The organism is Pseudomonas sp. TWR1-1-3 (assembly GCF_049896805.1).
Lineage (GTDB): Bacteria > Pseudomonadota > Gammaproteobacteria > Pseudomonadales > Pseudomonadaceae > Aquipseudomonas > Aquipseudomonas bubulae.
Window position 1 is genome coordinate 1,543,681 of the sequence record NZ_JAFCUZ010000001.1, and the last position, 56,528, is coordinate 1,600,208.

Here is a 56,528-nt window from a genome sequence, read left to right on the forward strand (position 1 = left end):
ATTCACTGGAGGACCGCGTCGTCTGCATCGCGAGCAAGCCCGCTGCCACATTCGGGGCATTTATTTATCCGGGCTGTCGATGGTCAGCTGTTGCAGCTCCCGAGTGCTGCTGGACAGCGGCTGGCTGCGCCCTACCCACTCGCCTGCTGTTGGCTGGCCAGCACGGGAGATGCGTGCCATTAATTGGACTTCAGGAAAGTTGGACAGTTTCAATTGCGGCATCATTGCGTCGACATCGCCCAGCTCAACCGTGATCGGCAGGTCCGCCACAGTCACGCGCTTGACCGCCAGCGGTGCCGGCGGGCCGGAGACCGCACGGGCAAAGATAAACACGCTGTCACCCGGCAAGGCACTGGCCTTGACCGCATCGGCCAGATCTACGTTGACCTTGATCGAGGCCATCGCCTTGGCCACAGGTGCAGTTTCAACCTTGCCGCCGCGGGCCTGCAGTTGCTCACGGGCCTTGGCAATACCGCCTTCCAGCGCCGCGCGGGAGGCGTCGCCTTCGGGCAGTTCGGTCATCAACCGTTGCCAGTAGCCAATGGCCTGTTCGAAGCGCTGGTCCTCGAAGGCGGCGATGCCCAGCAGGCCCAGGCTGGTGACTTCCTTCGGGTCGGCCTTCAAGGCTTCATCGGTCAGCGCCTGGATTTTGTCGCTCCACTTTTTATCGTCGGCAAAGTACTGCGCCTGTGCCCACTGGCCCAGCAACTCGGGCTGACGACCGGCCAGGTTGGCCGCGCGTTCGAACACCCTGGCCGCATCCGCAGGACGGTTTTGTGCCATATAGGCACGGCCCAGGAAGTACAGGCCTTCGGCCGAGTCAGGTTGCGCAGCCGCGGCACGCTCAAGGCGCGCGACCATTTCTTCAAGGGATTGCGGCGGCTGGGAGAACTCGCGGGTCAATTCGACCTTGTCGCTGGAACCAAAATGCAGGTACAGGCTCAAGCCCAGCACCGGCACCAGCACTGCGGCCAACAACGGAATGGCCTTGCCCAGACTGGACACCCGCCCCGGCGCCACACCTTCGGTGTCCGCGAGCAATTCGCGGGCCGCTTCGGCGCGGCCGGTTTCGAACTGTTCAGCGGTCAACACGCCCTCTTCGCGCTGGGCTTGCAACTCGGCCACCCGCTCTTGATACAAGGCAACGTTCAAAGCGGTACGGTCTTCTTCGCGCTGGGCACGGCGCCCGCGCAATACCGGGATCAATAAAAAGCTGAGGGCTATCAGTAGCAGCAAGCCTGCTGCGAGCCAGAAATCAATCATCTTTGGTTTTATCCAGCAAAGTGTCGAGGCGCTTGCGCTCCTCGGCAGAAAGTGTGTCCGAACCTTCGGTCTGCTCTGTACGTCGACGGCGCCCGACGATGACGCCAATCACCACCAGACCGCCCACCAGCAGGGCCAGCGGGCCAAACCAGAGCACTGCGGTCTTGCGGGTCAGGGCCGGTTTATAGAGCACGAAATCGCCGTAGCGGGCGACCATGAAATCGAGGATCTGCTGGTTGTCCTTGCCTTCGCCGAGCATGCGATAGATCTCGCGGCGCAGGTCGGTGGCAATAGGGGCGTTGGAGTCGGCGATGTCCTGGTTCTGACACTTGGGGCAGCGTAATTCCTTGGTCAGCTCACGAAAACGGTCGCGCTCGGCGTCGTTGGCAAACTCGTAGGTATCGATGGCGGCATGGGCAACCCCGGTCAGGGTCAAACCGAAAACCACGGCGGCTAGCCAGCGCTTCATGGTTTGGCCTCGTCAACCAGTGCCTGATATTTACCCGCAAGCTGCTCGCGCCACACGGTCTCGTCGATCACGCCGACAAACTTGTGGCGGATGATGCCCTTGCTGTCGATCAGGAATGTCTCAGGAGCGCCGTACACGCCCAGATTCAGGCCCAGGGAGCCGTCTGCGTCGTTGATGTCCAGCTGATAAGGGTTGTGGAAATCCTTAAGCCACTTCTTCGCATCTTCGTTGACGTCTTTGTAGTTCACGCCGTAGATCAGTACACCCTGATCGGCCAGTTTGGTCAGCACCGGGTGCTCGACCCGGCATGAAATGCACCAGGTAGCCCACACGTTGACCAGCGCAGGCTTGCCCTTGAGGTCAGCTTCGGTGAGGGTTTTGTCCCCCTCCACCGAAGGCAGGCTGAAGGCCGGGAACGGCTTGTCGATCATCGCCGACGGCAGCTCGGTCGGGTCCAGATACAAGCCCCGGTAGAGAAACCACGCCATACCGAGAAAAACGGCCAGCGGGACCAGCATCAACCAACGTCTCATGCCGTGGCTCCTGTCATGCCCAATGCTTCACGCACGCGGCTTTTCACCTTGACCCGGTAGCGACGATCCATCGCTGCCAGCAATCCACCAAAGCCTGTGAGCAGACCGCCAAACCAGATCCAGCGCACAAACGGTTTGACATGCACCCGCACAGCCCAGGCGCCGTTGTCCAGGGGCTCACCCAGAGCAACATAGAGGTCACGGGTGAAACCGGCGTCGATCCCGGCTTCGGTCATCATCGAGTTCTGCACCGTGTAGAGGCGTTTTTCCGGGTGCAGTACGCTGACTTCCTTGCCATTGCGGATGACACGCACGGTGCCTTTGTCAGACGTAAAGTTCGGACCCTGGAAGTGCTTGGCGCCTTCAAAAATAAAGTGATAACCGCCAAGCTCCATCGACTCGCCCGGTGCCAGGCGCAAGTCGCGCTCGGCACTGTGCTGGCTCGACAACACCACCCCCAGCGCACACACGGCGATACCCAGGTGGGCAATCTGCATGCCCCAGTAGCTGCGGGTCAGGCTGCGCACGCCTTTGATCAGGCCCTTGTGACGGGTTTTGTCACCGATGTCACGCACCCCGGCCAGCAGCACCCAGGCCGCCAGCATAAAGGTGGTCAGCACCGCCCAGTTGAAGTCGCCATAGGCCACTCCGGCAATTGCCGACAGCGCGGCGCTGCCCAGCAGTACGGGGGTGAGCATGCCCAACAACCATTTGACCGGAGTGTCTTTCCAGCGCACCAGCACACCGACTGCCATCACCACCATCAGCAAAGCCATGAGCGGGATAAACAGGGCGTTGAAGTACGGCGGGCCCACCGACATCTTGGCGCCACTGATGGCATCCAGAATCAGTGGGTACAGGGTGCCGAGCAGAATCATCGACGCGGCCACCACCAGGATCAGGTTGTTGCCCAACAGCAGGGTCTCACGGGACCACAGCTTGAAACTGACATGGCTTTTCACCACTGGCGCACGCAGGGCAAACAGGGTCAGCGAACCGCCGACCACAAACAGCAGGAAGATCAGGATGAATACGCCGCGCTCTGGGTCGGAAGCGAACGCATGCACCGAGGTCAACACGCCGGAACGCACCAGGAACGTACCCAGCAGGCTCAGGGAAAACGCAGCTATCGCCAGCAGTACTGTCCAGCTCTTGAACACACCACGCTTTTCGGTCACGGCCAGCGAGTGAATCAGCGCCGTACCCACCAACCATGGCATGAACGAAGCATTTTCTACCGGATCCCAGAACCACCAGCCGCCCCAGCCAAGCTCGTAATAAGCCCACCATGAACCCAGGGTGATGCCGATGCCGAGAAAGGCCCATGCCACGATGGTCCATGGTCGCGACCAGCGCGCCCAGGCAGCGTCCAGCCGACCGCCGAGCAAGGCAGCAATGGCAAAGGCAAAAGCCACGGAGAAACCGACATAGCCCATGTACAGCATTGGCGGGTGAACAATCAGGCCAATGTCCTGCAGCAGCGGGTTAAGGTCGTTGCCATCCGAAGGAATCTGCGGCAGCAAGCGCACGAAAGGATCTGAGGTCAGGATCAAAAACAGCAGGAAGCCGACACTGATCATGCCCATGATTGCCAGCACCCGCGCCAGCATCACTTGTGGCAGCTGCCGCGAAAAGATCGACACGGCAAAGGTCCAGCCACCGAGGATCATCGCCCACAACAGCAGCGAGCCTTCGTGGGCACCCCACACCGCGCTGAACTTGAAGTACCAGGGCAACGCACTGTTCGAGTTGCTGGCTACGTACGCCACCGAGAAGTCATCGGCCATAAAGGCATAGGTCAGGCAGGCAAAGGAGAACAACAAAAAGGCAAACTGCCCCCAGGCGGCGGGTTGCGCCAGGCTCATCCACAATTTGTCGCCGCGCCAGGCGCCCAGCAGCGGCACGATGGCCTGCACGATGGCAAAGCACAGGGCCAGAATCATGGCCAGATGGCCCAATTCGGGAATATAGAGTCCAGACATCAGTACTTACCCTCACTTGCAGGCACAGGCGCGGATTGGCCACTTTCGTTCAGCGCCTTGGTCACTTCGGGCGGCATGTATTTTTCGTCGTGTTTGGCCAGCACTTCATCAGCCACCACCACACCCTGGGCATTGAGCTTGCCCAGCGCGACGATGCCCTGCCCTTCACGGAACAGGTCCGGGAGGATACCGCGATACTGGATGGTCACCGACTTGTTGAAATCGGTGACCACAAACTGCACGTCCAGCGAGTCACCCGAACGCTTGAGCGAACCGTCCTCGACCATGCCACCGGCACGGATCCGGGTATCCAATGGCGCTTCGCCATTGGCGATCTGGGTCGGGGTGTAAAACAGGTTGATGTTCTGCTGCAAGGCGCTCAGGGCCAGGGCCACGGCAGCGCCGACCCCTACCAGAATCGCCAGGATGATGATCAAGCGTTTTTTGCGCAGCGGATTCACTTCGAATTCTCCCGACGCAAACGACGCGCCTCTTGTTGCAGATAACGCCGGCGCGCCATGATTGGCAGTGCCACGTTCAACCCCAGCACCGCCAGGCAAATGCCATAGGCCGACCAGACATATACCCCGTGATGGCCCATGGCGAGAAAGTCGCCAAAAGAAGCAAAACTCATCGCGCACCCTCCAGAGCTTTCAACACCTCAGCCTTGACCCAGCTGCTGCGGGCCTCGCGCTTGAGCACCTCAAGACGCATGCGCAACAGCAGCACCGCGCCAAAGAAGCAATAAAAGCCCAGCACCGTGAGCAACAGCGGCATCCACATTTCCATGGGCATGGCCGGTTTTTCGGTCAGGGTGAAGGTCGCGCCCTGGTGCAGGGTGTTCCACCACTCCACCGAGTACTTGATGATCGGAATATTGATCACGCCCACAATCGCCAGCACCGCGCAGGCCTTGGCCGCACTGTCGCGATTGGTGATGGCGTTGCCCAGGGCAATCAGGCCGAAATATAGAAACAGCAGAATCAGCATCGAGGTCAGACGCGCATCCCAGACCCACCACGAGCCCCAGGTCGGCTTGCCCCACACCGCACCGGTGACCAGCGCCACGGCTGTCATCCAGGCGCCAATGGGTGCGGCGGATTGCAGGGCCACGTCGGCGATTTTCATCTTCCACACCAGCCCTACCACACCGCACACCGCCAGCATCACGTAGCAGGATTGCGCCAGCATGGCCGCAGGAACATGGATATAGATGATGCGGAAGCTGTTGCCCTGCTGGTAGTCCGGCGGTGCAAAGGCCAGGCCCCAGACCACCCCGCAGGTGATCAGCAACACGGCGGCAATGCTTAACCACGGCAACAGCCGCCCACTGATGGCATAGAACCATTTGGGCGAGCCGAGTTTGTGAAACCAAGTCCAGTTCATCACGCTGCTTCCATCACGGTGCCGGTCACGACAGGTGTGCTGTCATGCCAGCCAGGGTCTTTACTGGCCCACGCAGGCCAGACCTCATTATTCGCCGACGCTGATTTTCAGGCCGGCAGCTATTGCAAAAGGTGTCAGGGTTACAGCCAGGGCGGTCAGGCTACCAAGCCACAGCAAATAACCGGTTGCAGGCATGCCTTGCAATGCCGCCTGCAGGGCGCCACTACCAAGGATCAATACCGGGATATATAAAGGCAAAATCAGCAGCGCCAGCAGCAAGCCGCCGCGCTTGAGGCCCACGGTCAGGGCAGCGCCCACGGCACCAAGCAGGCTCAACACTGGCGTCCCCAGCAGCAACGACATCAGCAACACCGGCAGGCACGCCACCGGCAGCCCGAGCATCAGGGCCAGCAGGGGTGACAGGATCACCAGCGCCAGACCGGAAAACGCCCAGTGTGCCAGCACCTTGGCCAGTACCAGTAGAGGCAGGGGGTGCGACGAAAGGACCCACTGCTCAAGCGATCCGTCCTCGAAATCACTGCGGAAAAGCCCGTCCAGCGAGAGCAAAACCGCTAAAAGGGCCGCGACCCACAGCAGTCCTGGAGACAAGGTTTGCAACAATTTCGTCTCCGGGCCAACGGCCAGCGGAAACATTGCGATGACAATCGCGAAGAACACCAACGGGTTGGCCAATTCGGCCGGGCGACGGAACAGCAAACGCGCTTCGCGCGCCACCAACACGGCAAACACACTCATACAGCCCACTGCCCCAGGTCGATATTGCGGTAACCGGCTGGCATCCGGGTCAAGGTATGGTGCGTGGTGAGCACCACCATGCCGCCGCTTTCACAGTGGCGGGCCAGGTGTTCTTCGAGTTGCGCCACGCCCTGTTTATCGAGCGCGGTAAACGGCTCATCGAGAATCCACAACGGCGGGCTGTCCAGATACAGGCGGGCCAGCGCCACACGGCGCTGCTGCCCTGCCGACAAGGTGTGGCACGGCACATCCTCAAAGCCCTGCAAGCCGACCTCGTGCAACGCAGCCCAGATGGCATCACGGGTTGCCGGGCGATGCAAGGCGCACAGCCAGCTGAGGTTTTCTTCCGCCGTGAGCAAATCCTTGATTCCCGCCGCATGGCCGATCCACAGCAAGTTGCTGGTCAATTCATGACGTTGGGCGCTCAGGGCCATACCGTTAAGCCGTACTTCGCCAGCCGTTGGCTGCATCAGGCCCGCCAACAAGCGCAGCAGGCTGGTTTTGCCGCTGCCGTTGGGGCCGCTGATTTGCAGCATGTCGCCGCTGGTCAGACGCAATTCGAGGTGTTCGAACAGCATCCGCCAGTCACGCTCACAAGCGAGCGCTACGGCTTCTAAAAGAGGGCTGGTCACGTAATTGAGGCCTTCACGGTTCAAGTCGGCGCAGGCATGGCCGTTAAAGTGATGCAGGATAAATGCATTTGCGGCCTGATTCAGAGAGCTGGATCAAACAATTGTTATGTTTTTTAGGCGCTCTGAACGACGGGGCAGCATTATACATGCCATGTCCTACGCTAAAGAGGGCAATTTCGACAGGTTGTTACGATGAAAGGCGACATGAATATTCCACCCATCCCACAATCCGCCCCCAGCAGTGTGCGTCAGGGGCTTGTGGGCGGTGAAGTGCTCAAGTTGCTGCAGCCCGCAGAGGGCCTGATAAAGCCCGGCCAAAGTGCCCAGGCCGAGGTGCTGTCACTCAAGCAAAACGATCTGAGCTTCCAGCTTTTGCTCAAGTTGACCCTGGCCAGTGGCCGCGAAACCAACGTGCAGGCCAGCAGCAATTTTCCCTTGCCGCTGGGCACCCAACTGGCCGTGACCCAGCCTTCTGCGGGAAACCTTGCGATCAGCCTGCAACAGGCCCTGAGCAGCAGCGTCGCCACTCTCACCCGCCTCGATACCCGACAGTTGCCAGTGGGCACGCTGCTGCAAGGCAAGGTACTGACCACTCAAGCCCTGGCGCAGCCCGCAGGGCAACCGACGGTTTATCGGTCACTGGTGACCTTGCTCAACAGCGCACTGAGCGGCGCGACCCTGACCCTGGACAGCCCGCTGCCCTTGCGTATCGGCAGCTTGCTTAGCGCCCGTGTGGACGGCCCGCAGAGCCTCGAGTTTGTGCCGCTGAGCGGGCGCCAGGAACAACTGGCTGTGGCGCAACAACTGGCAACACAACAGAGCCGGCAAGGCTCGTTGGAGGGCCTTTTCAACGCCCTGCAAAAACTCCCGGCCACTGCCGACATGCCTGCTGAGCTGCGTGCATCCATCGACAAACTATTAGCCGGTTTGCCTACGCCCTACCAACTGAGCAACGCCAAAGGCCTGGGTGATGCCCTGCTCAACAGCGGGGCATTTCTGGAGGCCCGACTGCTGACCGGGCAAACCCCGGCACAGGCCCCTGACATGAAAGCTACCTTGCTGCGCCTTATTGCGCAGATCCTGCCCGGTCTGCCGTCAAGCACCAGTTTCAACCCCGGCATGGCTGCCAGCACCCAGGCCCAGGCCTTGCCGACTTTTGTGCGTAATGCCCTGGGCATGCTCGGCCAGGTCAGCGCCAAACCACAGCCCGGCGGCTTCCCCTTGCCCCAGCGCTTGCTGCAGAACGGTGAAGGTGAAGACAGCCTGGAGAACTTGCTGAAACTGGCAGCAGCAGCTGTCTCGCGGCTGCAAAGCCATCAGCTGTCCAGCCTGGAACAGAGTGGGCGCACGGCCGAGGGTGGTGTACTGACCACCTGGCAACTGGAAATCCCCATGCGCAATGCTCACGACATCGTACCTTTGCAGGTCAAGTTCCAGCGTGAAGACCCGCCGGAAAAACAAGCGCAAGACAAAACCGAATCCCGGGAGATCAAGGATCAACTATGGCGCGTGGAGCTGGCCTTCGACCTCGCCCCCCTGGGCCCGCTGCATGTGCAGGCGCAACTGTTGCGGGGCAACCTGTCGGGCCAGCTCTGGGCCGAACAGGCATACACCGCCCGCCTGATCGAAAGTCAGCTGGGCAACTTGCGTCAGCGTCTGAGTGATGCCGGGTTGAGCGTGACCGATCTGGATTGCCATCAAGGCATCCCGCCGCAAAGTGGCCATACCCGTCTGGAACAACGCTGGGTCGATGAAACCGCATGAATACACCTGCAGAACCGCGCCAGGCGATTGCCCTCAAATACGACGGCAAACAGGCCCCTACCCTCACCGCCAAGGGCGATGACGAACTGGCCGAAGCCATCCTGGCGCTGGCCCGTGAACACGAAGTGCCGATTTATGAAAATGCCGAGCTGGTCAAATTACTGGCGCGCATGGAATTGGGTGACAGCATCCCGCAAGAGCTGTACCGCACACTGGCAGAGATCATTGCCTTTGCCTGGCAGCTTAAAGGTAAATTCCCAGAGGGTTTTGCCCCCCAGACCGAGCCGGAGGAACGCGACATCACTCCCCGTTGAACGCTCTATCGCCTTCGGCAGCTGCTACAGACCGGGCGTTGAGCGCAGGGCGCTATCCACCTGCTGCGCCGCTTCGAGCAGCCTGCTGTCCTGGCGAAACCCGCCAATCAGTTGTAGCCCCGCTGGCAGCTCCCCCGACGCCCGGGGCATCGGAATATTGAGCTGGGGCAGGCCGAATGCCATCCAGAACTTGCAGAAGTCTGATGGCCCGGTGCTCAGCAACCCCAGTGGCGCAACCATGCCGCAGGTGGCACCCAGCATCGCGTCAAAGGCTTCGAAATGCTCCTTCAACACCGGCGCCAACGCCGCCAGCCGAGCCTTCGCTGCCGTTTCCTGCTGCCAACTGGTGGCCCGCGCCCTATCAATCATGGCCAGCACTTGCGGGCTCAGTTGCTCGGGGTTCGATTGCCACTCCTTGCTCAGTGAACGGGCACCCTCGCAGTCATTGATCAACTGATGATCATCGAAAACACTGGCAAACTCGTCCTCCAGTATCACCTCGGTGACGCTGTGGCCTGCGGTTTTCAATTGTTCCATAGCTGCCAGCAGGGCCTTAGCCACCGGAGGATCGATCTGATCCCAACGCGACGTACGACAAAACCCGAATGATCGGGCGCCATTCTCCCCGTTCGTTTGCGGCAAGCCGGGCACCAGTACCCGGGCGAGCAGCGCCAGGTCGCGAACCGAACGGCCATACCAGCCCAGGGTGTCGAAGCTCGGCGCCAGGGGCTTGACCCCTTCCAGGGAAACCAGCCCATGGGACGGCTTGAAGGCATACAACCCGCAATAGGATGCAGGCTTAAGCAGCGAGCCCGCCGTTTGCGTGCCCAGGGCAAGGGGGAAAAAACCCGCGGCCATGCCCGCAGCAGAGCCGGCACTGGAGCTGCCCGGCGTCCTCTGCAGGTCATGGGGATTACGCGTCGGCCCCGTGTGCATATAGGCAAATTCAGTGGTATGGGTTTTACCCATGATCACCGCCCCGGCCTGACGCAGCAGCGCAACCACATGGGCATCCCGCGAGGGCCGGTTGTGGGCGTAGATCGGCGAGTAAAATGCTGTCGGATGGTCGCCGGTATCAATGATGTCCTTGACCCCCACCGGCACACCGGCCAATAAACCATTGATCTGCGGGCTGCCCAGGCACTGCGCCTGTTTACGTACGCACTGCGCATCGAGCGCGGCAAACGCCTGGATTGCAGGTTCGCGGGCATTGCTTTGCGCCAGAAAATGCTCAGCCACCTGCCCGGGGCCAAGCAGCGCCTTGCGTACGTGTTCGGCGATCGCGCAGGCATCTGCAGTGTCAAGAAAGCTCATGTGATGTTTAACCTCGGATTATGGCTGCGTTACACGGCATACACCGCTGCCCAATCGGCAAAACCCTTGATCTCAATGGGGTTGCCCGAGGGGTCGAGGAAAAACATCGTCGCCTGCTCCCCCGCTGTCCCGGCAAAGCGCAGGGTCGGCTCCAGTACAAACTGTACGTCACGGCTCAGCAGGCGTTCTTTGAGAGCGTGCCAGTCGGGCATGGCCAGTACCACGCCAAAATGCGGCATGGGCACCCGGTGCTCGCCGACTTTCCCGGTATTGCTAACGGAAAACGGCTCGCCCAGATGCAACGACAACTGATGGCCGAAAAAGTCGATATCTACCCAGCTCTCCGTGCTGCGGCCCTCAGCACAGCCCAGCACGTCGCAGTAAAAGCGCCGCGCCGAGACCAGGTCGTGAACGTGATAGGCGAAATGAAAAAGCGATTGCACAGTGACCTCCTGAAACCGGAACAGGCCAGATGGCCCTTGCGCCAATGATGCATTGCTGTCTTCAATAGAACTAACCTGTTATTTTATCCGTGAAAGAAAGAAATTCTTATGGATACGCGCTACCTCAAAAGCCTGATCGCCGTGGTGGATTGCGGCTCGATTGCCAGGGCAGCACGCCTGGAAAACCTCACTGCCGCCGCCGTCAGCCAGCGCATTCTGGCCCTTGAGCGCCAGCTCGGGCTGGAGCTTCTGGTGCGCATCGGGCATGAGGCCAAACCCAGCCTGGCCTGCCTGGATTTACTGCCCCGGGCACGTGCCATCGTCAATGAAGTGGCGCTGCTGGCAGGTGATGCCGATAGCCAGGGCCTGACCGGCCCCTTGCGCATCGGCGCCATTTCAACCGTGCTCACGGGGCTTCTGCCACAGGCCTTGCGCGCCTTGACCCGCTCAACCCCGCAACTGAAACCGGTCATAGTGCCCGGCACATCGCGCGCGCTGTATCAGGCGCTGGAGGCCAATGAGCTGGATGCCGCGATTGTGGTCGCACCGCCCTTTGCACTGAGCAAAACCTTCGAGGGGGTGGTGCTGCGCAAGGAGCCTTTGCTGTTTATTTCCAATGAACCCTCCACGCAAGGCATCGACGCCCGCCTGCAACACTGCCCGTACATTCAGTATGACCCCGATGCCTGGGGCGGCCGCCATGCCCTGCAGTACTTGCAGGATCACAGCCTGTCACCCGCTGCCCTGCTCGATCTGGATGCACTGGAAACCATCGCCCTGCTCACGGCACAGGGCCTTGGGGTGAGTCTGGTGCCATGCTGGTCGGGAATTGAGCGCTGGACCGGCAGTTGTGTGCTGGAGCCGGTCGGGGATGAGCGCTATGACCGAGAAATTGTGCTGCTCAGCCATGCCCAGGGGCCAAGGTTGCGGATGGTAGACGTATTGCAGCGGGCGCTGCTGGAGACTGCAGGCAGTCATCTGTAGCCGCTGAGGAGCGCAGCCTCACTACGCACTTGAGCGGCTACGGTCAGTCACCCAACTCAACCCTTGTACATTTTGCTCATCAGTTCGGCTTCAGCCTGGGTCAGGCCGCATGCCTGGGTCAGCTCATCAACACTGGCACCCATGCTCACCAGCCGCGCCGCCTGGTTGAACGACAGGCTGGTAGGGTCACGCTGCTCAAGCTGAGTCAGCTTCTCGGGCAGCGGCGCAACCACGGCGCGCAATTCGTGCAGGGCTTCGCCCATCTGCACATTGCCGTTCTGGTAGGTATCCAGGCGCCGCGCCAGTTCCCGAAGGCGCCGGTCTCGCTGTTCATCGGCCGCAGCCTGTTGCGCCACAAGCACCCGCTGGCGGCGCACGTGGCTGACAAACAGCCACAGGGTCACGGCCCACAACAGGCCCAGGACAATTACCGCCGCCTCAAGGATCAATCAGATGTTCTCCAGATCCGACCATTCTTCCTCGGTCATCATTTTGTCCAGTTCAACCAGAATCAGCAGTTCGCCGTTCTTGTTGCACACACCCTGGATAAACTTGGCCGATTCGTCATTGCCCACGTTAGGCGCCGTTTCGATTTCGGACTGACGCAGATACACCACCTCTGCCACGCTATCGACCAGAATCCCAACCACTTGCTTGTCGGCTTCGATGATGACGATGCGCGAGTTATCGGTGATTTCGGCGTTGTACAGACCAAAACGCTGACGCGTGTCTATGACCGTTACTACGTTGCCGCGCAGGTTGATAATACCCAACACGTAGGAAGGCGCACCCGGTACCGGGGCGATTTCGGTGTAACGCAGCACTTCCTGCACTTGCATCACATTGATGCCATAGGTTTCGTTGTCCAGCTTGAAGGTAACCCATTGCAGGATCGGATCTTCAGAACCCTGTGCCGCTGACTGTTTCATACCCCAAACCCCTGACTGAAATACTGCTCGATTCTGATAACTGGCGATCCGCCCTCGCAGGTGAATCGACCACGATTATTGTTATGACTTGCCCTTGGCGATCAATGCCGCCAGTTGCTCCACATCCAGCAATGCGCACATGTGTTCAATCACAGTGCCCGCCAGCCACGGCCGTTGCCCGCGCTGTGAACGCCATTTGATTTCGTTGGGGTGCAGGCGCAACGAACGGCTGACCTGATGCACCGCCAGCCCCCATTCGTAACCCTGTACCGAAATCACGTATTGCAGCCCTTCGCGCAGGTCGTCGCGATAGCGTTCAGGCATCACCCAGCGCGCGGTATCGAGCACGTTGAGCTTGCCGCTCTGGCTGGGCAGGATCCCCAGAAACCAGTCTGGCTGGCCAAACAGCGGAGTGAGTTCACGCCCGGCCAGTGAGTAGATCGAGCCCAGGCACACCAATGGCACCGCCAGGGTCAACCCCGCCACGTCGAACAGCAGGCACTCGAAAGGTTCGGCAGCCCAGGCCGGGCGACCATCATCGGGAACCGGCAAATGCGCCCCGGGGGCACTGGGCCGATGGACTTCGACCAGCGGATGGGCCAGCGCCTCGGCAGGCACACCGACCTCAGACAGCTCCACCGGCATCGCCAACGGCGCTTCAATGGGTTGCGCGGCGGCAGGTTCCGCCTCCGGCTGCGCGGGTGCGGGTTCAGCCGCTTCCAGCGCCTGGGTTGCATCAAACAGCAAGTCGTCGAGGTACGACTGCAAGGCCACTTGCGAGCGGTTGGAAAGTGCTACTGGCTGCGTCATAAAGTGCCCCACTCATCAGCCTCGCGACAGAGACCTGTAGTCGTTATCGGCCAGACCCGACCGATACTTGAATGCCCGCCCACTTCACGCCACCTGCGGTGCAAGCTGGCGGGTGAGGACGTGCTTGAGCAACGCACGGTAGGCGATCACTCCACGGGTTTTCTCATCGAACTGCGAAGGCGTCTGCCCGGCACGGCTGGCATCGCGCAAACGAGTATCGACCGGGATAAAACCCTGCCACAGGGTCTCGGGGTACACATCGCGCAATACTCGCAAGGTACTCATCGACGCCTGGGTACGACGGTCGAACAACGTCGGCACGATACAGAACGGCAGCTCCTGGGGGCGCGAGCGGTTGATCATGCGCAGGGTATGCACCATGCGTTCCAGGCCCTTTAGCGCCAGATGTTCGGTTTGCACCGGGATGATCAACTGCTGACTGGCCGCCAGCGCGTTGACCATCAACACACCCAGAATCGGCGGGCTGTCGATGATCGCGTAGTCATAGTCCTGCCACAGTTGCGCCAGGCTGCGGGCAATCACAAGGCCCAGGCCGCTTTGCCCCGGAGCCTGACGCTCGAGGGTCGCCAGGGCCGTGGTGGCCGGTAGCAAGGAAATTTTCTCGTGGCTGGTGGGCAACAGCAATTGCGCGGCCAGGCCCTCAGGCACCTGGCCCTGATGCAGAAACAAGTCGTAGACACTGTGTTCCAGACCATCGGGGTCATAACCGAAGTAGCTGGTCATGGAGCCGTGCGGGTCAAGATCGACCACCACCACGCGCTTGCCCGCCTCTGCCAGCAAACCGGCCAGGGCGATGGATGTGGTGGTCTTGCCGACCCCACCTTTTTGATTGGCTACTGCCCAGACTCTCATTCAGTTGTTCCTCCCGGCTGCATGCGTGCCGGCCGAGATTTATAGGGTTGGCGACGGGGAATTGACGGCATTCCCGCGAACCAGTGGCTGTGTCTGTGGCGGTGCAGTTTGTGTGCCAGCCCGCTTCAAGGCGGCATCCGGTGTTGCATGGGCGCTGCCCGTGCCAGTCAGGCTGCGGCGTACCTCAAGGTTGCGCGACACCACCAGCACTACCCGGCGATTGAGCGCGCGCCCCTCTGGCGTAGCGTTGTTGGCCACCGGCTGAAACTCGCCGTAGCCCACCGAGGCCATGCGCCCGGGGCTGACCCCCTGCATGGCGAGCATGCGCACGATGCTTGCCGAGCGCGCCGATGACAGTTCCCAGTTGGTCGGGTACTGCGCGGTCCGGATCGGCAGGTCGTCAGTAAACCCTTCGACATGTATCGGGTTTTCAAAGGGTTTGAGTACTGCGGCCACTTTGTCGATGATCTCGAAAGCTGCATTGCTGGGCATCGCATCACCGCTGCCGAACAGCAGGCTGGAGTTGAGTTCGATCTCGACCCACAGCTCATTGCCGCGCACCGTCAATTGTTTGGACGCGATCAAATCACCAAAGGCATGGGTGATGTCATTGGCAATGGTCTTGAGCGGGTCATCGGGGCGCTGCCCCAAACCGGCGTCAGTATTTTCGCTGTCTTTTATCAAGGGTTCGGCAGGCTGGGTGGTCAGCGGACGCTCTTCACCGATGGGCACCGGCTTGATGCTGCGCTCGGTGTCATTGAACACACCGACCAGCGCCTGGGAAATCACTCGGTACTTGCCCTCATTGATAGAAGAAATCGAGTACATGACGACGAAAAAGGCAAACAGCAAGGTGATGAAGTCCGCGTAGGACACAAGCCAGCGTTCGTGATTGACGTGTTCATCCGCGTGGCGACGGCGCCGGCTCATAGTTAACCTGTAAAGCCTTGAAGTTTGAGTTCAATGGAGCGCGGGTTCTCGCCCTCGGCAATCGACAGGATGCCTTCGAGCAACATCTCGCGGTACAGCGACTGGCGCATGGCAATGGCCTTGAGCTTGCTGGCAATGGGCAGCAACACCAGGTTGGCGCTGGCCACCCCGTAAATGGTCGCGACAAACGCCACCGCAATGCCACTGCCCAGTTGCCCTGGATCGGCCAGGTTGCCCATAACGTGGATCAAGCCCATGACCGCGCCAATAATGCCGATGGTCGGGGCGTAACCGCCCATGCTCTCAAACACCTTGGCGGCCTCGATATCGCGGCTTTCCTGGGTCATGTAGTCGACTTCCAGCACGCTGCGAATGGTTTCCGGCTCTACTCCGTCGACCAGCAATTGCAGGCCCTTGCGCGAATAGCTGTCGGGCTCGGTATCGGCCATGCCTTCCAGGCCGAGCAAGCCTTCCTTGCGGGCCGTAAGGCTCCAGTTGACGACACGGTCGATACCGCCCGTCATGTCGATACGTGGCGGAAACAGAATCCACACCACGGTCTGCATTGCGCGTTTGAACGCACTCATGGGCGACTGCAGCAATGCCGCGCCCACAGTGCCGCCCAGCACGATCAACGCTGCCGGGCCATTGGCCAGAGCGCCCAGATGGCCCCCCTCCAGGTAGTTGCCGCCGATAATCGCGACAAACGCCATGATGATGCCAATCAGACTGAGCACGTCCATCAGTGGCAAGCCTCGGCCAGGTGCCGGCCAATGTCATCGAGGCTGTACACCGCATCGGCCAGGCCGGCTTTGATGATGGCCATGGGCATGCCGTAAATCACGCAACTGGCTTCGTCCTGGGCCCATACCTGGCTGCCGCCCTGTTTGAGCATGCGTGCGCCTTCGCGGCCGTCCGCGCCCATGCCGGTCAATACCACCGCCAAAACTTTGTCACCAAAGGATTTGGCCGCCGAGCCGAAGGTGATATCCACGCACGGTTTGTAGTTGAGGCGCTCATCGCCCGGCAGGATGCGTACGGCGCCACGGCCGTCGATCATCATTTGCTTGCCGCCAGGTGCCAGCAAGGCCAGACCGGGGCGCAGGATATCGCCGTCCTCGGCTTCCTTGACACTGATGCGGCAAAGCTTGTCCAGCCGCTCGGCAAACGCCTTGGTGAACGCGGCCGGCATATGCTGCACAAGCACGATCGGCGCCGGGAAATTGCCCGGTAACTGAGTCAGTACCCGTTGCAAGGCCACCGGCCCACCGGTTGAAGTACCGATAGCCACCAGCTTGTAAGCCTTGCGCTTGGGTGCGGCAGCCGCCGGGGTTGGCACAGGGCCGCCACGGCTGGCAATGGGTGTGGTGCGCACCGGCGCGGCCGCCGCGGCCGGCGCGACGAAACCGCCCAGCCCGGGCCGGGGCGCAGGGGTCGGGGTCGGGGCCGCCGCTGCCGGTACAGGTGCGCTGTAGCTGGACATGCGCCTGTTGCTGCGCGAGATGCTGTGTACTTTTTCACACAGCATCTGTTTGACCTTCTCGGGGTTACGCGAGATGTCTTCAAAGTTTTTCGGCAGAAAATCCACCGCCCCGGCGTCCAGCGCATCGAGGGTCACGCGGGCACCCTCGTGGGTCAGCGAGGAGAACATCAACACCGGGGTCGGGCAGCGCTGCATGATATGGCGCACTGCAGTGATGCCATCCATCATCGGCATCTCGTAATCCATGGTGATCACGTCCGGCTTGAGCGCCAGCGCCTGATCAATCGCTTCCTTGCCGTTGGTGGCGGTGCCGATCACTTGAATCGTCGGGTCAGCCGACAGAATTTCCGAGACACGACGGCGGAAAAAACCGGAATCATCCACCACCAGGACCTTGACTACCATAAACACTCCGTTAGGCGGTACGGGGCACGAGCCCCGAGGCACCAGAATCAAATACGCCGTGATGCGTAATGCTTGAGCATGCTCGGAACATCCAGAATCAAGGCAATACGACCATCACCGGTGATGGTGGCACCCGACATGCCTGGCGTGCCCTGGAGCATCTTGCCCAAAGGCTTGATCACCACTTCTTCCTGGCCGACCAGTTGATCGACCACAAAACCGATGCGCTGGGTGCCGATCGAGAGAATCACCACATGCCCTTCGCGCTGCTCTTCGTGTGCAGCAGATGCCACCAGCCAGCGCTTGAGGTAGAACAGCGGCAGTGCCTTGTCGCGCACGATCACCACTTCCTGACCGTCGACCACGTTGGTGCGCGACAGGTCGAGGTGGAAGATTTCGTTGACGTTGACCAGCGGGAAAGCAAACGCCTGATTACCCAGCATCACCATCAGGGTCGGCATAATGGCCAGGGTCAGGGGCACCTTGATGACGATTTTTGAACCACGGCCCAGGGCCGACTCGATACTCAACGAACCATTGAGCTGGGCAATCTTGGTTTTCACCACGTCCATGCCCACGCCACGCCCGGACACATCGCTGATTTCGGTCTTGGTCGAAAAACCCGGGGCAAAGATCAGGTTGTAGCAGTCGTTTTCACTCAGGCGATCGGCCGCATCCTTGTCCATCAAGCCTTTTTTCACCGCCAGGGAACGCAGGAAGTTGGCGTCCATGCCTTTGCCATCGTCAGAGATCGACAGCAGGATATGGTCGCCCTCCTGCTCGGCCGACAAAATCACCCGACCACAGCTCGGTTTGCCGGCGGCGGCGCGTTCTTCCGGGGTTTCGCAGCCGTGGTCGACGGCGTTGCGCACCAGGTGGACCAGCGGGTCGGCCAGGGCCTCGACGAGGTTTTTGTCCAGGTCGGTCTCTTCGCCCACCAGCTCCAGGCTGATTTCTTTTTTCAGCTGCCGTGCCAGGTCCCGTACCAGGCGCGGGAAGCGGCCGAAAACTTTCTTGATCGGCTGCATCCGCGTTTTCATCACCGCGGTTTGCAGGTCGGCGGTGACCACGTCGAGGTTGGACAGCGCCTTGGCCATCTCCTCGTCATGACTGTTCAGGCCCAGGCGCACCAGACGGTTACGCACCAGCACCAGCTCGCCGACCATATTCATGATGTCATCGAGCCGCGCGGTATCGACGCGCACGGTGGTTTCAGCCTCGCTGGCCACCGGTTTTTCTGCAGGCGCAGCCGCGCCACGGGCCGGGCCCGGTCGTGCCGCCGCTACCGGCTTGGCCGGGGCAACTGCAGCCACCACGGCTGCCGAGTCGGCGCTGAATTTGCCTTTGCCGTGCATCTGGTCGAGCAAGGCTTCAAATTCGTGATCGCTGATCAGGTCAGGGTCGCCCGCAGGCACCACGGCAGTGACCGCAGGCTCGGCAGGTGCCGCGGTCGCGGTGTCCAGCCCATCGGTATTGAACGAACCCTTGCCATGCAATTGATCAAGCAGGGCTTCGAATTCATCGTCGGTGATTTCATTGCTGACTTCGGCGGCCACGGCGGGCGCTTCGTCGGCCACAGTGGCCACCGCCGCTTCCATCGAAAACTGGCCCTTGCCGTGCAATTGGTCGAGCAGCAATTCAAACTCGGCGTCGCTTATTTCGTCGCTGGTCGTGCTTTGTGTTGTGGCCACCGCCTCAGGCTCGGCCGCGGCCGCCTTGACCGCATCGAGGGAATCGAGCAACTGCTCGAACTCGCTGTCGGTGATATCGGTCACCGGGGCTTCACCCACCGGTTCAGGCACTGCAACAACCGCTGCTTGCACAGCAGCAGGCTCGGCCAGGCGCGCCAGGGCCGCCAGCAACTCGGGAGTCGCGGCAGTGATCGGGCTGCGCTCACGCACTTCGCTGAACATGCCATTGACCGCATCCAGGGCCTCAAGCACCACATCCATCAGCTCCGCGTCAACGCTGCGCTCACCCTTGCGCAGGATGTCGAAGACGTTTTCGGCGATGTGACAGCACTCCACCAACTCATGGAGCTGCAGGAAGCCGGCGCCCCCTTTTACAGTGTGAAAACCGCGAAAAATGGCATTGAGCAGATCCGCATCATCCGGTCGGCTTTCCAGCTCGACCAGTTGTTCGGACAACAACTCCAGAATTTCGCCGGCTTCAACCAGGAAATCCTGAAGGATTTCTTCATCGGCGCCGAAGCTCATGTAGGTGCTCCTTGAAATAGGCTCTTCGACGCCGGGCAACAGCGCCCGCACGCCTCTTCAAGTCCTAAAAACCCAGACTGGACAACAAATCGTCAACATCATCCTGACCGGATACGACGTCATTACGTGTATCGGCATGAATCTGCGGACCTTCACCCTTGGCCTGGTTTTTTTGCAAATTATTTTCAGCGCGCAATGCATCGCGGTCGTGCTCGATCCCGGCAAAGCGATCGACCTGGCTGGCCATCAGCACCAGCTTGAGCAAATTGCTCTCCACGTCCGTGACCAGTTGCGTCACCCGCTTGATCACCTGACCGGTCAGGTCCTGGAAATCCTGAGCCAGCAAAATATCAGTCAGATTGGCGGACACGATGGTGTTTTGCGTTTCGCTGAGCGTCAAAAAACTGTCAATCCGACGCGCCAGCTCGCGAAACTCTTCGGCACCGATTTCACGGCGCATAAAACGCCCCCAATCCGCGCTCAGTTCTTTGGCTTCCTGACCCAGGCCATTGACCAGTGGCGTGCTGTTTTCCACCAGGTCCATGGTCCGGTTGGCCGCCGCTTCCGTGAGTTTCACAACATAAGCCAAACGTTCGGTGGCATCCGTGATCTGCGACACCTCTTCGGCTTGCGGCATGCCTGGATCAATATGGAAATTGACAATGGCGCTGTGCAGTTCGCGGGTCAGCTTGCCGACTTCACGATACAGCCCGCGGTCACGGGTCTGGTTGAGCTCGTGAATCAACTGCACGGCATCGCCAAACTGGCCTCGTTCAAGGCTTTCGACCAATTCGTGGGCATGTTTTTTCAGGGTCGATTCAAAATCGGCCTGTGTGCAATCTTTATGCTCCATAGTGCCCCCAAGGCAACCGCTCAACCGATGCGTTCAAAGATCTTTTCGATTTTGTCTTTGAGTGCGATAGCGGTGAACGGCTTGACTACATATCCATTAACACCGGCCTGGGCCGCTTCGATAATCTGCTCGCGCTTGGCCTCGGCGGTCACCATCAGCACCGGCAAGTGCTTGAGTTTTTCGTCGGCACGCACATGGCGCAGCAACTCGATGCCGGTCATGCCCGGCATGTTCCAGTCCGTCACCAGAAAGTCGATGTGCCCCAGGTTGAGGATCGGTAACGCGGTGGTGCCGTCGTCCGCCTCGACCGTGTTGGTGAACCCCAGGTCACGCAACAGGTTTTTAATGATCCGCCGCATCGTTGAAAAGTCATCAACGATGAGGATTTTCATGTTCTTGTCCAATTCGACCTCCAAGCAGTCTTTAACGCACCCATGTGCAGGGCACGCCATTCAATCAATTCGTTTTCAAACACGCCTAATCGACTGTGGGAGCGGGCTTGCCCGCGATGGGGTCGACGCGGTCTGTCTGATTCACCGTGTCGATCCCATCGCGGGCAAGCCCGCTCCCACAGGTATCAAGGGCCCTAGTGCGCGCGCCACTGCCCCAGGCGAGCCCGCAAGCGTGCCGCGCACTGGCTGTGCAGCTGGCTGACCCGGGACTCGCTGACCCCCAGCACTTCGCCGATTTCCTTGAGGTTCAGTTCTTCGTCGTAGTACAGCGCCAGCACTAACCGTTCACGCTCGGGCAAATGGGCGATCGCATCGGCCAGCGCGGCCTGAAAGCGTTCATCTTCAAGGTCGCGCGACGGCTCCGTGTGGGCACTCGCGCCATCTTCGTGCAACCCTTCGTGTTCGCCGTCCTGCAACAGATCGTCGAAACTGAACAGGCGGCTGCCCAGGGTGTCATTCAAGATGGCGTAATAATCATCAAGGCTTAACTGGAGTTCGGCCGCAACTTCATGATCTTTAGCGTCACAACCGGTTTTTGCTTCAATTACCCGAATGGCGTCACTGACCATGCGGGTATTGCGGTGTACCGAACGCGGTGCCCAGTCGCCCTTGCGCACTTCATCGAGCATCGCGCCACGGATACGGATGCCGGCATAGGTCTCGAAACTCGCGCCCTTGCTGGCGTCGTATTTGCCCGAAACTTCGAGCAGGCCGATCATCCCGGCCTGGATCAGGTCATCCACCTGCACACTGGCCGGCAAACGCGCCAGCAGGTGGTAGGCAATGCGCTTGACCAGGGGCGCGTAGCGCTCGATCAGCTCGTACTGGCTGTCACGGGATGACTTGCTGTACATGCGATAACCGCTGGCCGTCATTAAAAGCGCCCCCCTGCCTGCTGCACCAGGCGTTCGACAAAGAACTCAAGATGCCCCCTCGGGTTGGCTGGCAACGGCCAGGTGTCAACTTTTTGCGCGATGGCCTTGAACGCCAGCGAGCACTTGGAGCGCGGAAACGCTTCGTAGACGGCGCGCTGTTTTTGCACGGCCTTGCGCACGCATTCGTCGTAAGGCACGGCGCCCACATATTGCAGGGCCACATCGAGGAAACGGTCGGTAACCTTGGTCAGCTTGGCGAACAGATTGCGCCCTTCCTGCGGGCTTTGCGCCATATTGGCCAGCACGCGGAAGCGGTTCATGCCGTAATCGCGGTTGAGCAACTTGATCAACGCATAGGCGTCGGTGATCGAGGTCGGCTCGTCGCACACCACCAGCAGCACTTCCTGGGCTGCGCGGACAAAGCTGACCACCGACTCGCCAATCCCGGCGGCGGTGTCGATCACCAGCACATCGAGGTTGTCGCCCAGGTCGCTGAAGGCCTGGATCAGGCCGGCATGCTGCGCCGGGCTCAGGTGCACCATGCTCTGGGTGCCCGAGGCCGCCGGCACGATGCGGATCCCGCCGGGCCCCTGGAGCAATACGTCGCGCAGCTCGCAACGCCCCTCGACCACATCGGCCAGGGTGAATTTTGGGGTCAAGCCCAGCAAAACATCGACGTTCGCCAGCCCAAGGTCCGCGTCCATCAACAGAACGCGCCTGCCCAGCTCGGCCAATGCGATGGACAAGTTGACTGACACGTTAGTTTTACCGACGCCACCCTTGCCGCCGGTCACTGCGATCACCTGTACGGGATGCATGCTGCCCATGATCTTTCTTTACCTTGTCTTACTTAGACGCGGCTACATGCGTTGGCTGCTCGTTCCCCTGCGGAACAAAACCTTCAGACCAGCCGATGTAGGTACATTTCAACGTAATCTTGACTACCTCAGCCGACCCGCTTGGGTGGGCTGTGGTAGATATCAGCGAACATATCGGCCATGGCCTCTTCGCTGGGTTCTTCCTGCATTTGCACACTCACTGCGCGGCTCACCAACTGGTGACGCCGCGGCAGATGGAGATCGTCCGGGATCCGCGGGCCGTCGGTGAGGTAAGCCACCGGCAGCTCGTGACTGATCGCCAGGCTCAACACTTCGCCCAGGCTCGCGGTTTCATCCAGTTTGGTGAGGATGCAACCGGCCAGCCCGCAACGCTTGTAACTGAGGTAAGCGGCCGTCAGCACCTGCTTCTGGCTGGTAGTGGCCAACACCAGATAATTCCTGGCCTTGATTCCGCGCCCCGCCAGGCTTTCGAGCTGCAGGCGCAACGCCGGGTCGCTGGCTTGCAGGCCCGCGGTATCGACCAGCACCACGCGCTTGCGCACCAGCGGTTCAAGGGTCTGGCCCAGCGACTGGCCGGGGGCAACATGGGTTACCGGCACATTCAAGATGCGCCCCAGGGTCTTGAGTTGTTCCTGGGCGCCAATACGGAAACTGTCCATGCTCACCAGGGCGATATTCTGCGCGCCGTACTTGAGCACATAACGGGCCGCCAGCTTGGCCAGGGTGGTGGTTTTACCCATCCCGGCGGGCCCCACCATAGCGATTACGCCACCCTCTTCCAGCGGCTCCAGCTCCGGCGTGGCAATCATCCGCGCCAGGTGCGCTAGCAACATCCGCCACGCCTGGCGTGGCTCTTCGATACCGGCCACCTGCGCCAGCAGATCACGGGACAGCGGCCCGGACAAACCGATGCGCTGCAAACGGCGCCACAAGTTGGCCTGCGCGGGCTTGGCGTCCTGCAACTGGCTCCAGGCCAGCGAGCCCAGTTGCACTTCCAGCAACTCGCGCAAACCGTTGAGTTCATGGCGCATATTGTCGAATGCACGCTGATCGATCGTCGGTGCCGCGGGCGCCGGCGCAGGGCGCGGCGGTTCTTCCAGAGTCGGCTCAATCAATGGCTCGGCAGCCGTGAGCGGCAAACCGGCAAACAGCTGGCGGTTATCGCCGGCCTCGCCTTCACCGCGCAAGCTCAACTCGGCCTGGGCCGAAACAATCCGCGACTGGGTCTTGCGCAGCTCTTCTTCCAGCTCAATGTTCGGCACCCGGGGTGCCAGCGCGGACAGCTTGTAGTCCAGGGCCGCGGTCAACTCAACGCCCCCGGCAATCCGGCGGTTGCCAATAATGGCGGCGTCAGCCCCCAACTCATCACGAATCAGCTTCATGGCCTGACGCATATCGGCGGCGAAAAATCGCTTCACTTGCATAAACCAAACCCTCAGCCGTTAGGGCCTACTGTCGCAACGATCGTGACCTGCTTGTTGTCAGGGATTTCCTGGTAAGCCAGTACATGCAGGTTGGGCACCGCCAGACGGCCAAAGCGCGACAGCATCGCGCGTACCGGGCCTGCCACCAACAAGATGACCGGATTGCCTTGCATCTCCTGACGCTGAGCAGCGTCGATCAACGAGCGCTGGAGCTTCTCTGCCATGCTGGGCTCCAGCAAAACGCCCTCTTCCTGGCCTTGTCCGGCCTTCTGCAAACTATTGAGCAATATTTGTTCCAACCTGGGCTCCAGGGTGATAACAGGCAGCTCGGAGTCAACGCCTACAATGCTTTGCACGATGGCACGAGACAAGCCCACGCGTACGGCGGCAACCAAAGCGGCAGTATCTTGACTCTTTTGAGCATTGTTGGCGACGGCTTCGGCAATACTGCGGATATCCCGCACTGGCACCTGTTCGGCCAACAAGGCCTGCAGCACCTTGAGCAATTGCGACAGGCTCAACACCCCCGGCACCAGTTCTTCGGCCAGTTTGGGCGAGGACTTGGCCAACAGCTGCATCAACTGCTGAACTTCTTCATGACCAATCAACTCATGGGAGTGTTTGTACAGGATCTGGTTAAGGTGCGTTGCCACTACGGTACTGGCGTCCACTACGGTATAGCCCAGTGACTGCGCCTGGCTGCGCTGGCTGACCTCGATCCACACCGCTTCCAGACCAAAGGCCGGGTCTTTGGTGGTAATCCCGTTAAGCGTGCCAAATACCTGCCCCGGGTTGATCGCCATCTCGCGGTCCGGATAGATTTCGGCCTCCGCCAGAATCACTCCCATCAGGGTCAGGCGATAGGCGCTGGGGGCCAGGTCGAGATTGTCACGGATATGCACGGTGGGCATCAGAAAGCCCAGGTCCTGGGACAGCTTCTTGCGCACCCCCTTGATCCGCGCCAGTAACTGGCCACCCTGGTTGCGATCCACCAACGGGATCAGGCGATAACCGACCTCAAGCCCGATCATGTCGATGGGGGTAACGTCATCCCAGCCCAGCTCCTTGGTTTCCTGGGCGCGGGTTGGCGAAGGCAGCAGCTCCTGCTGGCGCTTGACCTCTGCCAGGGCCTGGACCTTGACCACGTTCTGTTTTTTCCACATCAGGTACGCCGCACCACCGGCGACTGCAGCCAGGCTCAGGAAGGAGAAATGCGGCATGCCGGGCACGATGCCCATGATGGCCATGATGCCTGCCGAGACAGCCAGCGCCTTGGGTGAGGTAAACATCTGCCGGTTGATCTGCTTGCCCATGTCTTCGGAGCCCGAAGCACGGGTCACCATGATCGCGGCAGCCGTGGACAGCAACAGGGACGGCAATTGCGCCACCAAACCGTCACCAATGGTGAGCAAGGCGTACACCTTGCCGGCTTCGCTGAAGCTCATGCCGTGCTGGAAAATCCCAACTGCCATGCCGCCGATCAGGTTGATAAACAGGATCAACAGACCGGCGATGGCATCACCGCGCACGAATTTGCTGGCACCGTCCATCGAGCCATAGAACTCGGCTTCCTGGGCGACTTCCTGACGGCGCATCTTGGCCTGATTCTGGTCGATCAGTCCGGCATTCAGGTCGGCGTCAATGGCCATCTGCTTGCCGGGCATGGCGTCGAGGGTGAAGCGCGCACTCACTTCCGAGATGCGCCCGGCGCCCTTGGTCACGACCACGAAGTTGATGATCATCAGGATCGCAAACACCACGATGCCCACCACGTAGTTGCCGCCGATCACCACCTCGCCGAAGGCCTGGATCACCTTGCCCGCGGCGGCGTGGCCCTCCTGACCGTGGAGCATCACCACCCGGGTGGAGGCCACGTTGAGCGCCAGGCGCATCAGCGTGGCCACCAGCAGGATGGTGGGGAACACGGCAAAATCCAGTGGCCGCAAGGCGTAGACGCACACCAGCAACACCACGATGGACAGCGCGATATTGAAGGTAAAAAACACATCCAGCAAAAAGGCGGGGATCGGCAACATCATCATTGCCAGCATCACCAGCAACAACAGCGGCACACCCAACTGTCCCTGACCCAGGCCGGCCAGACCGCTGCGAGCGGTGTTGATTAACTGAGAGCGATCCAATGACATTGCGGCAAACCTTTAGCAAACTTTTGACGCCATATGCGCCGTGGAGCCTGCCACTGCAAGAAACCTTCCAACTTTGGCAAATGGCCATATGGAAGGCTTGCAGGGTGTGCGAATCCTTGTAGTGCCGATGAGCGCAGCAGGGCTGAAACCAGGAAAAAACGCCGTTCATTACCAATAAGGGAGAATCCTTCCCCCTTGTGCTGTTGCAGCTTTTATTTTGCAGCCGATGGGATGGCTCTGCTTGGCGAGTCAAGGAAACTCCACCACAAGAGTACCGCTCCCAGCAAAAGGGCCGGCAGGTGGAAAAGTGCCACGTTTACGAAAAAGAGAAAAAGTATATTCCTCCGTTGTTTCACCGCTGATCAAATAGACATAATAACTGAGCCCGGAAGACGGTAAAATAATTGCATCATCACTTTTACGAATCATGGCGATGGCTATATCAGGCTTGCCCGATACAAAACCTTCAGCACTGAATATAGAAGGCGTTGCCACCAGTTTGAGCCTGGCGCTTTGAAGAGCCCTGTCACACACAAATTTTACGCCGACCGTTTTCCGGGCAAGTGAAGTACTCGCACTTATCCCTATGGCCGCGGGATCCACAGAACCAAAATCAACATTAACGGGCCTGTTATCATTGATAGCACACTCCGCTGGAACAGGTGGTGTTGTGTCCAAACTGTTGCGTGCCCTGATTTGAACGTACATCGAAAATGGCGCATACGAAGCATGGGTGAAATTATACAGCTTGAAAAAATGAAAGTTACCGATCACATCACCCGCGTCAATTTTAATGTTCAAGCCTGGACTTGAAGAAAGTTTGAGATACATACCAAGCCAGAAAAAATAGTTAGGTCCACTTCTAGAGCCTTCGGCAAGGTACCTGCCAGGCCCCAAAGGCCAAGGGTATTCGTTCCCGCCAACAATCATCCCGGAGGAGAAAGCAGAAAATTTTGGAGCCTGATTAAACGTATCAGAGGTTGAAACTATCCACTCCCGATAACTAAGAGGAAACGTCACCGGGAAATTATGCCTGCACACGGTCGGCACAGCACTTTTCATAGTAACCCTGCTATTTTCCGCATCCAGTTTTACGTCAGTGTAGATAATAAGCGTTTCTGCTCTCATATCCCTCCAGACCCGGTCATCCGTTTGGCAATGAACAGCAAAAGCAACTTGTGCAAACAGCCAAAAAAATACGCCAGCAAAACACCTCATAATATTCACGACTTTTGATCCTGTATGTAGTTTTACCTCGACACGCGTCTTGGGGGCATCCAGCGCAAATATAAACACCGCCACAAATCCATCCAGATCAGGTTAAGAGTCCAAGACAACAACTATAGTGTTTTCCACACCAAAGTTGATCAATGATACGCAGTGCAAACACGTCAGTTTATTGTCGGTGCCTCATCTGCCTTTACTTCTCAGCGCAGTGATATGACTATCGTTGCGGAAGCCGAAAAAGCTCCTCCCGCAAGAGTGCTACCCGGTTTTGCCACCAGCACCGCTTCCATTTGAGGCAAAGTTGGGTATGTAAAATTAACGGGACTGTTAAGGGACCAGGTTGCACCCCCCACCAGGAACTTGATCCCGAGATTACTTTTACTGGTCATCAACAACGCGCGATCAAAACTGGCTCCACCCCCCTGCAACTCTATTGTCATGTCATTGGTTGGCTGCGGCCCGCACGTCACTGTATAAGGCACCTGCTTGCGATAATTGACCCCATCGATCTGTGCAGCTACCAGATTGCTGCCGAAAGGGACAGTGAGCGTGTTGTTGCCATTAACAATGCAAGGCGCAGGCGCAGGCGCAAGGATTACCCCACTCACATTCACGGCCACCTCCGAGGTACGCGCCGTAACACTCTGGCCAAGAGACAGACACAGACAATAGCAAGTGATTGCAAAACGCGAAGTTACCGACCTGATCATCGTTGCGCCCTCACTCATAAATAAGCCTGAAATCAACCCGGGCCCGAAACGCGCCATTGCTCAGTGCTGTGGCAGTGCGCGTGGGTTGCACCTGCCACGTCAGGGTGTCGCTGCCATGCGCCAGAAACAAAGGCTCTCCACGAGCGCCCAAACGCACATCCCGGCCAAGGGCATCGGTCAGGCGCAGGCCCATGCCGGTGACACCCTGAACTTTGACCAAACGCGGATCATCCTTATCGGCAGGCGCCAGAAAAGCGACGGACACCACCGGCTGATAGGCACTCCACACCAGATTGCCCGTGCGCTCATTCAGGAGGCTGCCGGATGCGCGCATGCAATCGACAAAGCGCAACTGCAAAACCACGGGCGATGCCATATCGCCCGGGCGCATCAATTGGCTGCGGGGCACATTTCCAAGGTCCACGGCCTGGTCTGCCGAGGCCATATCCAGGACGCAAGGGGAATTGATCAGTGAGCCCGAAATATCCAGAACTCCATTCATCCCTTGAATCTCGGCCTGGCCCTGAGCGGCATGCAGCGTCAGCAACAAGGCACTCAGGGCCGTCACCGTACAAGGTTTCATGACGCCTCTTCTGAGGCGCGCACTAGTCATCGGCCGCAGACACATTCGCGTCCACCTTGCAGGTGTTGCCAGTGCAACTGAACGCCAGTGCCGGGCGGCCTCCGTAATCATTTACATAGGTCAGCCAGGGTTTGCTACCCAGTGCCGCCGCACTCACGCCCAGCTTGAGCGTGCCTTTTGGCGGCACCATCAGCGGCTCAAAACCGGGAGAGGTTTTGCCCTCTTTGCTGCTGCGGGCATCGATCAGCGTGATGTAGTACGGGGTAGGATTATTGACTTGAAAGTCATCGGCCTCACGGGTCAGGATCAGTTGTTTCTGCCAGGGGTCCGAGCGTTCCTGCTGGCTCGGCACTATCGAAGCCGGACGATAAAAAAGCTTGATGCGGGTCTGCAGGGCGATCTGCAGGCTGTTGGCCTTGTCGCTACGGGGCGGAATTTCGCGCAAATTGAAGTAATAGACGGTCTCCCGGTCCTGGGGCAGCGACTTGACCGCAGGCAACGCCTGAACTTTCACCTGGCTTTTTTTACCGGGCTCCAGGCGCTGGACCGGTGGCAAAACGATCAGCGGCGAGGTGATCTTGTTGCCTTGCTCATCCTCGATCCAGCCCTGGGCCAGGTAAGGCAACTGGGTGTTGTTGTTGGTGATGGTCATGCTGGCGGCATCCTTGCTGCCATCAAACACGACCCGGGTTCGATCAAGACCAATGGCGGCATTGACGTTGCCGGTCTGCGACAGCATCAGGAGGACAAGCGACGAGTACGCGCAACTGAACGTTTTAATTTTCATGACTTTTTCTCGTTATCAACAATCCTGCCCAGAGAGGCTGACGCGGGCATGGTCTTGTCCGCTGCGACCCCCTGGCAGGACAGACTGAGGGTGGAAGCCAACCCGTCGACCGGTAAATCTTCAGGCAATACAAAGGTGCAACGCTCGGCACCACCCCAACTGACTATCATCCGCCCACCGGGCTGAATACCACTGAGGTAGACGCTGCCAGCATCATTGACGATGCCGGTGCCCTGCTGTTTTTCGTTTTTCACCATGGCGCCGAACGGCGGGACGCTGCCATCAGGCAGGCTCAACACAGCCATGGCCTTGAGCCCGGCAATCACCTCCAGCGTGCGATAACCGATGGCGCCCTCTGTCAGGGTCAACTGGGTCAAGGACTCTGTCGCCTCCACATCGGCCGGCAAGCTTTCCAGATCGACACTGGCCGCAGTGCGCGTAAAGCTGCCGACATCCGAGACAACTGCCTTGCCGAAGGCATTGCTGCGCGTCGGGCTGCCATAGCCCCGGATCGGCACGCCAGGTACTCCACCGGTATCGATCATCAACCGGGTACCGCCCGTACCCGCAGTTCGATGCCCTGCGCCACCGTATGGCGTCAGTGTGCCGCCACCACGAGCAGACAGGGTGAGGCTGTTGTAGCTGTTCTCTTGCAGGGCAGCGCTGACGGAGACATCCGCCTGATCACCGGCATGGTTCAGGTACCCGCTAACCGAGGTGTTGCTTGCCGACAGTTGATAGCTGTTGCGCTGATCGAGCCGGTCACTGTAGTTCGTGGAATAGTTATTTTGGCCCTGAGAGCTACTGTTGACGCTGCTGGTGAGCGTCCCGGAGCGACCCATCGGCAGGCTGACTGACAGGTACATACCGGTGTGGTTGCTGGAGATGCCACTGTGCTGGTTTTTCTCCTGATTACGGAAAGCGCTCAGGGAAAGGCTCATGTTTCTTATCGAGCCCACACTGAAATAGCGCGCCAGGGACAAGTTCCATCGCTCACCGCTCGGACGATCCCAATAGGACTGGTTGCTGTAGCTCAGATAAGCGGTAAGCCCCATATCCCGAAACTGCTTGTTGACTGTCGCAGTGTAAAGCGACTTGCTGCCCCCCACCGGACCACCGTAATGGCGCGTATTCAGGTACTCGCTCATGCTCATGTAGTTTTTTTGGGAAAAACGGTAACCCGCAAAGGTGACCTGACTGTCGTACTGGTCGAAGTTTTTCGAATAGCTCAACTGAAAGGAATCGCCCGACAAGGACGTGCCCTGCAGCTTGGCGCTGGCCCGGGTCACATCGAATGAGATCGCTCCCAAGGCCAGCAGGTCGCGCCCCACCCCGACAGAAAGCGCCGTGTAATTATTGTCACTGAGACCACCGCCATACAGGGACCAGCCATTGCTTACGCCCCAGGAGAATTCGCCTGCACCGAAGACGTCGCCCTGCCCTCCGTTGTGAAGAGAAGACGGTCGACCGCTGGCCAGTTTGTAACGCACAGTGCCGGGACGCGTCAGGTAGGGAATGTTGGCCGACTCAACCTGGAAGGTGGTGACGCTGCCGTCCTGCTCTTCGACGCGCACCTCCAGGGTCCCGGTTACGGCATCATTCAGATCCCGAATACGAAAAGGGCCCGCCGCAACCAGCGCTTCATAAAGCACACGGCCTTGCTGGCTGATAATGACCCTGGCATTGGTTTTGGCAACGCCGACAACTTCCGGTGCATAGCCACGCAAATTGGGCGGCAACTGGTTGTCATCCGAGTTGAGTGCAACGCCGGTAAAACGGAAGCTGTCGAACACGTTCGAATACAGGTAGTTTTCTCCCAGAGTCAGACGCGCCTGCATGGCAGGCAGCGCTCGATAGGCATAAAAGCGGCTCCACTCCAGCCGTCGCGCACGACTGTAGCTTTCGTCTTCGATACGGCCCTGCCAGTCTGCACGCAAGCGCCAGGGGCCCGCGTTTGCGCCGAACGTGCCATTGCCGCTCAAGTCGGTTTGACGGGCTGAGCCCTTCCGCCCGCTGGACTTGGCCGTGAGGTTGTAATCCATCAGAGCGCCCGGCACGCCGTTGTCCCACCGGGAAGGCGGATCCCAGTTCCGGGCGTTGTACTCCAGATAGGCTTGCGGCACGGAAATATGCAGGCTAGAGGTCGCCAGATCACCACTGACTTCCATGCCCGCCAGGCTATTGACATGCAGGCACTCGCCGCTCTTCCACCAGCCGAGCCGAGCTTGCATTTCAGGCTTGAGCCCCAGTTGCTCAACCAGCTCGGTCGACAGGCAGGCCTGGCTACCTTTGGGGTCATCGTCAGGAGGGTAAAAAGCTATGCGCTGCTCAGGCAGCCATTGCGAGTTGACCTGCACCTGCAGCGGATAAACGCCAGGCAAGATAAAACCGCTGCGAGAAAATTGGGACAAGTCGATATTGGTACGATCGCTGAGGTCCAGAATATCGGTATTGAACTGAATCTCATCCCCGGCCCATACCTCAGCGCCCAGCGACATCAATCCGCTCAACACGCCGGTGCGCAGTATCGTTTGGGCGGCTGAGAGATCCCGCCCGGTAAACAGCCCGTACATTCAGAAATACTCCAGGCGGAAACGCACCGCAGTTCGGTGAGAACCAACCGCCACAGGACGACCATTGCCAACCAGTTGAAGGGTGTAATGCAGCTCCTGGTCCGCTCCGGTCAGAGGCGCCAGGGGCATGGGTACTCCCGGAATGCTTTCCTGCCCTTGGGTATCGGCAATACGCAGGGCCAACCCCCGGGCCGTTCCGCCAATGGCAAACAAGCGCCCGCTGGCATCCGCCAGGCCATCAAACGTCACCCTTACATGCTGCCAGTCAGGCAAGTAACTGCCTGGACGAAAAGAGTCAGGCCTGGCCAATGAGCATTTAATTAAACGCAATGTGAATATCACTGGCAAAGACTGACCCTGACGAATAAGTTGCCCCATGGGCAAAGGGTCGAATTCAACGAGTTGATAAGCGCTACTCGCATCAAGTGCACACGCAGAATCAACAATTTGCCCTTCAAGTGTTACGCGCCCACCCCCCTGACTTGCTAGTGCAGTACACACACCGAAACCCAACGTTATAAACACAAAGAACGAGGTAACCACTACTGAAATCGAGAGTGCTTTCACAGGAAACTCCCACCTGCAATTGCCCTGCTGTCGAACTTCCTACAACAGGGCAACCGGACAACCTACTGATATGCCAGCGCGAAGTTCGTAACAGCAGTAAAAGTACCTGTACCTACAGTAGTGGTTGTAGATGTTTGACCTTTCAACTGAGCACCAAAGGTCAGCGTATTGCTACCCGCCGTAATACCTTTCGGGCGGGTTGCAGTACCCAGCGTTATGGCGGTGCCGTCGAACTCGGTCAGAAGGATGCCCGCACCGGCAACGCCGTTCAGGGCCAATGCTCCTGGCACTGCTGTCGCCCCCGTACCGGTAAAGGTGGCCTTGACTGTATTGTCGGTGAGACCGGTCAATGAACAACCGGTCAACTCGATGTTGAAATATTGCTTGGTACCGATGCCACCATTATTCAGCTGAGATTTGGACACCGAACCCAGCGGAACAGGTTGATCCACACTTTCAGGTGTAATGGAGCAGGCCGACTCCAAAATTTCACCGCTAAACGTGACAGTACCCGATCCTGCTCCCGCAGCACTGGCAACTGATGCCGAACAAGCCAGCAACACCATAGACGCCAAAGCAGACTTGGCAGACTTCATTGCAATACCCATCAAACACCCCCTACAAAAATGCATTACAACAATTGTTTAAAAAGTTGAAGATTTAGTTTAAGTTTAAATCCCGACACTTATTCATACCCCAAGGGAATAAAAGCGAAAGCCATTAGCTGACTTTTACCCATCCCCACACACCGAAGTAAGAAGCAACTAAACTAACAGCTAACTTTCAAACAAGAAGTAAGGCACTTCTAACTGTCTTGTAGGATCCCACCTAATACAAGATAGATATATAACACCGCACTAGCAGAGATTATTTGACGGAGGCGAATTTAAAAGTAACTACTCGACGCAAAATACCTGCACTCCACCCCGTCAACTGACACGCTACTCGTCACGGCGCAAATCCGCCGGGATCGGCAAGTCCTTGAGGGGGTCCGGGCGCTTGCCCTTGCCGGCCTGGTACTGGCGGATCTGGTAGACGTAGGCCAGCACCTGGGCCACGGCCAGGTACAAGCCGGCGGGGATTTCCTGCTCCAGCTCCGTGGAGTAATAGATCGACCGCGCCAGCGCCGGCGACTCCAGCAGCAGGATGTTGTGCTTGGTACCGATCTCGCGAATTTTCAGCGCCAGGAAGTCACTGCCCTTGGCCAGCAACATCGGCGCCCCGCCCTTCTCCGGGTCGTACTTGAGGGCCACGGCGTAGTGGGTCGGGTTGGTGATTATGACGTCGGCATCCGGGATCGCCGCCATCATGCGGCGCTGGGACATTTCACGCTGCACCTGACGTATGCGCTGCTTGACCTCCGGGCGCCCTTCCTGATCCTTGTGCTCGTCGCGTACTTCCTGCTTGGTCATCAGCAATTTCTGATGGCTTTCCCATAGTTGTACCGGTACGTCCACCGCAGCGATCAGGATCAATCCGCAGGCCATCCACAACGCACTCCAACCCACCACTTGCAGGCTGTGGATCACTGCCAGTTCCAGCGGCTCATGGGCGATGCGCAGCAGGTCATCGATGTCGGACTTCAACACCAGCAAGGCCACGATCAGGATGATAAAGAATTTGGCCAGGGCCTTGAGCAGCTCCACCAACGCCTTGGCCGAGAACATGCGCTTGATCCCGGCGGCGGGGTTCATGCGGCTGAATTTGGGCGCCAGGCTGCCCGCAGCAAAGAGCCAGCCGCCAAGGGATATCGGGCCGACCAGGGCCGCGATCAACAACGTGATCAGTACTGGCTGCACCGCGATCAAGGCGATTTTCCCTGAATGCAGCAGAAACGCGCCCATGGAATCCGGGTTAAGCAGCACCTCGCGGCTCAAGCTGAAGTTGTAACGCATCAGCTCCATCAAATCCTGCGCCAGCGCACCGCCAAAAATCAGCAAGCCCGCCGAACCAGCCAGCATGATGGCCAGGGTGTTCAGCTCTTTGGAACGTGCAATTTCACCCTTTTCCCTGGAGTCCTTTTTTCGTTTCTCCGTGGGGTCTTCTGTTTTATCGGCGCCACTCTCGCTTTCGGCCATGGCTATCTGGCCTGCGCAAGATCACGTAAAAACTGCAGGGCCTCAGAGGCCAGCGGTTGATACTGGTTGAGAATGTCCGCCATGCTGATCCACAGGATCACCATGCCCAGCACCAGGGTCAGCGGAAAACCGATGGCAAAGATATTCAGTTGCGGCGCGGCCCGGGTCATTACGCCGAAGGCAATGTTGACCACCAGCAGCGCAGTGATCGCCGGCAGTACCAGAAGCAACGCCGCACCCAGCACCCAGCCGAGTTTATTGGCGATTTCCCAGTAGTGGTTGGGCAACAAGCCACCGCCCACCGGCAAGGTGGTGAAGCTCTCGGTCAACACTTCAAATACAACCAGATGGCCATTCATGGACAAAAACAGCAAGGTCACCAGCATGGTGAAAAACTGCCCGATTACTGCCACGTTGACCCCGTTGGCCGGGTCGACCATGGACGCAAAGCCCATGCCCATCTGGATCGCGACAATTTGCCCGGCGACCACGAACGCATGAAAAAACAGCTGCAATGCAAACCCCAGTAACGCACCAATGACGATTTGCTCGGCAATCAGCATCAGGCCACTGAGATCCAGCGGGTTGACGGCGGGCAACGGCGGCAAGCTGGGCATGATTGCCAGGGTAATTGCCAGGGACAAAAACAACTTGATGCGTTTGGGCACCAGGGTGGTGCCGATGATCGGCATGGTGGTCAGCAGCGCGCCCACCCGGAATAGCGGCAGCATAAAGCTGGCGACCCAGGTACTGATCTGCGCGTCTGTCAGGGCGAGCAGCGACATTTAGCCGATCAACTGCGGAATGCTGCCGTACAACTGCAGGATGTATTCCATAAAGGTCTGCACCAGCCACGGCCCGGCCACGATCAGGGTGACCAGCATCACCAGCAAGCGTGGGAGGAAGCTCAGGGTCTGTTCGTTGATCTGGGTCGCGGCCTGGAACATCGCCACCAGCAACCCCACCAGCAAGCTGGGTATTACCAGCACGGCAACCATCAGGGTGGTCAGCCACAACGCACTGCGAAACAGGTCTACCGCGACTTCTGGGGTCATGGGGTCAAACTCCGCCGAAACTGCTGGCCAGGGTGCCGATAATCAGCGCCCAGCCATCCACCAGTACAAACAGCATGATTTTAAACGGCAACGAGATGATCAGTGGCGAGAGCATCATCATGCCCATGGCCATCAGCACACTGGCCACTACCAGGTCGATAATCAGAAACGGAATAAAGATCATAAAACCGATCTGGAAGGCGGTTTTAAGCTCCGAGGTGACAAACGCCGGCACCAGAATGGTCAGGGGTGCGGCATCCGGGGTGGCGATATCGGTACGTTTGGACAGGCGCATAAACAGCTCAAGGTCGCTGCTGCGGGTCTGCGCCAGCATAAAGTCCTTGATCGGCACTTCAGCCTTGAGGATCGCATCCTGGGCCGAGAGCTTTTCGGCCAGATAGGGCTGCAAGGCGTCGTTGTTTACCCGATCGAAAACCGGCGCCATGATAAACAGGGTCAAAAACAGCGCCATGCCGGTAAGGATCTGGTTCGATGGGGTTTGTTGCAAGCCCAGGGCCTGGCGCAGGATCGAAAACACAATGATGATCCGCGTAAAGCTGGTCATCAACATGACAAATGCCGGAATAAAGCTCAGCGCAGTCATGATCAGCAGGATTTGCAGGCTGACCGAGTACTCCTGCTGACCATTGGCCCCGGTGCCCAGGGTTATCGCCGGAATCGACAACGGGTCAGCCCCGAATGCCAATGGCGCGGCCAGTGCCAACAACAGTGCGACTACAAAACGCATCAAGGCTTGTCCTTTTGCTGACCGAGTATTTCCATCAGGCGCTTGGCAAACTCGGGGGTGGCCGGTTGCGCACTACCCGGCACCTGCACCGGCTCCTTGAGCACATGCAGCGGGGTGATCCGGCCCGGCGTAAGGCCGAGCAGGATCTGTTCATTGCCCACCTGCACCAGCACCAGCCGGTCCCGCGCGCCCAGGGCCCGGGAGCTGATCAGTTCGATCACCTGGCCCTGGCGCGGGCCCGCCTGCTGTACACGGCGCAGCAACCAGGCCAGGGCAAAAATCAGCCCCAGCACCAGCAGCAGACCCAGTACCAGCTGGGTCAACTGCCCGCCAACACTGGCGCCAGCCACCGGAGCCGCTGCGGTCGCAACCACCGGCTCGGCCGCCAGCACACTCAAGGGCAAGCCCAGTAAACCGCCAAGTAGCCGTTTCATTCAGCGCAGCTTCTTGATGCGTTCACTTGGGCTGATCACGTCGGTCAGGCGGATGCCGAACTTCTCGTTGACCACCACCACTTCACCGTGGGCAATCAGGGTGCCGTTGACCAGCACATCCAGTGGTTCGCCGGCCAGACGGTCCAGCTCGATCACCGAGCCCTGATTGAGTTGCAGCAGGTTGCGGATATTGATGTCGGTACTTCCCACTTCCATGGAGATCGACACCGGAATATCCAGAATCACGTCGAGGTTGGGGCCATCCAGGGTCACTGGCTGGTTGTTGCGCGGCACACTGCCGAATTCTTCCATCGGCAGTCGGCTGGAAGAGGGCTTGGTTGCCGCATCGGCCGCCAGTAGCGCGTCGATATCGGCCTGGCCAACATCGCCGGTTTCTTCCAGCGCAGCTGCCCATTCATCAGCCAGCGCCTGGTCTGCAGCGGTTGTATCGTGTTCGTTAGCCATGGGGGTGTCCTCGGCGGGCATTCAATCATTAGCACAGCAAATTCTTGTGGCCAGGCGCCTAGCGCCGACCGATGGGCTCAACCACTTGCAAGGCCAGATTGCCTTTGTGCGAGCCCAGTTTGACCTTGAACGACGGCACGCCATTGGCGCGCATCACCAGTTCATCTTCCAGCTCGATGGGGATCACGTCGCCGGGCTGCATATGCAAAATATCGCGCAGGCGTAACTGGCGGCGGGCCACGGTGGCGCTCAGCGGCACACTGACGTCGAGCACGTCTTCGCGCAGGGCCTTGCTCCAGCGTTCGTCCTGGTCGTCGAGGTCGGACTGGAAACCGGCGTCGAGCATTTCGCGCACCGGTTCGATCATCGAGTACGGCATGGTCACATGCAGGTCGCCGCCGCCACCGTCGAGTTCGATATGGAAGGTCGACACCACAATGGCTTCGCTGGGCCCGACGATATTGGCCATGGCCGGGTTAACTTCAGAGTTGATGTACTCGAAATTGACTTCCATGATCGCCTGCCAGGCTTCCTTCAAGTCGATAAAGGCCTGCTCCAGCACCATGCGCACCACGCGCAATTCGGTGGGGGTGAATTCACGGCCTTCGATCTTGGCGTGACGGCCATCGCCGCCAAAAAAGTTGTCCACCAGCTTGAACACCAGCTTGGCGTCGAGGATAAACAGCGCCGTTCCGCGCAGCGGCTTGATTTTGACCAGGTTGAGACTGGTGGGCACATACAGCGAATGCACGTACTCGCCGAACTTCATCACCTGCACCCCGCCCACCGCCACATCCGCCGAGCGGCGCAACAGGTTGAACATGCTGATGCGGGTGTAACGGGCAAAACGCTCGTTGATCATTTCCAGGGTCGGCATGCGACCCCGGACAATACGATCCTGACTGGTCAGGTCGTAGCTTTTGACACTGCCGGGCTCGGCAGCGGTTTCGGCCTGTACCAGACCGTCATCGACGCCATGCAGCAGCGCGTCAATCTCATCCTGGGACAGCAGGTCTTGCACGGCCATGTCGTGATCCTACTGCAATACAAAGTTAGTAAAGAGCGCCTGATCGATAACCACTTTGCCGAGTTCTTTTTGCGCAACTTCCTGCACGCTGGCAGTGGTTTTCTGGCGCAATATTTCCTGGCCAACCGGTGTGGCGAGGTCGTCAAAGGCCTGCCCGGAAAACAGCATCACTAGGTTGTTGCGAATCACCGGTATATGCACCATCAGCGCCTTGAGATCGGCAGGGTCGCGCGCTTGCAGGGTCACACTGACTTGCATATAGCGCTGACGGCCATTGGCGTTGAAGTTGACCACAAAGGCCGGGGCCATCGGTTCATAGAGGGCAGGCAGCTTGACGCTCACGTCAGTTTGCGGCACAGCTTCGCTCTTGGGGCTGTGCATGAAATACCAGGTGGCGCCAACAGACAGGCCAATCGCCAGCAGCACAGCCACGACGATCAGGATAATCAGCTTGAGTTTGCCTTTAACGGCGGGGTCTTTTACTGCGTCGCTCGTCGCCATGCCAATAATCCGTCACTTTTCGGTTTTCACAGGTGCCGAGGGTAGGCAGAGCAAGTGTTATGCCAGAAGTGGAGGGATCGAAGGCTTCACGCCAATTCAAATTGCGTAGCAGCTGGCGAAGGAACACTGCAACTGTGGGAGCGAGCCTGCTCGCGAAGGTCGTTCGCGAGCAGGCTCGCTCCCACAATAGGGCTTGACCTGCAACAGAGTATCTACAGGTGTTTTAGTGCTAGCGCTTACGCGTAGTAATCCACCGCGCTGGAGCCCAGCACCACGCTTGGCGCAACCGCAGCCACTTCCACTGGTTCGTCATCAACAAGGTTGTCCAGTCGCTGGCCACCGCCACCGCTACGGGCCTGTTGCTCCTGGCCCTGCTGGCCTTGCCAGTTGCGCTGCTGATCCGACACGTTGACGTCCACCTGGCCCATGCCCTGCTGAGCGAGCATTTCGCGCAAGCGGTGCATCTGACTGTCCAGCGCCTCACGCACACCGGCGTGGCCACTCACAAAGTTGACCTGCGCCGACTGGTCAGCCGCAATATTGACCCGAATATCCAGACGCCCCAGCTCCGCAGGCTCCAGCTGGATATCGGCTGATTTGAGGTTGGCGCTGGAGAGGTACATCACGCGGTTTACAACTTCTTCGGACCAGCCGCTCTGATGCATGGCCAACGGCTGGTTGACCGGCAGCGCATTGGTAGTTTTCGGCACCGCCGCCTGGGTCAGCGCCGCCAGGCGGTTGGCGAAGTCATCCACACGGGTATCGCTGGAGGCGCTTTTCAGGTCCTTGAGACCCTCATCGACCAGGCCTTTAAAGGATTTCTCGCCCCCTTCACCAGTGGTCGAGTCATCGCTTTTATCATCGACCAGCATGGCTATCCCGCTGGCCTGCCCCTGGGCTGCGGCAGGAGCGGCGTCGCTTGATGGAGTTTTGACCGGGGACTGGCTACTGGCCGAAACATGCCCGCCCTGCTCCATCGCCAGGCGCACGGCAGGCATTGCGTCCAGAGGATCGGCTTGAGGATCGAAGGTGTCGTCGTCGGCCGCCAGCGGTGGCGGTGCCTGGGCCGCCAGTTGTGCCACTTGCACCTCAGGGGTGGCCGGTTGCGCGGGCGGCGCAGCCTCAACAGCCGGCACCGGCACTGGCACCACCGGCTGCGTGGCCAGCGGATCGGCCGTTGCCACGTCATCGCCCGGCTTGTCAGTACTGTCATCCTGATCAGTGCTGACTGCGTCTTCCGTCTTGCCGGCAGGCAAGGGGTTGCCGCTACCGGCAACGGCTGGCGCCGGGTCGGCTGCCTGGGCATAGACCTTTGCAAAAGGCTGCGCATCAGCCTTGGCAGGCTGCACAGGACTGCTCGCCGAGGCTTTAGGGGCTGCGGCGGCAGGTGTCAGAAGCAGGGTTTGGGCAGCAACGGGCATTAACGGCTCTCCACTGTACGGCTGGCATGGGTACAGGTCAGAGAGTCACAGCAAGGTTCGGGCCAGCTTTAGTGCACAGTCAGCGGGATACAAAATGCGGCGACACCGAACGCTGGCGCTCGGCGCGATACAGGCGCCGGACCATCTGGTATTCATCGTCGATTTTGATCACCAGCTCCTGGATTTCGGCCAGTTGCTTCTTTTGCGCACGCTCTTCAAGCAGGCCGCACAAATGTGCCAGGCGAATGGCACCCATATTGCTGCTGCTGCCTTTGAAACTATGGGCAACCAGCGTCAGGTCGCAAGCCTCGCGGGCGTTGTGCAGTTGGCCAAGACGCTCTTCGGAGTCGGAGAGGAAGGTGTCCAGCAGGTCGGCAAACCCTCCCTCCATCACGTCTCGCAACGCATTGACCACTTTCGGGTCCATATGAATGTCAGACACTTGCTCACTCCTTGATCAAGAATGAGCGGATTATGCCAGACCCCCCCACGAAAACTCCACGGTCGCGCTACGACCATCAGGTGCCCAGCGTGCTGCAGGGCAGAGTTGACGCACCAGGCTCACCCCGCGTCCCGACAGACGGTCTAAATCCAGTGGCCTGGCCATCACCCTGGCAACATCAAAACCCGCACCACTGTCTTCTACCTGGATCAGCAGGCGACCGCTTTCGCCGATCGGCTCGACTTGCAACGAGAACCGCACAAACCCGTACTTGAGCGTTGCCAGACGCTCCTTGCGCTGCTGATAGTAATGGGCAAAGCCCCCTGTATCGCGCTTGAGCCGTGAATCGAGGCCCAACACCCCGTGCTCCAGGGCATTACTGTAAAGCTCGGCAAGCACCGCATGAATCACCGGCCCCTGAGCGCGCAGCCCGTGGACTTCCATGAGCAATTGCAACACGTAAGGCAGTGGATTGAACTGCTGCAGGCTGGGCGCCCGAAACTCGAAGCTGGCCGACCAGTCGCGCGGGCTGCATTGACCACTGTCGGAGTAGACAATCGCCGGCACCCCCAAAAAAGCCGGCAGCTGTGAAGTGATCTGCACCATGCTCACATCATCCCGGGCCTGCCCCTGAAAATCCCGCAAGGCCTGTTCGACCTCGGCAATCAGTTGCAACGGATGCCGATTGGCATCCAGCACCCGCTCCAGGCGCTCAACCCCGAACAATTGCTGATTGGGGCCACAGGTATCGATCACACCGTCGGTCAATAAAAACACCTGATCACCGGGCAGCATCGGCAACACCTGGGTGGTATGGTCAAACACTTCGGCGCGCAAGACACCCAACGGCAAGTGCTGCGAGGTCAGTGCCGTGCGCTGACCGCTGAGTGCGGCTTGCAAATAGCCATCGGGCATACCGCCATTCCAGACTTCGACGCAGCGCCGCTGGGCGCTCACACACAGCAACGCGGCGCAACAGAACATGTCGACAGGGAGGATACGTTTAAGCTTGGCGTTCATTTCCCTGAGTATTTCCGCCAACCCGTAGCCCTTGGCCGTCATGCTGTAGAACACCTCGGCCAGAGGCATGGCACCAATCGCCGCAGGCAAACCGTGGCCGGTAAAGTCGGCGAGCAGCAGATGGGTATCCCCTGAGGGCGTATAGGCGGCCAACAGCAAATCGCCATTGAACAAGGCATAGGGCGATTGCAGATAACGGATATTGGGAGCATCGAGACAGCCCGAGTGCGCCACCCGGTCAAATACGGCTTTGGCCACCCGCTGTTCGTTGAGCAAGTAATCGTTGTGCCGGGCGATCTGGTCGCGCTGCTGCACTATCGTTTGCTGCAGCCTGCGCAGGCGCTGCATCGATCCGCTCAATTGATATCAAACAACTTGTCGAAATTGGAAACGCCCAGAATCTTGCGCACATCCGGGCTGCTGTTGACCACGCGAATATCAGAATCATCACCGCCGACATGCTCACGCAGCAACAGCAGCATGCCCAGGGCCGAGCTGTCGAGATAGGTGGCATCCTTCAAATCCACCACTACGCAGGCGGGCGCGGGGCTGAGTTCTTCGTAGGCGTCACGAAATTCCTGGTGCTTGGCAAAGTCGAACCGGCCCTTGATGGCGATCGTCAGCTTACTGCCATCTGCCGAGACTTCAGATGTCACTGCCATGTGAATTGCTCCCGAGATTGTCAGTGCAACTATAGACGCTTCTGTGAGCACCGCCGCAGGCCAATACCCGTAGCAGCTGCTACGGGATGCAGAGGACGTACGCGATCAGTACACGTCTTTGCGCGGCAAGCGCTGGGACAGTTCGTCCATCAGCTTTTGCTCGCGCTTGTCTTCCAGCTGGCGCGCTTCGTCGGCGTAGCGCTGTACCAGTTTGCGCAGCCCCTCGACCCGGGCATAGGCCTGTTGCCAGGTCTCGCGGGCCTTGTCGAGATTGTTCTGATGCCACACCAGGCTTTGACGCTGCTGGCCAACGGCGGTTTCCAACTGGCCGAGGAAGTACTGATAGTTACGCAGCCATTGGCCCGTGACTCCCTGGCTGCCGCGGTCAACCCATTGCGCCTGGTATTCCCCGCGAAAGTTTTCCAGATCACCCAGTTTGCTGTTGGCCAGGTTGACCTGCCCCTGGAAGTGTCCGAGACGCTGGGCCGCAGCCTTCTCGGTCTTTTCCGCCATGTCCACCACCGGCGCCAGACGCGAAGCCCTGTTGTCACTGGCCATGGCCGATTAACCTCCGGCTGCCGGGGCGAAGATACTGCCCAGATGAGCGCCGCTCTCGGCCAGGCTGATATTGTCGTTCAACCCCTGGCGCAGATACCCCACCATCGCCGGTTGCAGGGCAATGGCGGTATCGGTCTCGCGATCGCCGCCCGGCACATAGGCGCCCACGCTGATCAAGTCCCGCGCCTGCTGGAAGCGCGACCACAGCTGCTTGAACTGCTGGGCGCGGCGCATATGTTCTTCACTGACCACCGAGGGCATGACCCGGCTGATGGATGCTTCAATATCGATGGCCGGGTAATGGCCCTCTTCGGCCAATCGGCGGGATAACACAATATGACCGTCGAGCACGCCTCGCGCCGAATCGGCAATCGGGTCCTGCTGGTCATCCCCTTCAGACAGCACGGTGTAAAACGCGGTGATCGAACCACCCCCGGCCTCGGCGTTGCCGGCGCGCTCCACCAGCTTGGGCAGCTTGGCAAACACCGACGGCGGATAGCCCTTGGTCGCGGGCGGCTCGCCAATGGCCAGGGCGATTTCCCGCTGGGCCTGGGCGAATCGGGTCAGGGAGTCCATCAGCAACAGGACGTTCTTGCCCTTGTCGCGAAAATATTCGGCAATCCGCGTGCAATACATCGCCGCGCGCAAACGCATCAAGGGCGCATCATCGGCAGGCGATGCCACCACCACCGAACGCTTGATGCCTTCGGCCCCCAGGATATGTTCGATAAATTCCTTTACCTCACGGCCCCGCTCGCCGATCAGGCCCACCACGATAATGTCGGCCTCGGTAAAGCGGGTCATCATGCCCAGCAACACACTCTTGCCCACCCCTGTACCGGCAAACAGGCCCAGACGCTGGCCGCGACCCACCGTCAATAAACCGTTGATGCTGCGAATGCCCACGTCCAGCGGCACGCTGATGGGGTCGCGCTTGAGCGGGTTGATGGTGGGGCCGTCCAGCGGCACCCAGTCTTCGGCCTTCATCGGCCCCTTGCCGTCCAGCGCACGGCCGGCGCCATCGAGCACCCGCCCGAGCATGCTCATGCCCATCGGCAGGCGACCATTATCGGCCAGCGGCACCACTCGGGCGCCCGGCGCAATGCCGGCGACACTGCCTACGGGCATCAGAAAAATTTTACTGCCACTAAAGCCCATCACCTCAGCTTCGACTTCTACCGGGTGAAAGCTGTCGTCGTTGATCACCAGGCAACGGCTGCCCATGGCCGCGCGCAGGCCTTCGGCCTCCAGGGTCAGACCGACCATGCGCAGCAGGCGCCCTTCAACCACCGGCTGCACCGGCAAGGACACCGCCGGAGCGTAGCTGCCCAGGCGCTTGGCAAAACTGGTGCGCTTAAGGTGCATCAAGATCGATGTCGATATCAGGCGCCGCCGGGTGCAGGGCCTGTTCGTGGAGCTGGTCAAGCAACTGGCTCATGGCCTGCTTGATCCGTGTTTCGATACTGGCATCGATGCGGCTGTGCTCGGTTTCAATGCGACAGCCTCCCGGTTGCAGGCTGTCGTCTTCGACAATCCGCCATTGCTCGTCATGACGCTCACGCAGGGCCTTGATCTGGTCAAAGTCCTGCGGATTGATAAACAGGCGAATATTCTCGGCGCCCATCGGCAAGAGCTTCAAACCCTCGCGCAGCACTTGCCCGATCTGGCTCGAATCGGTTTTCAGCTCGCGCTGGATCACTTGCCGGGTCATGTGCTCGACCAGCCCGATCATGGCTTTTTCAAGCTGCTGATCCTGCTCGGCAAGCGGTGCCAGCAGGCTGCCCATCAGGCGCTCGAGGCTGGCAACCTTGGCCGTCAGGGCCACTTCGGCTTCTTGGCGAACCTTGAGCTGGGTGCTATGAAAACCTTCTTTCTCACCCGTGGCAAAGCCTTCGTTGTAGGCCTCCTGGCGAATGCTTTCGAGCTCTTCAAGGGTCAACGGCTGGACTTCTTCCAGCGGCACCTCTTCCATCTCGGGCAGTTCTTCAACCGGCTCGGGTTCGGGCTCTGCTTCGGGCTCGCGCCACGGATCGAAGCTGGGCAGGCCCCAGACATCAAAAGCACCGACATCCTTGGCACGGATTACATCACCGGGGGTTTCGCCGCTGCTCACTTAGATCATCTCTTCGCCGCCCTTCCCGCCGAGAGCAATTTCTCCGGCTTCGGCCATACGGCGGGCGATGGTGAGGATTTCCTTCTGCGCAGTCTCGACATCGCTGACGCGCACCGGGCCCTTGGCTTCCAGGTCGTCGCGCAGCAATTCGGCGGCACGCTTGGACATGTTCTTGAAGATCTTTTCCTGCACGTTCTCGTCGGAGCCCTTGAGCGCCAGTACCAGTACGTCAGAGGACACTTCCCGGAGCAACGCCTGGATACCGCGGTCGTCGACATCGGCCAGGTTGTTGAACACGAACATGAGGTCTTCGATCTGACCCGAAAGGTCTTCGTCGATATCCCGGATCGAGTCCATCAACTGCGCTTCCATCGAGCTGTCGAGGAAGTTCATGATATCGGCCGCGCGCTTGACCCCACCCAGGGAGGTACGCGCCGCGTTGGAGTTGCCGGAGAACTGCTTCTCGAGGATCTGGTTAAGCTCCTTGAGCGCCGCCGGTTGCACGGTGTTGAGCGACGAGACCCGCAGGATGATGTCCAGGCGCGCCTTCTGGTCAAAGTGGCCGAGCACTTCACCCGCCTGGTCAGGGTCGAGGTAAGCCACCACAATGGCCTGGATTTGCGGGTGCTCAAAGCGGATCACATCGGCAACGGCACGCGGTTCCATCCACTTGAGGCTATCCAGGCCGCTGGTGTTGCCACCCAGCAGGATGCGGTCGATCAGGCCGTTGGCCTTGTCTTCGCCCAAGGCCGAGGTGAGCATTTTGCGGATGTAGCTGTCCGAGCCCACGCCGAGGCTGGTCTGGTCGCCGACGATCTCGACGAATTCGCTCATCACCTGCTCGACCTGCTCACGGTGCACGTTGCGCATCTGCGCCATTGCCACACCCACCCGCTGGACCTCCTTGGGGCCCATATGGCGCAGCACCTGGGCGGCATCGGATTCGCCCAGCGACAGGAGCAAAATGGCGGCCTTGTCGACCCGGGTCAACTTGGCGTTGGCGGCGGCGCGGTTATCACTCATCGGCATTGATCCACTCTTTTACTACCTGGGCCACACGGCCCGGATCTTCTGCGACCAGACTCTTGATTGCATTCAACTGCGCGTCATAGCCTTCGCTGGGGCTTGGCAACATGATGCTTTGCGGGCCGCCAAGGCTGACACGGTCGTTGGCCAGCTCGCCATCCAGACCGCCCAGGCCGCCCATCTCGGCATCACTGCCAATACCGGCCACCTGCTTGTTGCGGCCGTGACCGGTGATGTTGTTGAGCACCGGGCGCAACACACCGAACACCAGCACCAGAATAAACAGCACGCCGAGCACTTGCTTGACCACATCCCAGAACCAGGGCTGGGAATAGAACGGGATATCGGCGATCACTTCACCCCGCTCGGTGGAGAACGGCACGTTGATCACGCTGACGCTGTCGCCACGGCTGGCATCGAAGCCCACGGCGTCCTGCACCAGACGGGTAAAGCGCGCCAGCTGGTCGGTGGTCCACGGCACCTGGGTGATTTCACCGTTGGCCGGGTTGACGCTGATCTTGTCGTCGATCACCACCGCCACCGACAGGCGATTGACCCTGCCCTGCTGCTGTTTGGTGTGGCTGATGGAGCGGTCAAGCTCGAAGTTGCGGGTCGACTGCGAACGTTTGTCGGCCGGGTACGGCGCCAGCATTGGCTGGCCGGTGCCCGGATCCATGATTTGCTGGCCGTTGGCATCAAGCAACGGCTGGCCCGGCTGGATCATGCCCGCCCCGCCAGCAGCTCCCTGGCCGGTTTGCTGCGGTGCGCTGGCCGGACTCGGCGGTTGATTGCTCAGGGCCCCCGGCACGCCTTGCGGGCCGTTGCTGGCAGTGCGCTGCTCGCTGGTCGATTGCTCGCTGCGCAGGGCTGGCTGGTCGGGGTTGAACTGCTCCGAGGTGGACTCGACCGCGCTGAAATCAACATCGGCCGACACTTCGGCCTTGTAGCGGTCATTGCCCAGCACCGGCTGCAGAATGTTGTGCACGCGCTGGGTAAGCATGCCTTCCATGCGGCGACTGTAGTCGAACTGCTTGCCGGCCATGGTCAGCTCGGAATTTTCACCCTGATCCGACAGCAGATTGCCTTTTTGGTCGACCACGGTGATCTGCGACTTGCTCAACTCGGGCACGCTGGTAGCCACCAGGTTGACGATCGCCAGCACCTGCCCAGGCTCCAGCGAGCGGCCCGAGTACAGCTCTACCAGTACCGAAGCGCTGGGTTTGCGCTCATCACGGACAAACACCGAGCTTTTCGGAATGGCCAGGTGAACCCGCGCGCCCTTGACGTTGTTGAGGCTGGAAATGGTCCTTGCCAGCTCGCCTTCAAGCCCACGACGATAGCGTGTGGCCTCCATAAACTGGCTGGTGCCCAGGCCCTGGTCCTTGTCGAGAATCTCGAAACCGATATTGCCGTCGGTGGGCGTCACGCCTGCGGCGGCCAGCTTGAGGCGGGCACGGGAGACGTCATCGGCCTTGACCAGCAAGGCGCCAGAATTAGGTTCGACGGTGTAGGCAATGTCTGCAGCGGCCAGGGTTTCCATGACCTGCTTGGCATCCATACCGGCCAGGCTGCCGTACAGCGGCCGGTAGTCGGGTTGCTGGGACCACAGCACCACGGCAAAACCGATCGCCACGCTCGCCGCCAGACCAACCATCAGGCCGACCTGACGCAGCATGGTCATGTCGCCCAGATTGTCGAGAAAGGTCAGGCCAAACAGCGGTTTGCCGCCTGCGCCTGCTTTGGCCGGAACGTTATCCGGGAGTGCATCTGCCATGACTTGATATCGCCCTTAAACCGGCATCTGCATGATGTCTTGGTAAGCCTGAACCAGCTTGTTACGTACTTGGGTCAAGGCCTGAAAGGAAACGCTGGCCTTCTGGGAGGCGATCATCACGTCAGTCAGGTCGACACCGCTTTTACCGATCTCGAACGCGTTGGACAGCTGACTCGACGCCTGCTGGGTTTCGCTGACCTTGTTGATCGCATTACCGAGCATGTCGGAGAAGCTGCTGGCACCCGCTTCGGGAGCGGCCTGCACAGCCGATTTCGGTTGTGCCATGGCGTCCATCTGCATGGCCCGCATGTCCAACATCAATCGATTAAATTCAATACCTTGGCTCATGGACCAGTGCCTCCGACGACCCGCATTTTTTTGACACTTTCACAGCGCATATTGAGGTGTAGCAACAAGGGTGCCAGCTCCTTGCCGTTTTATAACAATTAACGTTACAAAACGTCGCAGACAAGGATAACACCTGCCCCTGCGGGAGCGGGCTTGCCCGCGATTTAATCGACGCGGTGAATCAGGCGCTGCGCGGTGATGCCTTCGCGGGCAAGCCCGCTCCCACAGGGGTTTAGTGACGCTCTCAGGTGGCAGCAAACAAATAAGCCTCAACATCCATCCCCGCATCACGCATTTGCGCCAGCTTGTAGCGCAAGGTGCGCGGGCTGATGCCCAGACGCTCGGAAGCTTCCTTGCGTCGCCCGCGCTCGGCACGCAAGGTGTCGATAATCATCTGGAACTCACGCCGGCGCAGATCATCGCCCAAGCCGCCCGCCGACTCCACAACTTCCACCGCCAGCGGCTCAGGGCGCGTCAATGGCGGCAAAGGTGCACAGGCCACAGGCCCGGCCAGGCAAAAATCTGCCGCCTCGATCAAGCCGCGCTGCTGCAAGATCAGCGCCCGTTGAATCGCGTTATCCAGTTCGCGCACGTTGCCCGGCCACGGGTATGCACTCAGGCACGCCTTGGCATCGGGCGAAAACCCTACAGCAGTGTGCTTCATTTTGCTGATGTGTTTGGCCAGCAGCCGCTCTGCCAGCGGCAGGATATCGGCGATGCGCTCACGCAACGGCCTCCAGGCCAGGGGGAAAACCGAAAGGCGGTAGTACAGATCTTCGCGAAAACGCCCCGCTGCCACCTCCCCCGCCAGGTCGCGGTTGGTGGTGGCGACAACACGGATATCCAGCGCAACCGGCTTGCGCCCGCCCACCCGCTCAACTTCGCGCTCTTGCAATACGCGCAGCAGCTTGGCCTGCAAACCCAAGGGCATTTCGGAAATTTCATCCAGCAGCAAGGTGCCGCCATCAGCCTGCTCGAACTTGCCGGCCTGAGCGGCAATGGCGCCGGTGAAGGCGCCTTTTTCATGACCAAACAGGGTCGCCTCGAGCATATTGTCGGGGATCGCCGCACAATTGATCGCCACAAACGGCCGATCCACCCGATGGGAATGCTGGTGGATATAACGGGCCAGCACCTCTTTGCCAGTGCCCGACTCGCCCGAGATCAGTACCGTGGCATCACTGCGCGCCACCCGTGCCGCCAGCTCCAGCAACTGTGCGCTGGCCGGTTCCACCGCCACCGGCCCTTCGCTGTCGGCCACGCCGAGGCTGCCCAGAGCATGGCGGGCCACCAGATCGAGCAAGGCTTTGGGCTCGAACGGCTTGACCAGATAATCCACCGCCCCTTCACGCATGGCATCCACCGCCCGCTCCACCGCACCGTGAGCCGTCATCAGCAGCACCGGCAATTGCGGCTGGCAGGCGCGCAGGCGGGCCAGCAACTGATGGCCATCCATACCGGGCATATTGACGTCACTGATCACCAGGCTGAACGGCTCCAGCATCACCGCAGCCAGGGCTTCTTCCCCCGAACAGACGGCGCGAAAACCGTGACCTGCCAGCAACAGTGTGTCTGCCAGGGCCTCACGCAACGCATGGTCGTCCTCGACCAACAGCACGTTAATTCGCATCACCATCAGTTTGCCTCCGCTACAACGGGAATCAGCGGCAAGCTAAGCAAGGCACAGGTGCCACGCCCCAGCCGCGAACGTAATTGCAATTGCCCCTGGTGCGCACGCACCACGGCATTGACCACCGCGAGGCCCAGACCTGTACCAGTGGCCTTGGTGGTGAAAAACGGCTCGCCCAGGCGCGCCAGCACTTGCGGCTCAATGCCACTGCCGTTGTCGCTGACACACACCCTTAAACTGTTGTCGCGGCGATACAGATGCACCTTGAGCCGCACCTGTGGCGTACCGGCCTGCAGGGCGTTTTCGATCAGGTTGAGCAGCGCGCCGACCAGGGTGTCGCGATTGCACAGCAACTGCCCCGTGTAGGCATCGCACTGCCAGCGGATCGCCACACCCTGCACATGGGTTTGCGCGGCGGCTTGCAGGGCCTGCATCAATACTTTGGGGGTGACCCTGTCCGTAAGCGGCAGTTCGCCACGCGCAAATACCAGCATGTCGCGCACCTGATGTTCCAGCTCGTGCAGGCGCTCCTTGAGACGCCCGGCGAAGCGCTGCTGGGTTTCCACCGGCAGCGCCTGCTCGGTGAGATGACTGGCGTAGATCAGCGCCGCCGACAGCGGCGTACGAATCTGGTGGGCCAGGGAAGCAACCATGCGCCCCAGAGACGACAGGCGCTCATGGCGGGCGAGCTGGTCTTGCAGGCGCCGGGTTTCTGTCAGGTCATTGAGCAACACCAGTTGCCCGGGCTCGGGATCCAGCGAACGGGTGGCAATCGACAGGCGCCGACCGTCCTTGAGCGATACTTCGTGGCCGTCGTCTTCACGAGGTGCAAAACAGCGGGCAATCACATGGCGCCACAACTCGCCTTCCAGCGGCAGGCCCAACAGCTCGCAGGCTGCGGGGTTGGCCTCGCGCACGCGACCACGATCATCAATCACGATGATCCCGCCAGGGAGCAGATCGAGCAGGTGTTGCAAGCGATTGGCCAGCCGCTCTTTCTCTGCAAGCTCGGCCATGCGCTGCGCACTGACCACTGCCAGCTCGCCGGTCAGCTCCGAGACGCGGGCTTCCAGCAGACTGTAGGGATCGGGGGCCGAGGACAACTGGACGGCGGCTTGAGGCATGGGGCGTACTCGCTGGGCTGACCGTCATAAAACGGTCCGTTACACCAAGCGAAGCAATACCCGTGCCTGAATAGCTAACACAAGCGAACCGCTATGCAAGCCCCGGCTTATGTGGGAGCGGGCTTGCTCGCGATTTGGGCGCCTCGCAGTGTCAGGAATAACGCGGTGATGCTATCGCGAGCAAGCCCGCTCCCACAAAGTCACGCGTCAATCATCCGCCTGCTCTTCACCTTCGCGACGGCTCATGCCGTACTTGCGCATTTTTTCCACCAGGGTGGTACGACGAATCCGCAGACGCTCTGCCGCCCGCGCAACGATGCCGTTGGCGTCATCCAGTGCCTGCTGGATCAAACCCTGCTCCAGCCCGCCCAGGTAGTCCTTGAGGTCCAGGCCTTCCGGCGGCAGCATCGCATTGGCGCTGGCCACGAAGTCCGTTGTGGCATTGTTGATCGCCACACGCTCTTCCATATCGCTGCGCAGGCTGTCGACCAGTTGCTCGTCCTCGTCATCCACGTAGCGGAATTTTTTCGGCAGCTCAACAACGCCAATCACCCCGTACGGATGCATGATCGCCATGCGCTCCACCAGATTGGCCAGTTCGCGGACGTTACCCGGCCATGCATGACGGCACAACGACATGATGGCGGCGGAATTGAAGCGGATCGAACCGCGTTTTTCGTGCTCCATGCGCGAAATCAGCTCGTTCATCAGCAACGGAATATCTTCGACCCGCTCACGCAGCGGTGCCATTTCAATCGGGAATACGTTGAGGCGGTAGTACAGGTCTTCGCGGAAGGCGCCGACTTCAATCATGCTTTCAAGGTTTTTGTGGGTGGCGGCAATGATCCGCACATCGGCACACTGGGTCTTGTTGCTGCCCACACGCTCAAATGTACGTTCCTGCAACACACGCAACAGCTTGACCTGCATCGGCAGCGGCATATCGCCGATTTCGTCGAGGAACAGGGTGCCGCCATTGGCCAGCTCAAAACGCCCGGCACGACTGGTGATGGCCCCGGTAAAGGCGCCCTTCTCATGGCCAAACAGCTCGCTTTCCAGCAGCTCGGCAGGAATCGCCCCACAGTTGACCGGCACAAACGGCGCATCGCGACGCTTGGAGTGGTAGTGCAGGTTGCGCGCAACCACTTCCTTGCCGGTGCCGGACTCGCCGAGGATCAGCACGCTGGCATCAGTATCGGCCACTTGCTGCATCATCTGGCGCACATGCTGGATCGCCCGGCTGGTACCGACCAGGCTGCGGAACAGGTTGGGCTCACGATGACGGCCGCGCTCGCGGGCCTGGTCATACATCTCGCGATAGACCTGGGCACGGTGCAGGGAATCAAGCAATTTACTGTAGCTGGGGGGCATTTCGAGGCTGGACAACACCCGGCGGCGCTGGTCTTCAGGCAGGTCGAGAGAAGAAACTTCACCTAAAAGCATGATCGGCAGGAACTCATCCCACGCGGCCAGTGTCTTAAGCAGTCCTGATAGGCCACCGGCAGTACTCACGGTGCCGACCAGCACGCAAAGCACTTCGCGACTGGACGGCAAGGCACTGACAACCTGCTCCCATTCGTGGCTGGGGCTGGTCAGATTTTCTTCGCCAAGAAAATTCAGGATCACCGCCAAATCACGGCGGCGGACGCTATCGTCATCGATCAGCAGGATTTTGGTTTCACGCCACATGCAATAGCAACTTCCCTAGTCAACTCAATGCCCCGGATGGCAGGACATATGTAGACGTCCTAACCCTGTTGGATATCTAAGACGACTGAATACAGAATAACGTGCTAGTTAAGTCAAAAAACTGTGCCGAGTCAAATTTATGGCGGTTTAAAACGCAATTAACCACATATTCTTTAGGCCTTAACCGAATAGATGGTAAACCTTTGACGCATTTTTTGCTTGGTTGATCTGCCCCATCTGCTCAACGACCGCCTGGCGCTCATCAGTAGCCGCCTCCAGCAACATGCGATACACCACCAATAACCCCTCCAGATTTTCGCGCAAAACAGCCTCGTCCAGTGGCGCTTCGTCCAGCACATTCTCGACACACACCCGACAGGCCGAATCCAGCTCGCCGATGGCATCCCAGTTGCGCTCGGCCAGGGCATCAATCAGCGCTTCGCGGGTTTCCTGAATACGTTGCAGTTGGCTCATGACGCACTCCTCTGGCTTATTGCGGGGCGATGGCATCCCAACCACTTTTTACAGTGATCAGCAGGCGCGCCACTTCATCGATGATTTCCGGGTCGTTCTTGGCATTGGCCAGGGTCAGGCGCACGGCCATGTACTCGTACAGGCTGTCCAGTTGCTCCAGCGCGGCCTTGTCATCGGTCTTTTCTTCATCCAGGCCCTGACGCAGGCCGGTGATGATATCGATGGCCTTGGTAATCAGCATGGCCTTCTGCGGGATATCACCACGGCTCATCGCGCCCTTGGCCTGGGCCATACGGTCCAGACCGCCTTCCATCAACATCTGAATCAGACGATGGGGGCTGGCTTCGGAGATTTGAGCGTGGGAATTAACCTTCTGATACTGACGAAGGGCGCGCATCGGGTTCATGTTCTTACCTCATTACGGTGTCAGGCAAAAATGCTTGGTTCTTGATCTTTTTATCGACTGCAGCGCCCAAAGCTTTAGCGGCCAGGGCGCGGCAAATCAGTCGGATTTAGGGTTATTCAAGGAATTGAGCGTGGTCATGATGCTGGAACTGCTGGCGTTGATTTTGGCGATCAAACCATCCATGGCCGTGTACTTGGCAGTCAGGGTGGTTTTCATCGACTCCATGCGCCGGTCCAGGTCCGCCTGCTGGGTGGTCAGGTCGGTGAGCTTGGTGTTCAGATCGGTGGCGCGGGTGGCCAGCAAACCCGAGCTGCCGACATAACTCTCGGTGGCCTTGGTCATGCGCGTGATCAGACCGGTGTCACCGGTGAATACCTTGGCAATCTCGATCGCGCCATTGGGGGTTGCCACCGCGGCTTTCCACTTGGTGTCATCGAGGGTCAGCAGGCCGGTTTTCTGGTCGGTGCTGATGCCCATTTGCGCCAGGTTACCAACACTCGAAGTCCCGGAGTTTTGCAATAACTCGCCGCGCAGGCCGTTGACTAGCTGGCGCATCGACGCATCACCGGTCAGGGCGCCCGAGGTGGTGGTTGCCGCGTCACCGGTGGCGGTGACCTTGGTCTGAGTATTGATGCTGGTCAGCAGCGCATTGTAGGCCGTGACAAACGACTGCACCGAGGTCTTCAGGGTGTCGGTATTGGAGGCCACGGTGATGGTGGAGGCCTTGGTATCGAGCAGCTCCAGGGTCACGCCACTGATGGCCGACGTGATCTTGTTGCTCGACGACTCCATCGCAATGTCATCGATGGTGTATTCGGCATTCACCGGCGGTTTACCGGCGCTATAGCCAGTGGCCAGCTCCGAATCACCGCTGATGGTGATATCGGTGCCCTTGCCCGTGGTCTGCGAGCCGATCACCAGGCGCGAGCCGTTGGCGTCAGTCAGCACGTTGGCGCTGATGCCCTTGGACTGCAGCTGGGTGTTGATGGCATCGCGAGTCTGCTGCATGGTCGCGCCAGCCGGTATCTTGACGTCATAGCTGTCACCGGACTGGGAAATGGTCAGGGTCTGGTCTTGCTCGCTGGAGTTGACCGACGCCGACGCACCGCCTTCAAACACCTTGCTGGTGATTTTGGAAGAGGTCGCCAACTGAGTGACGTTCAGCGCGTACTTGCCGCTGGACGCCTTGTCATCGATGGTGACCTTGGAAATTTTCTCGTCCGTGGACGAAGCGGTCAAACCGTTGAAACTGGAGACGCTGTTGAGCTTGGCAATGGCTGTGCGATAGCTTTCCAGCGACGCTTTCACCGTGCCCACGGCGGACAGCTGAATGGTGGTGTCTTTTTGTTGCGCGGTAATCTGGCTTTGCTTGGGTGCTTTTTCAGCATCAACCAAGGCTTTCACAATCCCGATGGTGTCAAAACCCGAACCGACGCCGGTAATCGTAGAACTGGCCATCTGTATTCTCCTTGTCCGGTGGCTACCGCTTTATTGACGAAGCAAGTGCCAAGACTGCAGGCAGCTTCACAATTCGTGCCACCTTCAAGCAGTAAATGCTGAAAAAACAAAAGGGCACGTAAACGCGCCCTTTTGTTCTCAACCCAGCGCTGAAATTACTGAAGCAGTTTCATTACAGCGGAAGGCAGCTGGTTAGCCTGGGACAGGATCGCGGTGGATGCCTGTTGCAGGGTTTGCTGCTTGGTCAGCTCGGCGGCTTCGGATGCGAAGTCAGTATCCTGAACACGACCCAGTGCAGCGGTGGAGTTCTCGGAAATGCTCTGCAGGTTGGCCACGGTGCTGGTGAAACGGTTTTGTACGGCACCCAGGGCGGAACGTTGGGTGTCGATCTGCTGGATCGCGTCAGCCAGAGCCTGGACGGTACGCTGGGAGTCAGCGGCGGACAGGATGCTCAGGTCGGATACGGTGGTTTCTACGGTGGTGGCCGCTGTTGTACCTGTACCTGCTGCGGAGTTGGTCAAACCCAACGCTGTCAGGCCAGTACCTGCGCTGCCGTCCTTAACAGTGATGTCCTTGTTGGAGAACAGTTTCAAGGTACCATCAGTGTTTTTACTAGCTGTTACGCCCGTGCTTGCACTGTTGATAGAGGAGACGATGGTGTCAGTAGTATCACCCTTCTTGAACTTAACTTCGACACCATTCAGCTCGATCGAGGTATCTGCTTTCAACTTAGCTTGCGACGTTCCAGCCGACAGCCCCAATTGAGCCAAAGAACCACCATCTGTGTTGGACAGCTTAATGTCCTTACCGTCACCGGAAGTGAGCGTGATACGGCCATCTTTATATGTTGCCGTCGCTCCTGTCCCCGCTTCGGCTGCAATGTCGGCTAGAACGTCAGAAACTTTATCAGTTTCCGTCCATGTCACCGAAGCACCGTTAACAGAAATAGCACCAGCAGCACCAGTTACAGGAGACTGCGTACCAGCTGTTAACTTGAGACTGGCCAAACCATCAGTAGGGTTGCCTGCTGCAGCACTAGCTTCAAGCTTGATATCGCCCTTCGCGGATAAGGTTATCTTGCCAGTATCATCAGCAGTAGCAGTAACACCAGTTTCAGCTGTTTTGGCATTAATAGCTGTCAGAGCTGCAGCAGAAGCGGCAGCACCCGCATCAGCAGCTGTCAATGAGATTTCAACGCCGTTGAGCCTGAATTTGTCAGTGACAAGTGTCTCGCCAGCATCTGCAGTACCTACTGAAGTCGTAGCTGCAAAACCCAAAGTCGTACCAGTTGTAGTAGCACTCAAACCCTTCAACGCAGTACCACTTGTAGTAGCTTCGCTGTAAGAACCCTTCAAACCAGTAGCGCTGATATCGGTCATGCCGAACGAAATGGTCTGGTTGGCATCAGCACCGACCTGGAAAGACTGGTTGGTGAACGAACCGTCCAGGATGTTACGACCACCGTAGGTAGTGGTTTGTGCGATACGGGTCAGTTCACCGGTTTTCGCAGTAAATTCTTGTTGCAGGGACGCACGGTCGGCGTCGCTTTTAT

General features: G+C 59.4%; 59 protein-coding genes and 1 pseudogene (1 of these 60 running past the window's edge). 3 read left to right on the forward strand and 57 right to left on the reverse strand.

Annotated features, from left to right (window positions below; translation table 11 throughout):
* Window positions 1-60 precede the first annotated feature (60 nt).
* The 9 genes from ccmI to ccmA form a co-directional block, all read right to left on the reverse strand.
* A complete protein-coding gene (gene ccmI / locus ACP7BE_RS07090) occupies window positions 61-1,263 on the reverse strand; it encodes a c-type cytochrome biogenesis protein CcmI (protein WP_095002075.1) in 1,203 nt (400 codons plus the stop codon).
* Entirely contained in the window at window positions 1,256-1,732 is a 477-nt protein-coding gene (locus ACP7BE_RS07095) for a cytochrome c-type biogenesis protein (RefSeq protein WP_095002076.1), read from the reverse strand. Before ACP7BE_RS07095 ends, ccmI begins: the two co-directional genes overlap by 8 nt.
* Window positions 1,729-2,265, reverse strand: a complete 537-nt coding sequence (locus tag ACP7BE_RS07100; protein ID WP_088377708.1) for a DsbE family thiol:disulfide interchange protein — start codon at window positions 2,263-2,265, stop codon at window positions 1,729-1,731. The genes ACP7BE_RS07095 and ACP7BE_RS07100 overlap by 4 nt, the downstream gene beginning before the upstream one ends.
* Window positions 2,262-4,247, reverse strand: a complete 1,986-nt coding sequence (locus ACP7BE_RS07105; RefSeq protein WP_095021429.1) for a heme lyase CcmF/NrfE family subunit — start codon at window positions 4,245-4,247, stop codon at window positions 2,262-2,264. Before ACP7BE_RS07105 ends, ACP7BE_RS07100 begins: the two co-directional genes overlap by 4 nt.
* On the reverse strand, window positions 4,247-4,708 hold the full coding sequence (gene ccmE / locus ACP7BE_RS07110) for a cytochrome c maturation protein CcmE (RefSeq protein ID WP_016781527.1): 462 nt from the start codon (window positions 4,706-4,708) through the stop codon (window positions 4,247-4,249). Before ccmE ends, ACP7BE_RS07105 begins: the two co-directional genes overlap by 1 nt.
* A complete protein-coding gene (gene ccmD / locus ACP7BE_RS07115) occupies window positions 4,705-4,881 on the reverse strand; it encodes a heme exporter protein CcmD (RefSeq protein ID WP_016781528.1) in 177 nt (58 codons plus the stop codon). Before ccmD ends, ccmE begins: the two co-directional genes overlap by 4 nt.
* Complete coding sequence (locus ACP7BE_RS07120; protein ID WP_176464856.1) at window positions 4,878-5,636, reverse strand: heme ABC transporter permease; 759 nt, start codon at window positions 5,634-5,636, stop codon at window positions 4,878-4,880. Before ACP7BE_RS07120 ends, ccmD begins: the two co-directional genes overlap by 4 nt.
* An 84-nt stretch (window positions 5,637-5,720) precedes the next feature.
* Window positions 5,721-6,389, reverse strand: a complete 669-nt coding sequence (ccmB, locus tag ACP7BE_RS07125; RefSeq protein ID WP_016781529.1) for a heme exporter protein CcmB — start codon at window positions 6,387-6,389, stop codon at window positions 5,721-5,723.
* Window positions 6,386-7,021 carry a cytochrome c biogenesis heme-transporting ATPase CcmA gene (gene ccmA / locus ACP7BE_RS07130; RefSeq protein ID WP_095018952.1) on the reverse strand — a complete coding sequence of 212 codons (636 nt, stop codon included), beginning with the start codon at window positions 7,019-7,021 and terminating at the stop codon, window positions 6,386-6,388. Before ccmA ends, ccmB begins: the two co-directional genes overlap by 4 nt.
* Window positions 7,022-7,213: 192 nt before the next feature.
* Here ccmA and ACP7BE_RS07135 point away from each other — a divergent pair, with 192 nt between their 5' ends.
* Together ACP7BE_RS07135 and ACP7BE_RS07140 are read left to right on the forward strand one after the other, a co-directional pair.
* Entirely contained in the window at window positions 7,214-8,785 is a 1,572-nt protein-coding gene (locus ACP7BE_RS07135; RefSeq protein ID WP_426105295.1) for a flagellar hook-length control protein FliK, read from the forward strand.
* The gene (locus tag ACP7BE_RS07140) at window positions 8,782-9,099 is read left to right on the forward strand and encodes an EscU/YscU/HrcU family type III secretion system export apparatus switch protein (RefSeq protein WP_095002080.1); all 318 of its coding nucleotides are present in this window, start codon (window positions 8,782-8,784) and stop codon (window positions 9,097-9,099) included. The genes ACP7BE_RS07135 and ACP7BE_RS07140 overlap by 4 nt, the downstream gene beginning before the upstream one ends.
* A 24-nt stretch (window positions 9,100-9,123) precedes the next feature.
* Here ACP7BE_RS07140 and ACP7BE_RS07145 read toward each other — a convergent pair whose 3' ends face one another.
* Window positions 9,124-10,413, reverse strand: a complete 1,290-nt coding sequence (locus ACP7BE_RS07145; protein ID WP_426105297.1) for an amidase — start codon at window positions 10,411-10,413, stop codon at window positions 9,124-9,126.
* A gap of 29 nt (window positions 10,414-10,442) precedes the next feature.
* Entirely contained in the window at window positions 10,443-10,856 is a 414-nt protein-coding gene (locus ACP7BE_RS07150; protein WP_095002082.1) for a VOC family protein, read from the reverse strand.
* 108 nt (window positions 10,857-10,964) lie between these two features.
* On the opposite strand from ACP7BE_RS07150, the gene ACP7BE_RS07155 reads away from it, so the two are divergent.
* On the forward strand, window positions 10,965-11,840 hold the full coding sequence (locus ACP7BE_RS07155; protein WP_095002083.1) for a LysR substrate-binding domain-containing protein: 876 nt from the start codon (window positions 10,965-10,967) through the stop codon (window positions 11,838-11,840).
* Window positions 11,841-11,896: 56 nt separating this feature from the next.
* Here the strand turns inward: ACP7BE_RS07155 and ACP7BE_RS07160 are convergent, their stop codons facing one another.
* The 46 genes and pseudogenes from ACP7BE_RS07160 to ACP7BE_RS07385 all read right to left on the reverse strand — a co-directional run.
* Window positions 11,897-12,289: a DUF2802 domain-containing protein gene (locus tag ACP7BE_RS07160; RefSeq protein ID WP_095002084.1), complete on the reverse strand. Its 393-nt coding sequence runs from the start codon at window positions 12,287-12,289 to the stop codon at window positions 11,897-11,899.
* On the reverse strand, window positions 12,290-12,769 hold the full coding sequence (locus tag ACP7BE_RS07165; protein WP_016781537.1) for a chemotaxis protein CheW: 480 nt from the start codon (window positions 12,767-12,769) through the stop codon (window positions 12,290-12,292).
* Window positions 12,770-12,850: 81 nt separating this feature from the next.
* Complete coding sequence (locus tag ACP7BE_RS07170; protein WP_095024383.1) at window positions 12,851-13,579, reverse strand: CheW domain-containing protein; 729 nt, start codon at window positions 13,577-13,579, stop codon at window positions 12,851-12,853.
* 84 nt (window positions 13,580-13,663) lie between these two features.
* Window positions 13,664-14,452 (reverse strand): ParA family protein, encoded by a 789-nt coding sequence (locus ACP7BE_RS07175; protein WP_095002086.1) that lies wholly within the window; start codon window positions 14,450-14,452, stop codon window positions 13,664-13,666.
* A 39-nt stretch (window positions 14,453-14,491) separates the two neighbouring features.
* The gene (motD, locus tag ACP7BE_RS07180) at window positions 14,492-15,382 is read right to left on the reverse strand and encodes a flagellar motor protein MotD (protein ID WP_095002087.1); all 891 of its coding nucleotides are present in this window, start codon (window positions 15,380-15,382) and stop codon (window positions 14,492-14,494) included.
* Between the two features lie 2 nt (window positions 15,383-15,384).
* On the reverse strand, window positions 15,385-16,125 hold the full coding sequence (locus ACP7BE_RS07185) for a flagellar motor protein (RefSeq protein ID WP_095002088.1): 741 nt from the start codon (window positions 16,123-16,125) through the stop codon (window positions 15,385-15,387).
* A complete protein-coding gene (locus ACP7BE_RS07190) occupies window positions 16,125-17,270 on the reverse strand; it encodes a chemotaxis response regulator protein-glutamate methylesterase (RefSeq protein ID WP_337859473.1) in 1,146 nt (381 codons plus the stop codon). The genes ACP7BE_RS07185 and ACP7BE_RS07190 overlap by 1 nt, the downstream gene beginning before the upstream one ends.
* A 47-nt stretch (window positions 17,271-17,317) precedes the next feature.
* Window positions 17,318-19,486 (reverse strand): chemotaxis protein CheA, encoded by a 2,169-nt coding sequence (locus ACP7BE_RS07195; protein ID WP_338660249.1) that lies wholly within the window; start codon window positions 19,484-19,486, stop codon window positions 17,318-17,320.
* A 64-nt stretch (window positions 19,487-19,550) separates the two neighbouring features.
* Complete coding sequence (locus tag ACP7BE_RS07200) at window positions 19,551-20,339, reverse strand: protein phosphatase CheZ (protein WP_095018900.1); 789 nt, start codon at window positions 20,337-20,339, stop codon at window positions 19,551-19,553.
* A 20-nt stretch (window positions 20,340-20,359) separates the two neighbouring features.
* Window positions 20,360-20,731: a chemotaxis response regulator CheY gene (locus ACP7BE_RS07205; RefSeq protein ID WP_162939305.1), complete on the reverse strand. Its 372-nt coding sequence runs from the start codon at window positions 20,729-20,731 to the stop codon at window positions 20,360-20,362.
* A gap of 194 nt (window positions 20,732-20,925) precedes the next feature.
* Entirely contained in the window at window positions 20,926-21,666 is a 741-nt protein-coding gene (gene fliA, locus ACP7BE_RS07210; RefSeq protein WP_016781546.1) for an RNA polymerase sigma factor FliA, read from the reverse strand.
* Complete coding sequence (gene fleN, locus ACP7BE_RS07215) at window positions 21,666-22,493, reverse strand: flagellar synthesis regulator FleN (protein ID WP_016781547.1); 828 nt, start codon at window positions 22,491-22,493, stop codon at window positions 21,666-21,668. The genes fliA and fleN overlap by 1 nt, the downstream gene beginning before the upstream one ends.
* A gap of 119 nt (window positions 22,494-22,612) precedes the next feature.
* Window positions 22,613-23,929, reverse strand: coding sequence for a flagellar biosynthesis protein FlhF (gene flhF, locus ACP7BE_RS07220; protein ID WP_095002596.1), 1,317 nt, complete (start codon window positions 23,927-23,929; stop codon window positions 22,613-22,615).
* An 11-nt stretch (window positions 23,930-23,940) separates the two neighbouring features.
* The gene (gene flhA / locus ACP7BE_RS07225; protein ID WP_426105371.1) at window positions 23,941-26,070 is read right to left on the reverse strand and encodes a flagellar biosynthesis protein FlhA; all 2,130 of its coding nucleotides are present in this window, start codon (window positions 26,068-26,070) and stop codon (window positions 23,941-23,943) included.
* A 255-nt stretch (window positions 26,071-26,325) separates the two neighbouring features.
* Window positions 26,326-27,378 (reverse strand): fimbrial protein, encoded by a 1,053-nt coding sequence (locus tag ACP7BE_RS07230; RefSeq protein WP_426105305.1) that lies wholly within the window; start codon window positions 27,376-27,378, stop codon window positions 26,326-26,328.
* A gap of 125 nt (window positions 27,379-27,503) precedes the next feature.
* On the reverse strand, window positions 27,504-27,911 hold the full coding sequence (locus ACP7BE_RS07235) for a fimbrial protein (protein WP_426105307.1): 408 nt from the start codon (window positions 27,909-27,911) through the stop codon (window positions 27,504-27,506).
* A gap of 112 nt (window positions 27,912-28,023) precedes the next feature.
* The gene (locus tag ACP7BE_RS07240) at window positions 28,024-28,596 is read right to left on the reverse strand and encodes a fimbrial protein (RefSeq protein ID WP_426105309.1); all 573 of its coding nucleotides are present in this window, start codon (window positions 28,594-28,596) and stop codon (window positions 28,024-28,026) included.
* Window positions 28,597-28,618: 22 nt separating this feature from the next.
* On the reverse strand, window positions 28,619-29,383 hold the full coding sequence (locus tag ACP7BE_RS07245; protein ID WP_095039309.1) for a fimbria/pilus periplasmic chaperone: 765 nt from the start codon (window positions 29,381-29,383) through the stop codon (window positions 28,619-28,621).
* Window positions 29,380-31,956, reverse strand: a complete 2,577-nt coding sequence (locus ACP7BE_RS07250; RefSeq protein ID WP_426105311.1) for an outer membrane usher protein — start codon at window positions 31,954-31,956, stop codon at window positions 29,380-29,382. The genes ACP7BE_RS07245 and ACP7BE_RS07250 overlap by 4 nt, the downstream gene beginning before the upstream one ends.
* Window positions 31,957-32,229 carry a fimbrial protein gene (locus tag ACP7BE_RS07255; protein ID WP_240055595.1) on the reverse strand — a complete coding sequence of 91 codons (273 nt, stop codon included), beginning with the start codon at window positions 32,227-32,229 and terminating at the stop codon, window positions 31,957-31,959. It abuts the gene before it with no gap.
* Window positions 32,230-32,585: 356 nt separating this feature from the next.
* Complete coding sequence (locus tag ACP7BE_RS07260) at window positions 32,586-33,131, reverse strand: fimbrial protein (protein WP_252342323.1); 546 nt, start codon at window positions 33,129-33,131, stop codon at window positions 32,586-32,588.
* A gap of 333 nt (window positions 33,132-33,464) precedes the next feature.
* On the reverse strand, window positions 33,465-34,601 hold the full coding sequence (gene flhB / locus ACP7BE_RS07265; RefSeq protein ID WP_095002601.1) for a flagellar biosynthesis protein FlhB: 1,137 nt from the start codon (window positions 34,599-34,601) through the stop codon (window positions 33,465-33,467).
* 2 nt (window positions 34,602-34,603) lie between these two features.
* On the reverse strand, window positions 34,604-35,386 hold the full coding sequence (gene fliR, locus ACP7BE_RS07270; RefSeq protein ID WP_095002602.1) for a flagellar biosynthetic protein FliR: 783 nt from the start codon (window positions 35,384-35,386) through the stop codon (window positions 34,604-34,606).
* Window positions 35,387-35,656: a flagellar biosynthesis protein FliQ gene (fliQ, locus tag ACP7BE_RS07275; RefSeq protein ID WP_095002603.1), complete on the reverse strand. Its 270-nt coding sequence runs from the start codon at window positions 35,654-35,656 to the stop codon at window positions 35,387-35,389.
* A gap of 4 nt (window positions 35,657-35,660) precedes the next feature.
* Window positions 35,661-36,404: a flagellar type III secretion system pore protein FliP gene (gene fliP, locus ACP7BE_RS07280; protein ID WP_095002604.1), complete on the reverse strand. Its 744-nt coding sequence runs from the start codon at window positions 36,402-36,404 to the stop codon at window positions 35,661-35,663.
* Window positions 36,404-36,838, reverse strand: a complete 435-nt coding sequence (gene fliO / locus ACP7BE_RS07285; RefSeq protein WP_095002605.1) for a flagellar biosynthetic protein FliO — start codon at window positions 36,836-36,838, stop codon at window positions 36,404-36,406. Before fliO ends, fliP begins: the two co-directional genes overlap by 1 nt.
* The gene (gene fliN, locus ACP7BE_RS07290) at window positions 36,839-37,303 is read right to left on the reverse strand and encodes a flagellar motor switch protein FliN (protein ID WP_095002606.1); all 465 of its coding nucleotides are present in this window, start codon (window positions 37,301-37,303) and stop codon (window positions 36,839-36,841) included.
* Window positions 37,304-37,361: 58 nt separating this feature from the next.
* Window positions 37,362-38,330 (reverse strand): flagellar motor switch protein FliM, encoded by a 969-nt coding sequence (gene fliM / locus ACP7BE_RS07295; protein WP_019828822.1) that lies wholly within the window; start codon window positions 38,328-38,330, stop codon window positions 37,362-37,364.
* A gap of 9 nt (window positions 38,331-38,339) precedes the next feature.
* A complete protein-coding gene (fliL, locus tag ACP7BE_RS07300; protein WP_095002607.1) occupies window positions 38,340-38,831 on the reverse strand; it encodes a flagellar basal body-associated protein FliL in 492 nt (163 codons plus the stop codon).
* A 236-nt stretch (window positions 38,832-39,067) separates the two neighbouring features.
* Complete coding sequence (locus ACP7BE_RS07305; protein WP_130872367.1) at window positions 39,068-40,252, reverse strand: flagellar hook-length control protein FliK; 1,185 nt, start codon at window positions 40,250-40,252, stop codon at window positions 39,068-39,070.
* A gap of 79 nt (window positions 40,253-40,331) precedes the next feature.
* Window positions 40,332-40,694: an Hpt domain-containing protein gene (locus tag ACP7BE_RS07310; RefSeq protein ID WP_095002609.1), complete on the reverse strand. Its 363-nt coding sequence runs from the start codon at window positions 40,692-40,694 to the stop codon at window positions 40,332-40,334.
* A gap of 30 nt (window positions 40,695-40,724) precedes the next feature.
* Window positions 40,725-42,065: pseudogene (locus ACP7BE_RS07315) on the reverse strand (ATP-binding SpoIIE family protein phosphatase); the annotation flags it as partial.
* 5 nt (window positions 42,066-42,070) lie between these two features.
* Window positions 42,071-42,376, reverse strand: a complete 306-nt coding sequence (locus ACP7BE_RS07320) for an STAS domain-containing protein (RefSeq protein ID WP_095002611.1) — start codon at window positions 42,374-42,376, stop codon at window positions 42,071-42,073.
* A gap of 105 nt (window positions 42,377-42,481) precedes the next feature.
* Complete coding sequence (gene fliJ, locus ACP7BE_RS07325; protein ID WP_095002612.1) at window positions 42,482-42,934, reverse strand: flagellar export protein FliJ; 453 nt, start codon at window positions 42,932-42,934, stop codon at window positions 42,482-42,484.
* Between the two features lie 6 nt (window positions 42,935-42,940).
* On the reverse strand, window positions 42,941-44,299 hold the full coding sequence (gene fliI, locus ACP7BE_RS07330) for a flagellar protein export ATPase FliI (protein ID WP_095002613.1): 1,359 nt from the start codon (window positions 44,297-44,299) through the stop codon (window positions 42,941-42,943).
* Window positions 44,289-45,047, reverse strand: a complete 759-nt coding sequence (gene fliH, locus ACP7BE_RS07335; RefSeq protein ID WP_095025521.1) for a flagellar assembly protein FliH — start codon at window positions 45,045-45,047, stop codon at window positions 44,289-44,291. The genes fliI and fliH overlap by 11 nt, the downstream gene beginning before the upstream one ends.
* Complete coding sequence (fliG, locus tag ACP7BE_RS07340) at window positions 45,048-46,070, reverse strand: flagellar motor switch protein FliG (protein WP_083369860.1); 1,023 nt, start codon at window positions 46,068-46,070, stop codon at window positions 45,048-45,050.
* Window positions 46,063-47,847 carry a flagellar basal-body MS-ring/collar protein FliF gene (gene fliF, locus ACP7BE_RS07345; protein WP_095002615.1) on the reverse strand — a complete coding sequence of 595 codons (1,785 nt, stop codon included), beginning with the start codon at window positions 47,845-47,847 and terminating at the stop codon, window positions 46,063-46,065. The genes fliG and fliF overlap by 8 nt, the downstream gene beginning before the upstream one ends.
* 15 nt (window positions 47,848-47,862) lie before the next feature.
* A complete protein-coding gene (gene fliE, locus ACP7BE_RS07350; protein WP_016781577.1) occupies window positions 47,863-48,195 on the reverse strand; it encodes a flagellar hook-basal body complex protein FliE in 333 nt (110 codons plus the stop codon).
* A gap of 244 nt (window positions 48,196-48,439) precedes the next feature.
* Window positions 48,440-49,825, reverse strand: coding sequence for a sigma-54-dependent transcriptional regulator (locus ACP7BE_RS07355; RefSeq protein ID WP_095021128.1), 1,386 nt, complete (start codon window positions 49,823-49,825; stop codon window positions 48,440-48,442).
* A gap of 5 nt (window positions 49,826-49,830) precedes the next feature.
* Window positions 49,831-50,949: a sensor histidine kinase gene (locus ACP7BE_RS07360; RefSeq protein WP_095002616.1), complete on the reverse strand. Its 1,119-nt coding sequence runs from the start codon at window positions 50,947-50,949 to the stop codon at window positions 49,831-49,833.
* A gap of 207 nt (window positions 50,950-51,156) precedes the next feature.
* Window positions 51,157-52,638, reverse strand: a complete 1,482-nt coding sequence (locus tag ACP7BE_RS07365; RefSeq protein WP_426105322.1) for a sigma-54 dependent transcriptional regulator — start codon at window positions 52,636-52,638, stop codon at window positions 51,157-51,159.
* A 180-nt stretch (window positions 52,639-52,818) separates the two neighbouring features.
* Window positions 52,819-53,112, reverse strand: coding sequence for a flagellar protein FliT (locus ACP7BE_RS07370; RefSeq protein WP_095002618.1), 294 nt, complete (start codon window positions 53,110-53,112; stop codon window positions 52,819-52,821).
* Between the two features lie 16 nt (window positions 53,113-53,128).
* Window positions 53,129-53,518 carry a flagellar export chaperone FliS gene (gene fliS, locus ACP7BE_RS07375; protein WP_016781581.1) on the reverse strand — a complete coding sequence of 130 codons (390 nt, stop codon included), beginning with the start codon at window positions 53,516-53,518 and terminating at the stop codon, window positions 53,129-53,131.
* 96 nt (window positions 53,519-53,614) lie between these two features.
* Window positions 53,615-54,976: a flagellar filament capping protein FliD gene (fliD, locus tag ACP7BE_RS07380; RefSeq protein WP_240882293.1), complete on the reverse strand. Its 1,362-nt coding sequence runs from the start codon at window positions 54,974-54,976 to the stop codon at window positions 53,615-53,617.
* A gap of 155 nt (window positions 54,977-55,131) precedes the next feature.
* Window positions 55,132-56,528: the 3' portion of a flagellin gene (locus tag ACP7BE_RS07385; RefSeq protein ID WP_426105325.1), read on the reverse strand. Its footprint extends 307 nt past the window's final position; 1,397 of the gene's 1,704 nt are visible here — the last part of the coding sequence; its start codon lies beyond the right edge, outside the window — the gene reads right to left on this strand; the stop codon is at window positions 55,132-55,134.

Excerpts from the sequence above, each read along its gene's own strand:
- ACP7BE_RS07095 (WP_095002076.1), bottom strand. The coding sequence starts at position 1,732 with ATGAAGCGCTGGCTAGCCGCCGTGGTTTTCGGTTTGACCCTGACCGGG.
- ACP7BE_RS07245 (WP_095039309.1), bottom strand. The coding sequence starts at position 29,383 with ATGAAAATTAAAACGTTCAGTTGCGCGTACTCGTCGCTTGTCCTCCTG.
- ACP7BE_RS07140 (WP_095002080.1), top strand. The coding sequence starts at position 8,782 with ATGAATACACCTGCAGAACCGCGCCAGGCGATTGCCCTCAAATACGAC.
- fliJ (WP_095002612.1), bottom strand. The coding sequence starts at position 42,934 with ATGGCCAGTGACAACAGGGCTTCGCGTCTGGCGCCGGTGGTGGACATG.
- fliF (WP_095002615.1), bottom strand. The coding sequence starts at position 47,847 with ATGGCAGATGCACTCCCGGATAACGTTCCGGCCAAAGCAGGCGCAGGC.
- fliE (WP_016781577.1), bottom strand. The coding sequence starts at position 48,195 with ATGAGCCAAGGTATTGAATTTAATCGATTGATGTTGGACATGCGGGCC.
- ACP7BE_RS07260 (WP_252342323.1), bottom strand. The coding sequence starts at position 33,131 with ATGGGTATTGCAATGAAGTCTGCCAAGTCTGCTTTGGCGTCTATGGTG.
- flhF (WP_095002596.1), bottom strand. The coding sequence starts at position 23,929 with ATGCAAGTGAAGCGATTTTTCGCCGCCGATATGCGTCAGGCCATGAAG.
- ACP7BE_RS07365 (WP_426105322.1), bottom strand. The coding sequence starts at position 52,638 with ATGTGGCGTGAAACCAAAATCCTGCTGATCGATGACGATAGCGTCCGC.
- ACP7BE_RS07170 (WP_095024383.1), bottom strand. The coding sequence starts at position 13,579 with ATGACGCAGCCAGTAGCACTTTCCAACCGCTCGCAAGTGGCCTTGCAG.
- ccmI (WP_095002075.1), bottom strand. The coding sequence starts at position 1,263 with ATGATTGATTTCTGGCTCGCAGCAGGCTTGCTGCTACTGATAGCCCTC.
- ACP7BE_RS07100 (WP_088377708.1), bottom strand. The coding sequence starts at position 2,265 with ATGAGACGTTGGTTGATGCTGGTCCCGCTGGCCGTTTTTCTCGGTATG.
- ACP7BE_RS07320 (WP_095002611.1), bottom strand. The coding sequence starts at position 42,376 with ATGGCAGTGACATCTGAAGTCTCGGCAGATGGCAGTAAGCTGACGATC.
- ACP7BE_RS07370 (WP_095002618.1), bottom strand. The coding sequence starts at position 53,112 with ATGAGCCAACTGCAACGTATTCAGGAAACCCGCGAAGCGCTGATTGAT.
- ACP7BE_RS07165 (WP_016781537.1), bottom strand. The coding sequence starts at position 12,769 with ATGAAACAGTCAGCGGCACAGGGTTCTGAAGATCCGATCCTGCAATGG.
- ACP7BE_RS07190 (WP_337859473.1), bottom strand. The coding sequence starts at position 17,270 with ATGGTAGTCAAGGTCCTGGTGGTGGATGATTCCGGTTTTTTCCGCCGT.
- ACP7BE_RS07205 (WP_162939305.1), bottom strand. The coding sequence starts at position 20,731 with ATGAAAATCCTCATCGTTGATGACTTTTCAACGATGCGGCGGATCATT.
- fliS (WP_016781581.1), bottom strand. The coding sequence starts at position 53,518 with ATGAACCCGATGCGCGCCCTTCGTCAGTATCAGAAGGTTAATTCCCAC.
- fliO (WP_095002605.1), bottom strand. The coding sequence starts at position 36,838 with ATGAAACGGCTACTTGGCGGTTTACTGGGCTTGCCCTTGAGTGTGCTG.
- ACP7BE_RS07195 (WP_338660249.1), bottom strand. The coding sequence starts at position 19,486 with ATGAGCTTCGGCGCCGATGAAGAAATCCTTCAGGATTTCCTGGTTGAA.
- ccmD (WP_016781528.1), bottom strand. The coding sequence starts at position 4,881 with ATGAGTTTTGCTTCTTTTGGCGACTTTCTCGCCATGGGCCATCACGGG.
- fliD (WP_240882293.1), bottom strand. The coding sequence starts at position 54,976 with ATGGCCAGTTCTACGATTACCGGCGTCGGTTCGGGTTTTGACACCATC.
- ACP7BE_RS07305 (WP_130872367.1), bottom strand. The coding sequence starts at position 40,252 with ATGCCCGTTGCTGCCCAAACCCTGCTTCTGACACCTGCCGCCGCAGCC.
- fliP (WP_095002604.1), bottom strand. The coding sequence starts at position 36,404 with ATGCGTTTTGTAGTCGCACTGTTGTTGGCACTGGCCGCGCCATTGGCA.
- flhB (WP_095002601.1), bottom strand. The coding sequence starts at position 34,601 with ATGGCCGAAAGCGAGAGTGGCGCCGATAAAACAGAAGACCCCACGGAG.
- fliA (WP_016781546.1), bottom strand. The coding sequence starts at position 21,666 with ATGACGGCCAGCGGTTATCGCATGTACAGCAAGTCATCCCGTGACAGC.
- fliL (WP_095002607.1), bottom strand. The coding sequence starts at position 38,831 with ATGGCGACGAGCGACGCAGTAAAAGACCCCGCCGTTAAAGGCAAACTC.
- fleN (WP_016781547.1), bottom strand. The coding sequence starts at position 22,493 with ATGGGCAGCATGCATCCCGTACAGGTGATCGCAGTGACCGGCGGCAAG.
- ACP7BE_RS07155 (WP_095002083.1), top strand. The coding sequence starts at position 10,965 with ATGGATACGCGCTACCTCAAAAGCCTGATCGCCGTGGTGGATTGCGGC.
- ACP7BE_RS07135 (WP_426105295.1), top strand. The coding sequence starts at position 7,214 with ATGAAAGGCGACATGAATATTCCACCCATCCCACAATCCGCCCCCAGC.
- ACP7BE_RS07250 (WP_426105311.1), bottom strand. The coding sequence starts at position 31,956 with ATGTACGGGCTGTTTACCGGGCGGGATCTCTCAGCCGCCCAAACGATA.
- ACP7BE_RS07240 (WP_426105309.1), bottom strand. The coding sequence starts at position 28,596 with ATGAAACCTTGTACGGTGACGGCCCTGAGTGCCTTGTTGCTGACGCTG.
- ACP7BE_RS07185 (WP_095002088.1), bottom strand. The coding sequence starts at position 16,125 with ATGGACGTGCTCAGTCTGATTGGCATCATCATGGCGTTTGTCGCGATT.
- ACP7BE_RS07355 (WP_095021128.1), bottom strand. The coding sequence starts at position 49,825 with ATGCGAATTAACGTGCTGTTGGTCGAGGACGACCATGCGTTGCGTGAG.
- fliR (WP_095002602.1), bottom strand. The coding sequence starts at position 35,386 with ATGTCGCTGCTCGCCCTGACAGACGCGCAGATCAGTACCTGGGTCGCC.
- ACP7BE_RS07200 (WP_095018900.1), bottom strand. The coding sequence starts at position 20,339 with ATGGAGCATAAAGATTGCACACAGGCCGATTTTGAATCGACCCTGAAA.
- ACP7BE_RS07360 (WP_095002616.1), bottom strand. The coding sequence starts at position 50,949 with ATGCCTCAAGCCGCCGTCCAGTTGTCCTCGGCCCCCGATCCCTACAGT.
- fliN (WP_095002606.1), bottom strand. The coding sequence starts at position 37,303 with ATGGCTAACGAACACGATACAACCGCTGCAGACCAGGCGCTGGCTGAT.
- ACP7BE_RS07175 (WP_095002086.1), bottom strand. The coding sequence starts at position 14,452 with ATGAGAGTCTGGGCAGTAGCCAATCAAAAAGGTGGGGTCGGCAAGACC.
- fliI (WP_095002613.1), bottom strand. The coding sequence starts at position 44,299 with ATGCACCTTAAGCGCACCAGTTTTGCCAAGCGCCTGGGCAGCTACGCT.
- fliG (WP_083369860.1), bottom strand. The coding sequence starts at position 46,070 with ATGAGTGATAACCGCGCCGCCGCCAACGCCAAGTTGACCCGGGTCGAC.
- ACP7BE_RS07105 (WP_095021429.1), bottom strand. The coding sequence starts at position 4,247 with ATGTCTGGACTCTATATTCCCGAATTGGGCCATCTGGCCATGATTCTG.
- fliM (WP_019828822.1), bottom strand. The coding sequence starts at position 38,330 with ATGGCCGTGCAAGACCTGCTGTCCCAGGATGAGATTGACGCGCTGCTG.
- ACP7BE_RS07145 (WP_426105297.1), bottom strand. The coding sequence starts at position 10,413 with ATGAGCTTTCTTGACACTGCAGATGCCTGCGCGATCGCCGAACACGTA.
- fliQ (WP_095002603.1), bottom strand. The coding sequence starts at position 35,656 with ATGACCCCAGAAGTCGCGGTAGACCTGTTTCGCAGTGCGTTGTGGCTG.
- ccmB (WP_016781529.1), bottom strand. The coding sequence starts at position 6,389 with ATGAGTGTGTTTGCCGTGTTGGTGGCGCGCGAAGCGCGTTTGCTGTTC.
- motD (WP_095002087.1), bottom strand. The coding sequence starts at position 15,382 with ATGAGCCGGCGCCGTCGCCACGCGGATGAACACGTCAATCACGAACGC.